This window comes from Fonticella tunisiensis, assembly GCF_004364155.1.
In the GTDB taxonomy this organism is placed as follows: Bacteria; Bacillota; Clostridia; order Clostridiales; family Caloramatoraceae; genus Fonticella; species Fonticella tunisiensis.
Genome location: NZ_SOAZ01000028.1, coordinates 1 through 41,631, shown reverse-complemented (window position 1 = coordinate 41,631; position 41,631 = coordinate 1). Strand labels below are relative to the sequence as shown.

General features: G+C 35.4%; 45 protein-coding genes, 1 tRNA gene and 1 rRNA gene. 33 read left to right on the top strand and 14 right to left on the bottom strand.

The window, feature by feature from the left end; all coding sequences use genetic code 11:
* From EDD71_RS12935 to dnaA, 8 genes are all read right to left on the bottom strand, one after another.
* Positions 1-294 (bottom strand): 16S ribosomal RNA (locus EDD71_RS12935); the annotation flags it as partial.
* A 238-nt stretch (positions 295-532) separates the two neighbouring features.
* Positions 533-2,980 (bottom strand): DNA gyrase subunit A, encoded by a 2,448-nt coding sequence (gene gyrA, locus EDD71_RS12930; RefSeq protein ID WP_133629159.1) that lies wholly within the window; start codon positions 2,978-2,980, stop codon positions 533-535.
* 70 nt (positions 2,981-3,050) lie between these two features.
* The gene (gene gyrB, locus EDD71_RS12925) at positions 3,051-4,955 is read right to left on the bottom strand and encodes a DNA topoisomerase (ATP-hydrolyzing) subunit B (protein WP_133629158.1); all 1,905 of its coding nucleotides are present in this window, start codon (positions 4,953-4,955) and stop codon (positions 3,051-3,053) included.
* Between the two features lie 17 nt (positions 4,956-4,972).
* Positions 4,973-5,230: an extracellular matrix regulator RemB gene (gene remB / locus EDD71_RS12920; RefSeq protein WP_133629157.1), complete on the bottom strand. Its 258-nt coding sequence runs from the start codon at positions 5,228-5,230 to the stop codon at positions 4,973-4,975.
* 50 nt (positions 5,231-5,280) lie between these two features.
* Entirely contained in the window at positions 5,281-6,396 is a 1,116-nt protein-coding gene (gene recF, locus EDD71_RS12915) for a DNA replication/repair protein RecF (protein ID WP_133629156.1), read from the bottom strand.
* A gap of 16 nt (positions 6,397-6,412) precedes the next feature.
* Positions 6,413-6,622, bottom strand: a complete 210-nt coding sequence (locus EDD71_RS12910) for an RNA-binding S4 domain-containing protein (RefSeq protein ID WP_133629155.1) — start codon at positions 6,620-6,622, stop codon at positions 6,413-6,415.
* Positions 6,623-6,692: 70 nt separating this feature from the next.
* On the bottom strand, positions 6,693-7,796 hold the full coding sequence (gene dnaN, locus EDD71_RS12905; RefSeq protein WP_133629154.1) for a DNA polymerase III subunit beta: 1,104 nt from the start codon (positions 7,794-7,796) through the stop codon (positions 6,693-6,695).
* A 260-nt stretch (positions 7,797-8,056) separates the two neighbouring features.
* On the bottom strand, positions 8,057-9,427 hold the full coding sequence (gene dnaA, locus EDD71_RS12900) for a chromosomal replication initiator protein DnaA (protein ID WP_133629153.1): 1,371 nt from the start codon (positions 9,425-9,427) through the stop codon (positions 8,057-8,059).
* 540 nt (positions 9,428-9,967) lie between these two features.
* Between dnaA and rpmH the strand changes: the two genes are divergently transcribed.
* The 9 genes from rpmH to EDD71_RS12855 all read left to right on the top strand — a co-directional run bounded on the left by rpmH (position 9,968) and on the right by EDD71_RS12855 (position 17,227).
* Positions 9,968-10,102: a 50S ribosomal protein L34 gene (rpmH, locus tag EDD71_RS12895; RefSeq protein ID WP_133629152.1), complete on the top strand. Its 135-nt coding sequence runs from the start codon at positions 9,968-9,970 to the stop codon at positions 10,100-10,102.
* Between the two features lie 66 nt (positions 10,103-10,168).
* A complete protein-coding gene (rnpA, locus tag EDD71_RS12890) occupies positions 10,169-10,513 on the top strand; it encodes a ribonuclease P protein component (RefSeq protein ID WP_133629151.1) in 345 nt (114 codons plus the stop codon).
* 1 nt (position 10,514) lies between these two features.
* On the top strand, positions 10,515-10,724 hold the full coding sequence (gene yidD, locus EDD71_RS12885; RefSeq protein ID WP_133629150.1) for a membrane protein insertion efficiency factor YidD: 210 nt from the start codon (positions 10,515-10,517) through the stop codon (positions 10,722-10,724).
* Between the two features lie 50 nt (positions 10,725-10,774).
* Entirely contained in the window at positions 10,775-11,437 is a 663-nt protein-coding gene (yidC, locus tag EDD71_RS12880; RefSeq protein ID WP_133629149.1) for a membrane protein insertase YidC, read from the top strand.
* 14 nt (positions 11,438-11,451) lie between these two features.
* Complete coding sequence (jag, locus tag EDD71_RS12875) at positions 11,452-12,078, top strand: RNA-binding cell elongation regulator Jag/EloR (RefSeq protein ID WP_133629148.1); 627 nt, start codon at positions 11,452-11,454, stop codon at positions 12,076-12,078.
* 184 nt (positions 12,079-12,262) lie between these two features.
* Positions 12,263-13,651 carry a tRNA uridine-5-carboxymethylaminomethyl(34) synthesis GTPase MnmE gene (gene mnmE, locus EDD71_RS12870; RefSeq protein WP_133629147.1) on the top strand — a complete coding sequence of 463 codons (1,389 nt, stop codon included), beginning with the start codon at positions 12,263-12,265 and terminating at the stop codon, positions 13,649-13,651.
* A gap of 33 nt (positions 13,652-13,684) precedes the next feature.
* On the top strand, positions 13,685-15,571 hold the full coding sequence (mnmG, locus tag EDD71_RS12865; protein ID WP_133629146.1) for a tRNA uridine-5-carboxymethylaminomethyl(34) synthesis enzyme MnmG: 1,887 nt from the start codon (positions 13,685-13,687) through the stop codon (positions 15,569-15,571).
* A 4-nt stretch (positions 15,572-15,575) separates the two neighbouring features.
* Positions 15,576-16,295, top strand: coding sequence for a 16S rRNA (guanine(527)-N(7))-methyltransferase RsmG (gene rsmG / locus EDD71_RS12860; protein WP_133629145.1), 720 nt, complete (start codon positions 15,576-15,578; stop codon positions 16,293-16,295).
* Between the two features lie 125 nt (positions 16,296-16,420).
* Positions 16,421-17,227 (top strand): ParB/RepB/Spo0J family partition protein, encoded by an 807-nt coding sequence (locus tag EDD71_RS12855; RefSeq protein ID WP_207669349.1) that lies wholly within the window; start codon positions 16,421-16,423, stop codon positions 17,225-17,227.
* 344 nt (positions 17,228-17,571) lie between these two features.
* Here the strand turns inward: EDD71_RS12855 and EDD71_RS12850 are convergent, their stop codons facing one another.
* Positions 17,572-17,841, bottom strand: coding sequence for a TMEM165/GDT1 family protein (locus EDD71_RS12850; RefSeq protein ID WP_133629143.1), 270 nt, complete (start codon positions 17,839-17,841; stop codon positions 17,572-17,574).
* 89 nt (positions 17,842-17,930) lie between these two features.
* On the opposite strand from EDD71_RS12850, the gene EDD71_RS12845 reads away from it, so the two are divergent.
* The 4 genes from EDD71_RS12845 to EDD71_RS12830 all read left to right on the top strand — a co-directional run bounded on the left by EDD71_RS12845 (position 17,931) and on the right by EDD71_RS12830 (position 20,775).
* On the top strand, positions 17,931-18,695 hold the full coding sequence (locus EDD71_RS12845; protein WP_133629142.1) for a ParA family protein: 765 nt from the start codon (positions 17,931-17,933) through the stop codon (positions 18,693-18,695).
* A 12-nt stretch (positions 18,696-18,707) separates the two neighbouring features.
* Positions 18,708-19,565 (top strand): ParB/RepB/Spo0J family partition protein, encoded by an 858-nt coding sequence (locus tag EDD71_RS12840; RefSeq protein WP_133629141.1) that lies wholly within the window; start codon positions 18,708-18,710, stop codon positions 19,563-19,565.
* An 81-nt stretch (positions 19,566-19,646) separates the two neighbouring features.
* On the top strand, positions 19,647-20,159 hold the full coding sequence (locus EDD71_RS12835; protein WP_133629140.1) for a DUF4446 family protein: 513 nt from the start codon (positions 19,647-19,649) through the stop codon (positions 20,157-20,159).
* Positions 20,160-20,514: 355 nt separating this feature from the next.
* Positions 20,515-20,775, top strand: a complete 261-nt coding sequence (locus EDD71_RS12830) for a YkuS family protein (protein ID WP_133629139.1) — start codon at positions 20,515-20,517, stop codon at positions 20,773-20,775.
* Positions 20,776-20,907: 132 nt separating this feature from the next.
* Here the strand turns inward: EDD71_RS12830 and yyaC are convergent, their stop codons facing one another.
* Complete coding sequence (yyaC, locus tag EDD71_RS12825; protein ID WP_133629138.1) at positions 20,908-21,489, bottom strand: spore protease YyaC; 582 nt, start codon at positions 21,487-21,489, stop codon at positions 20,908-20,910.
* Between the two features lie 100 nt (positions 21,490-21,589).
* Entirely contained in the window at positions 21,590-22,633 is a 1,044-nt protein-coding gene (gene ytvI / locus EDD71_RS12820; protein WP_133629137.1) for a sporulation integral membrane protein YtvI, read from the bottom strand.
* A 113-nt stretch (positions 22,634-22,746) separates the two neighbouring features.
* Between ytvI and EDD71_RS12815 the strand changes: the two genes are divergently transcribed.
* From EDD71_RS12815 to EDD71_RS12730, 18 genes are all read left to right on the top strand, one after another.
* On the top strand, positions 22,747-23,037 hold the full coding sequence (locus EDD71_RS12815) for an ArsR/SmtB family transcription factor (protein WP_133629136.1): 291 nt from the start codon (positions 22,747-22,749) through the stop codon (positions 23,035-23,037).
* 52 nt (positions 23,038-23,089) lie between these two features.
* The gene (locus EDD71_RS12810) at positions 23,090-23,701 is read left to right on the top strand and encodes a CvpA family protein (protein ID WP_133629135.1); all 612 of its coding nucleotides are present in this window, start codon (positions 23,090-23,092) and stop codon (positions 23,699-23,701) included.
* Between the two features lie 124 nt (positions 23,702-23,825).
* On the top strand, positions 23,826-25,160 hold the full coding sequence (gene glnA / locus EDD71_RS12805; protein WP_133629134.1) for a type I glutamate--ammonia ligase: 1,335 nt from the start codon (positions 23,826-23,828) through the stop codon (positions 25,158-25,160).
* A 15-nt stretch (positions 25,161-25,175) separates the two neighbouring features.
* Positions 25,176-25,739 (top strand): ANTAR domain-containing response regulator, encoded by a 564-nt coding sequence (locus EDD71_RS12800; protein WP_133629133.1) that lies wholly within the window; start codon positions 25,176-25,178, stop codon positions 25,737-25,739.
* Positions 25,740-25,847: 108 nt separating this feature from the next.
* The gene (gene yedF, locus EDD71_RS12795) at positions 25,848-26,450 is read left to right on the top strand and encodes a sulfurtransferase-like selenium metabolism protein YedF (RefSeq protein WP_133629132.1); all 603 of its coding nucleotides are present in this window, start codon (positions 25,848-25,850) and stop codon (positions 26,448-26,450) included.
* Positions 26,451-26,465: 15 nt separating this feature from the next.
* Positions 26,466-26,723 carry a putative Se/S carrier protein gene (locus EDD71_RS12790; RefSeq protein ID WP_133629131.1) on the top strand — a complete coding sequence of 86 codons (258 nt, stop codon included), beginning with the start codon at positions 26,466-26,468 and terminating at the stop codon, positions 26,721-26,723.
* Positions 26,724-26,995: 272 nt separating this feature from the next.
* Complete coding sequence (locus EDD71_RS12785; RefSeq protein ID WP_243116466.1) at positions 26,996-27,874, top strand: mechanosensitive ion channel family protein; 879 nt, start codon at positions 26,996-26,998, stop codon at positions 27,872-27,874.
* Positions 27,871-28,089, top strand: a complete 219-nt coding sequence (locus EDD71_RS12780) for a DUF951 domain-containing protein (protein ID WP_133629130.1) — start codon at positions 27,871-27,873, stop codon at positions 28,087-28,089. Before EDD71_RS12785 ends, EDD71_RS12780 begins: the two co-directional genes overlap by 4 nt.
* 77 nt (positions 28,090-28,166) lie before the next feature.
* Positions 28,167-28,451, top strand: a complete 285-nt coding sequence (rpsF, locus tag EDD71_RS12775) for a 30S ribosomal protein S6 (RefSeq protein WP_133629129.1) — start codon at positions 28,167-28,169, stop codon at positions 28,449-28,451.
* A gap of 18 nt (positions 28,452-28,469) precedes the next feature.
* Complete coding sequence (locus EDD71_RS12770) at positions 28,470-28,898, top strand: single-stranded DNA-binding protein (RefSeq protein WP_133629128.1); 429 nt, start codon at positions 28,470-28,472, stop codon at positions 28,896-28,898.
* Between the two features lie 24 nt (positions 28,899-28,922).
* A complete protein-coding gene (gene rpsR, locus EDD71_RS12765; protein WP_133629127.1) occupies positions 28,923-29,165 on the top strand; it encodes a 30S ribosomal protein S18 in 243 nt (80 codons plus the stop codon).
* Positions 29,166-29,385: 220 nt separating this feature from the next.
* A complete protein-coding gene (locus tag EDD71_RS12760; RefSeq protein ID WP_133629126.1) occupies positions 29,386-29,712 on the top strand; it encodes a MazG-like family protein in 327 nt (108 codons plus the stop codon).
* Positions 29,713-29,724: 12 nt separating this feature from the next.
* Complete coding sequence (locus EDD71_RS12755) at positions 29,725-30,696, top strand: YybS family protein (protein WP_133629125.1); 972 nt, start codon at positions 29,725-29,727, stop codon at positions 30,694-30,696.
* A 24-nt stretch (positions 30,697-30,720) separates the two neighbouring features.
* Positions 30,721-32,709, top strand: a complete 1,989-nt coding sequence (locus tag EDD71_RS12750) for a DHH family phosphoesterase (protein WP_133629124.1) — start codon at positions 30,721-30,723, stop codon at positions 32,707-32,709.
* Entirely contained in the window at positions 32,706-33,152 is a 447-nt protein-coding gene (gene rplI, locus EDD71_RS12745; RefSeq protein ID WP_133629123.1) for a 50S ribosomal protein L9, read from the top strand. Before EDD71_RS12750 ends, rplI begins: the two co-directional genes overlap by 4 nt.
* A 59-nt stretch (positions 33,153-33,211) precedes the next feature.
* Positions 33,212-35,044 carry a Lon family ATP-dependent protease gene (gene lonC / locus EDD71_RS12740; protein ID WP_423244832.1) on the top strand — a complete coding sequence of 611 codons (1,833 nt, stop codon included), beginning with the start codon at positions 33,212-33,214 and terminating at the stop codon, positions 35,042-35,044.
* Positions 35,045-35,052: 8 nt separating this feature from the next.
* Complete coding sequence (locus EDD71_RS12735) at positions 35,053-36,387, top strand: replicative DNA helicase (protein ID WP_133629122.1); 1,335 nt, start codon at positions 35,053-35,055, stop codon at positions 36,385-36,387.
* A gap of 228 nt (positions 36,388-36,615) precedes the next feature.
* Positions 36,616-36,691 (top strand) — tRNA-Thr (locus EDD71_RS12730).
* Positions 36,692-36,842: 151 nt separating this feature from the next.
* Here EDD71_RS12730 and EDD71_RS12725 read toward each other — a convergent pair.
* From EDD71_RS12725 to EDD71_RS12715, 3 genes are all read right to left on the bottom strand, one after another.
* Positions 36,843-37,559 carry an SDR family oxidoreductase gene (locus tag EDD71_RS12725; RefSeq protein ID WP_207669348.1) on the bottom strand — a complete coding sequence of 239 codons (717 nt, stop codon included), beginning with the start codon at positions 37,557-37,559 and terminating at the stop codon, positions 36,843-36,845.
* A 116-nt stretch (positions 37,560-37,675) separates the two neighbouring features.
* Complete coding sequence (locus EDD71_RS12720; protein WP_133629121.1) at positions 37,676-38,551, bottom strand: DMT family transporter; 876 nt, start codon at positions 38,549-38,551, stop codon at positions 37,676-37,678.
* A gap of 213 nt (positions 38,552-38,764) precedes the next feature.
* Positions 38,765-39,283 (bottom strand): CDP-alcohol phosphatidyltransferase family protein, encoded by a 519-nt coding sequence (locus tag EDD71_RS12715; RefSeq protein WP_133629120.1) that lies wholly within the window; start codon positions 39,281-39,283, stop codon positions 38,765-38,767.
* Positions 39,284-39,812: 529 nt separating this feature from the next.
* Here EDD71_RS12715 and EDD71_RS15965 point away from each other — a divergent pair.
* Positions 39,813-39,938, top strand: a complete 126-nt coding sequence (locus EDD71_RS15965) for a hypothetical protein (RefSeq protein ID WP_279233033.1) — start codon at positions 39,813-39,815, stop codon at positions 39,936-39,938.
* Between the two features lie 232 nt (positions 39,939-40,170).
* Positions 40,171-41,457: an adenylosuccinate synthase gene (locus tag EDD71_RS12710; RefSeq protein ID WP_133629119.1), complete on the top strand. Its 1,287-nt coding sequence runs from the start codon at positions 40,171-40,173 to the stop codon at positions 41,455-41,457.
* The last annotated feature ends 174 nt before the right edge of the window (positions 41,458-41,631 follow it).

Below are 41,631 nucleotides of genomic sequence, written 5' to 3'. Positions count from 1 at the left end.
CAGGTCGGCTACGCATCGTCGCCTTGGTAGGCCGTTACCCCACCAACTAGCTAATGCGCCGCGGGCCCATCTTGAGGCGGATTGCTCCTTTGCCGATGCCATCATGCGACAGCACCGGTTTATGCGGTATTAGCAGGACTTTCATCCTGTTATCCCCCTCCTCAAGGCAGGTTGCCCACGTGTTACTCACCCGTCCGCCGCTAGGTTCGTTCCGAAGAACTCCCCCCGCTCGACTTGCATGTGTTAGGCACGCCGCCAGCGTTCGTCCTGAGCCAGGATCAAACTCTCAAATTAAAATCCTAGCGTTAGAATTACTCAAGTTACGTTCGCTTTCCACTGTTCAATTTTCAAAGGCCAAACTCACTTAAAACTCATCAACGTTAATTATATTATCATTAATTAAATAACTTGTCAACACTCTTTTTTATATTTTTTAGAGCGCCATTCATCGGCGCCGCTTTCATATATTATCATTTATTTTACGTTATGTCAATTAACATAAAAAAATCCCCGAATAACTCGGGGACTAAATCTATTCTTCCTCATCACTTTCATCTTCAGCATTGCTGTTTATTTTAGCTATGGATACAATTTTCTCATCTTCACCTGTTTTCATTAGAGTTACTCCCATAGCATTCCTGCTTGTTTGTGATATTCCTTTAACTTCAAGCCTTATTATTATTCCATTGCTGTTTATAAGCATAATCTCGTCTTCATCGGTTACAGTTTTTGCTCCAACTATCTTTCCTGTTTTTTTCGTAACTTTGTACGTTATTATTCCTTTACCTCCACGTCCCTGAACTGAGTATTCGGAGAATGGTGTTCTCTTGCCATATCCGTTTTCGCTTACAATAAGAAGTTGTGCTTCTGGATCTGCCACTTCCATACCAACGGCTATATCTCCATCCCTTAATGTTATTCCTTTAACCCCTGATGCAGTTCTTCCCATACTTCTTACATCCTGTTCATCAAAGGTTATTGAATAACCATTTTGGGTAACAATGACGATCTTTTGTATTCCATCGGTTAACTTCACTCCAATAAGTTCATCATCGCCCTTTAGATTTATAGCATTCAATCCTGTTTTTCTAATAGATATAAATTCACTAAGCTGTGTTTTCTTTACAAGCCCATTTTTAGTTCCAAATACAAGATATTTATCCTCATCGAATTCTTTTATAGATATTACTGCCTGTATCTTTTCCCCTGTATTTAATGGGAGAATGTTTACTATGTTGGTTCCCCTTGCTGTTCTTCCTGCCTCTGGTATTTCATAAGCCTTTAGTTTATAGGCCCTTCCTTCATTTGTGAAGAATATAAGGTTATCATGGGTTGATGTTATATAAAGATGCTCCACAAAATCATCCTCTCTTGTTGAGAGGGCCTGAATTCCCTTTCCACCTCTATGCTGACTTCTATAGGTATCTGCAGGAAGCCTCTTTATATAACCTGCATGGGTTATAGTCACAGCAACTCTTTCTTCCTGTATAAGGTCCTCAATATCTATGTCATCTGTCTTATTTACTATCCTGGTTTTTCTTGAATCGCCGTATTTCTCTTTAATTTCAGTTAACTCATCCTTTATAATCTGAAGAACAAGCCTTTCGTTAGCAAGAACTTCCTTTAGGTAATTGATCGTCTTAATTAGTTCTGCATATTCTTCTTCGATTTTTTCCCTTTCGAGCCCTGTAAGCCTTTGAAGCCTCATATCAAGAATTGCCTGAGCCTGCTTTTCTGAAAGCCCAAACTTTTCCATAAGACCCTTTCTTGCAATCTCTGTAGTTCTTGAACTTCTAATTAGATTAATAACTTCATCTATATGATCCAGGGCTATTCTAAGACCTTCCAGAATATGAGCTCTAGCCTCAGCCTTATCAAGGTCATACTTCGTCCTTCTTCTTATAACTTCAATCTGAAACTTTATATAGTTTTCAATAATTTCTTTGAGGTTCAATACCTTAGGTTCTCCATCAACAAGTGCAAGCATTATAATGCCAAAGGTATCCTGCATCTTTGTATGCTTATATAGAAGGTTAAGAACAACATTAGGATTTGCATCCCTTTTAAGCTCGATAACAATTCTCATGCCCTGTTTATCGGACTCATCTCTAATATCAGATATTCCCTCAATCTTCTTTTCTTTAACGAGGTCAGCAATACTTTCAATTAGCTTAGCCTTATTAACCTGATAAGGAATTTCAGTAACTATTATTTTATTTCTTCCTTTTTCCTCTTCTATTGAGGCTTTAGCCCTAACTGTAACCTTTCCTCTTCCCGTTTCGTAAGCTTGTTTTATTCCATCCTTTCCAAGTATGAGACCTGATGTTGGAAAATCGGGACCTTTTATCTTTGACATCAAATCTTTTACTGTAACCTCAGGATTATCTATAAGCATTATAGTTCCATCTATAACTTCCCCAAGGTTATGGGGTGGTATATTGGTTGCCATACCAACTGCTATGCCTGCAGATCCGTTTACTAAAAGGTTTGGAAACCTTGACGGAAGAACGACTGGTTCCTTTTCAGTTCCATCAAAGTTGTCTATAAAGTCTACAGTATTTTTGTTTATGTCCCTCATAAGCTCCATGGCAATTTTTGAAAGCCTTGCTTCAGTATAACGCATTGCAGCTGCTCCATCACCATCTACAGAACCAAAGTTGCCATGGCCATCTACAAGGGTATACCTAATTGAAAAGTCCTGGGCCATTCTTACCATGGCGTCGTATACCGCACTGTCTCCGTGGGGATGATATTTACCTAGAACGTCTCCGACGATTCTAGCACTTTTTCTATGTGGTTTATCAGGATGAACTCCTAACTCATGCATAGAATAAAGTATTCTCCTGTGTACAGGCTTAAGTCCATCCCTTACATCCGGAAGAGCACGCCCTACAATAACGCTCATTGCATAATCTATATAGGACTTTTTCATTTCATCCTTTATATCAACGCTTAATATCTTCTGATTTTTTCCATCCATATCATCACCTCATCGTACTTTATGGGGCTTTATTTAAGATATACTCGTATGCCTAATTATATCTTAAACATTATATATCAAGATTTTGAACCTTCTTTGCATTTTCCTGTATAAATTCACGCCTTGGCTCAACCTTATCCCCCATGAGTATTGTAAATATCTCATCTGCAGCCACTGCATCCTCAACTTCAACCTTAAGAAGTGTTCTGGTTTCCGGATTCATTGTTGTTTCCCATAGCTGCTCAGGATTCATTTCGCCAAGCCCCTTATATCTTTGTATGCTGTAATTATCCCTGCCTATTTCGTCAAGCTTCTTTTCAAGCTCCTTATCGGAGTATACATAGTATTCCTTCTTGTTCTTTGTAATTTTGTAAAGTGGTGGTTGGGCTATATATACATGGCCTTCCTCAATAAGTGGCCTCATATACCTGTAGAAGAACGTTAAAAGCAGTGTTCTAATATGAGCACCATCAACGTCTGCGTCTGTCATAATTATTATCTTATCGTATCTAATTTTGTTTATATCAAATTCATCATCGATTCCAGCTCCAAAGGCTGTTATCATAGCCCTTATCTCCTGGTATGAAAGTATTTTATCAAGTCTCTGCTTTTCAACGTTCATGATTTTTCCTCTAAGTGGAAGTATTGCCTGGAATCTCCTGTCCCTTCCTTGTTTTGCAGAACCTCCTGCGGAGTCTCCCTCAACAAGGTATATTTCACAGAGCTTTGGATCCCTTTCAGAACAGTCAGCAAGTTTTCCAGGAAGAGACATACTTTCAAGTACGCTTTTTCTTCTTGTAAGCTCACGTGCCTTTCTTGCTGCCTCCCTTGCTCTTGCAGCCATAATCGCTTTTTCGAGTATAACCTTTGAAACGGATGGGTTTTCCTCTAAAAATGCTGCAATTTTATCAGAAACTATCGCATCAACAATGCTTCTAACTTCTGTATTTCCAAGCTTTGTTTTAGTCTGTCCCTCAAATTGTGGGTTTGTAACCTTTACTGAAATAACAGCTGTTATTCCTTCACGGGTATCCTCTCCTGATAAATTCTTGTCATTTTCTTTAATAAAACCATACTTTCTTCCATAGTCGTTTATAACTTTAGTAAGTGCAGTTTTAAATCCAACTACGTGGGTTCCACCCTCGGTAGTGTCGATATTATTTGCAAAGGAATATATACTTTCGTTATATGCATCATTGTATTGAACTGCTATTTCAACTATGGTTTCATCCTTTTTCCCCTCTATATAGATAGGCTCTGGATGAAGTACCTCCTTATTTCTGTTTAGATATTTAACAAACTCCTTTATTCCTCCCTCGTAATGGAACTCCTCTTTTTTTCCATCTCTTTCATCTATAAGGACTATGCGTATTCCCTTATTTAAAAATGCCAATTCCCTCAGCCTTTGTGCAAGGACATCATACTCATATTCAAGTACTTCAAAAATCTCATGATCTGGTTTGAAAGTAATTTTAGTGCCTCTTTTCTTTGTTTCCCCTATAACTTTAAGTTCATGCAGAGGTTTTCCTCTTTCATACTTTTGATAATATACTTTACCATTTGTACTTACTTCTACTTCAAGATACTCCGACAACGCATTTACAACGGATGCTCCAACTCCATGAAGCCCTCCTGAAACCTTATATCCCCCTCCTCCAAACTTTCCTCCTGCATGAAGAACGGTAAATACAACTTCAACTGCAGGTTTATGAAGCTTTGGATGCATACCTACAGGTATGCCTCTTCCGTTATCTGTAACAGTTATTGAGTTGTCCTTATGAATCATAACCTCAATATTATCACAATGTCCTTCCAGAGCCTCATCTATAGAATTATCAACTATTTCATAAACAAGATGATGAAGCCCTCTTGAACCCGTACTTCCTATATACATACCCGGCCTTTTTCTAACAGCTTCGAGACCTTCTAATACCTGTATTTTACTAGCATCATAATTTCCATTGTTACTTGTCATTTTAATCCTCCTTTGTATTAGAGCTCATCTACAAATCCACTGCGCTTTCCTAATGTTACAGAAGATATTGGAGAAAGATATATGATACTCTTTTTATTTCTTTCTGTCAAAACAAAGGATTTAGGTTCATCATTTGTTATTCTTCTAATAAATCCCTCTTCTTCGGCAATTTTAAGAAAATGCCTGGTATCTATGCTATTTGTTGAACTTATATCGAATATAGCTATCACTTCATTTAGTGGAATAACCACATTCTCTCCAAGGTGAAGGAACATAATAATACCCTCCTTTTAATTCTTTTTACACCAAAACTAAAAATTTTCACTTACACAGCATTAAACTTTTCAATTTTTCCAGCTGTTACTTTAAATACATCCTTATTTTCAAAATGGAATTCATTTATATCATTTAAGCTTGTGCACGTAAGTACAGTTTGTATCTCCTTCAGAGCATCAAGTAAAAAATGCTGCCTGTTTATATCAAGCTCCGACAGCACATCATCTAAAAGAAGCACAGGATACTCTGAAACCTCTGACTTTATTATCTCAAGCTCTGAAAGCTTCAAAGAAAGTGCTGCTGTCCTCTGCTGGCCCTGGGATCCGTATATTCTAGCGTCAGCTCCGTTTATCTTGATAATAATGTCATCTCTATGGGGCCCTTTAAGGGTATATCCTTTTTCAGCATCCTCCATTATATTTTCCGTATAATACTTGTAAAGTTCATCTTTTATAGACTTTCTATCCATATTTTCCCCTGATGCACTTTTATATATTATTTCAAGCTCTTCTTTTCCGTTTGTTATCTTTCTGTGAATTAACCTCGAAATTAAAGACAGTTTTTTAACAAATTCATATCTGGCTTCAGTAATAAAACTTCCATATTCTGCAAGCTGTTCACTAAATACCTCAGCTGTCATTTTCAATGATGGTGATTTTAAAATAGACTTTAAAAGATTATTTCTCTGCATCAATATATGATTATATTGCAAAATCGCATGATGGTATTTAGGCCTTATCTGATTTAACTCAGCATCTATAAACCTCCTTCTTATAGCTGGCCCTTCCTTAACAAGTTTAAGATCCTCAGGTGAAAAGATAACCACATTTACCGTTCCTAAAAAGTCTGAAACCTTACTTGTCTTAACTCCATCGATTTTAACTGCCTTTTTCCCCTCACTGCTTAAAAGAAACTCCATAGTGTGTTTTCCAAACATTTTCTCTACATCAGCCCTAATATATGCTTTGTCCTTTCCCCACATTATAAGCTCTCTGTCCCTATTAGTTCGATGTGATCTCAAACTGCTAAGGTAGTATATAGACTCAACTATATTGGTTTTTCCCTGGGCATTTTCACCAACAAATATATTTAATCCCTTATTCAAATCTAAATTAAGTCTTTCATAATTTCTATAGTTTTTAAGTTCAAGACTCCTTACGTACATATCATTTTCCTCTAACCTATATTATTTCAAAGGAACCTATATCCTTTACCTCGATTATATCTCCTTTTCTAAGCTTCTTTCCCCTTTCCTTTGAAACCATACCATTAACATTAACATCTCCATTTAATATCATTATCTTTGCAATGGCGCCGGTATCTGCAATACCTACCCATTTTAGAAATTGATCAAGTTTTATATATTCAGTGCTAATCTTTATTCTATCCATTGATACCATCCTTTTCAATTAAAAAGATCATAATTTACCAAATCATTATAAAACCACCCTGGTCAGGTGGTTAGCTATTTTCTACAAGTCTTACTGGCAGAACCAGATATATATAATCATTGGAATCACATTTTTTTACAATACATGGGCTTACACTTGTTGAAAATTCAAGATAAACTTCTTCTGCATCTATTATTCTCAAAACGTCCTGAAAATATTTAGAGTTAAAGGCTATTCTAAGGCCTTCCCCCTCAAGTTCTATGCTGACTTCCTCATAAACAGTTCCCATCTGGGAGTTTGAAGTGATAACCATGCCATCATTTTTTATGTCAAACTTTATAAGGTTTGTTCTTCCTTCCCTTGCAAGAAGGGAAGCACGCTCTATACTGCTCATAAGTTCGTTTACATTTACTTTTGCTCTTAATCTGTATTCATCAGGTATAATCTGTCTATAGTTTATAAACTCTCCATCTAAAAGCCTTGAAATTATTTTAGTATTTCCAAGATTAAAAAGTATATGGTTTGGAGTAAAGGTAATTTTAACCATATCCTGTGTTGGCTGAAGTATTTTTGATATCTCGTTTAATGTCTTGCCAGGTATTACAGCACTTATATTATTTCTGCTGTCAATATCGCAGGTCTTTAAAGCAAGTCTGTATCCATCAAGGGCAACGAAACTTAATTTTCCATCCCTCACTTCAAATAAAACACCTGTAAGTATTGGCCTTGTTTCATCCTGGGCTATTGCAAATATTGTCTGCCTTATCATATTCCTTAAGATATCCTGTGAAATCTCATACATTGAATTTTCATTTATTGCAGGAAGCTGTGGAAATTCATCGGGGTTATTTCCAAGCATTGCAAATTCAGATTTCTGGCATGTTATATAAACGCTATTATTTTCCATTTTTACTGTAACGCTTGCATTTGGAAGTTTTCTTATAAACTCACCAAATAACTTTGAATTTACTACAATGGATCCATTCTCATGCACATCTGCATCTATATACGTTTCAATTCCAAGATCAAGATCCGTTGCTGTAAAAATAACTCTGTTATTATATGCCTTTATTAAAATTCCTTCCAGTATGGGATATGTTGTTCTTGTTGAAGCTGCTTTTTGAACGTTATTTATAGCTTCCTGAAGAATATCCTTGTCACATGTGAACCACATCAGAATTCCTCCTTATTTATCCACAGTTTAAAAATTAGTTTATAAAGAGATAATATTAATAATAATTTTAGTAGTAATAGTAATAGTAGTTGTGGAAATGTTGATAACCTTTTCAAGCGTTAAAATCAATGGTTTTTATAAAAAAACAACTGTGGATAAATTGTTTGTAAGCATGTACAAATTATCCACATTATTAAGTATAAAAATTGATTTTTCAAGTTATCAACATTTTATCAATATAAGATATATACAGTTGTTGATTATTTTTGCTGTATTTTTTTCGTGATTTCATCAATAGTTTCCTTGAGTGTGGGATCCTTTTCTAGATCAGCAGAAATCTTTTCAAAGGCATGGATAACAGTAGTATGATCCCTTCCTCCAAATTCCTCTCCTATTTTAGGAAGTGATAGATCTGTAAGCTTTCTAACCAGATACATTGCAATTTGTCTTGGAAATGCAACGTTTTTGGTTCTTCTTTTCGATTTAAAATCATCGATTCTTAAATTAAAGTAGCTTGCAACTACATCCTGTATAAGATCGACGGTTATCTGTTTTGAGTTTTTGTTTGATATTATATCTTTTAGTGCCTCAGATGCGAGGTCAACGCTTATTTCCTTATTTGTAAGGGATGAAAAGGCAACTATTCTAATCAAAGCGCCTTCAAGTTCTCTTATATTGGATTGTATTTTATTTGCTATATAAACCATAACTTCATTAGGAACGTTAAGCTTTTCGACGTCAGCCTTCTTTTTAAGTATCGCTATTCTTGTTTCAAAGTCAGGTGGCTGTATGTCTGCTATAAGTCCCCATTCAAACCTTGAACGAAGCCTATCCTCAAGGGTAGGGATTTCCTTAGGAGGCCTATCGCTTGATATAATTATCTGTTTATTGGCCTCATGCAGCGCATTGAAGGTATGGAAAAATTCCTCCTGGGTTCTTTCCTTCCCGGCAATAAACTGGATGTCGTCAATTAAAAGAACATCAACGTTTCTGTACTTGCTTCTAAACTCCTCGTTTGTATCATCTTTAATTGAATTTATAAGCTCATTTGTAAACTTTTCAGATGTTACATATACAACCCGTGCATTTGGATTTTGACCAAGTATGTAGTGGCCTATTGCATGCATCAGGTGTGTTTTTCCAAGCCCTACTCCTCCATATATGAAAAGAGGATTATATGCTTTAGCAGGAGCTTCAGCAACAGCAAGGGATGCTGCATGGGCAAATCGGTTGCTGTTGCCTATAACGAATGTTTCAAATACATATTTTGGATTAAGGGTTGATGTTGTTATGTCATCAGAGAGGGTTTTCTCCTTTTCGGGCTCATTGTTTTTTTTCATGTTAAATGAAGGGGAGTCATCTACTTCTTTTAGGATTTCGTCTGTAGATAATACAAACTTAATTTCATATTTTTTAGATGATACCAGCTTTAAAGCATTTGATATAAGATCTTTATATCTTGCGTCTAATATTCCCTTGGTAAAATCATTTGGAACTATCAAAAATATGGTATCATGAGATATTTTCGCCGGTTCTATGCATTTTATCCACGTATTAAAACCTACTTCAGTTAGCTCAGCTTTGATTATATTAAGGGTTTTCTCCCATAAATCAGTAAGCTGGTTCCCCATATGACTGCCTCCTATTCTCATTTCTTAAAATATTTTTGTTCATATACATTTATGTATTAACAAACTTATCCACAGAGCATATCCTATTTGAAGAATGTTGACAAAAATAATAAAAGTTATTCACAACAATGTTAATTATGTTAATAATATCAAAGAAATAGTATTAAAAAAATATTTATCCACAGGGCAAAATAAACAAAATCTACAAACAAAAAATGCGGATGTTTTCTTGGATTTATACCATAAAATTATTATACTCAACAACTTATACACATTTTTATCCACAACCTGTGCATAAGTTGATAAAAATCAACAAATACTAAACATTTGATATAAACTTATCAACATTGCATAAATATATTAACAGATATTTTATTCACAGGCAATAATTATCCACAAAAAACACATTTGTGGATAAAATGATATCAACAAGCATGTATTCCTTGACAGTTTTCGTGCATAAATATATAATCTTTATAGTAATCCATTTTGAAAGTTCAACATGCTTCTATATAAGAGTATTAGAAGGGGGTGCAACGGATGCTTAGAACATATCAACCAAAGAAGAGACAGAGAAAGAAGGAACACGGTTTTAGAAAGAGAATGAAAACTCGTGGAGGAAGGCTTGTTTTAAAGAGAAGAAGAGCAAAAGGAAGAAAGAGATTGACAGCATAAGGCCGCTTTTTGTGGCCTTTTTCTACAATTTTACATTAATAGCCTTAAACGGTAGGGGTAAAAATAATGAAAACGGTTGAAAAGATCAAGAAGAATTCTCAGTTTAAATACATATATAATCGCGGCAAATCAATAAGTGACCCCAATTTAGTTTTATATATCGTTAGAAACAACAAAAATGTAATAAGGCTTGGCATAACAGTTAGTAAAAAAGTTGGAAAAGCAGTAGTCAGAAACAGGATAAAAAGGCTTATAAGGGAAAGTTTTAGGTTGAATAAGAATAAATTTAAATATGGGTATGATCTTATATTTGTTGCAAGAAGCCAGGCTAGGAAATGTACATATAGGGATATGGAAAAGTCCGTTTTGTTTTTAATGAAAAAGGGTGATTTATTAAAAGAGAGTGAATGATGTGAAAAATTTTTTGATTTTTTGGATAAAATTATACAAAAAGTATATATCGCCAATGAAGCCGCCCAGCTGCAGGTTTTATCCAACATGCTCACAGTACACCATTGAAGCTATTGAAAAATATGGTGCAATAAAGGGAAGTTATTTAGGAATAAGAAGGATATTAAAATGCCATCCATTTCATCCTGGAGGATATGATCCAGTACCTTAATTAAGGAGGTTTAAGATTTGGGTTTTATAGTAAAACTGTTAACAAATTTTATGGAAATTATAAATAGTGGAGTATTTAAAGTTGTAACCAATAAGCCGTTAGGATATCTGTTAGATATTGCTATATTTACGGCTGTAATAAGATTTTTAATCCTTCCACTGACAATTTCTCAAACAAGATCCACTATTAAAATGGGAAAAATTCAACCCAAGCTGAAAAAACTGCAGGAAAAATATAAAAATGATCCTCAGAAGCTGCAGCAAGCCCAGATGGAGTTATATAAAGAAGAAGGTGTCAACCCATTTGCAGGATGCTTACCTTTATTAATACAGTTTCCAATTTTTATAGCCATGTATCAAGTTATTCTTAATTTTCAGCCATTAAAGGAAGTACCATTTTTCCTTATGCGCGGAAGCTTTGGAGCGTTATTTCGCGGAGATATTAATCAGATACTAATATTGCTTCTAGCTTTGTCTTCAGGGGCAACTACATACATATCGGGTTTAATAATGTCTCCAAAGGGTGATGATCAAGCTGCTCAGACGCAAAAGAAGATGAATATTTATATGTCGTTACTTTTTATGTACATGAGTTATACATTTAACGTAGGTATTGTTTTATATTGGATAATTGGTAACCTCATACAAATGGGTCAGCAATACTTTATTATTAATAAGATAAAGCATAATGAAGAGGAGAAGCTTGCAGAATAAGGTGGTGTGGGTGTATGAAGAGTATAGAGGCTCTTGGCAAAACAGTTGAAGATGCCGTAGAAGAGGGGTTAAAAAAACTGGGAGTTACAAGGGATAAGGTTGAGGTAGAGGTTTTAGAACAGGGAAGCAAGGGGATTTTTGGTATTATAGGTGCCAGGCCATCGAAGGTCAGACTTACTGTTAAAAACGATTATGCATCCATTGCAAAGAAGTTTATGAGTGATGTCCTTGAAAAAATGGGTATACAGTGCAATATTGAGGTAGAGGATAGTGAAGACGCCCTTAAAGTTAATCTTGTTGGCCCTAAAATGGGGATTTTAATTGGATACAGGGGAGAAACTCTTGATGCGCTTCAATATCTTTTAAGCCTTGTGGTTAATAGGGAAAACAAGGAAAATGAATATAAAAGAGTTATTCTTGATACAGAAAACTATAGAAAAAAGAGAGAGGAAACTCTTATAAGGCTAGCCAACAGGCTTGCTTACAACGTTGAAAGGTATAATAAAAGTATTAGACTGGAACCTATGAACCCATATGAAAGAAGGATAATTCACGCAGCACTTCAAAACAATCCCAAGGTAGTAACCAGAAGCGAGGGTGAAGAACCCTTTAGAAGAGTTGTCATTGAGCTAAAAAAATAGCCTAAAATGCCTGAGGTAGAGCAAATCTACCCGGGCTTTTTTTATGTATATAGGCTTTATAGAGGCTGCCTTGCAATGGAATATATTTTTTATCACAGCTTATTAAAAAAAGAGCTAGCATAACAAGTTGATTTATCGTTTTTTTGGTATAATATAATAATGATTACTTTAAGAGGTGGTAAATATGGCTGTTGCTATTGACGATACAATTGTTGCAATTTCTACGGCGGTAGGCGAAGGTGGAATAGGAATTGTAAGAATGTCAGGGGATAAATCCCTTGGTATATTAAATAAAGTGTTCAAGCATGTAAAGGGTAAGGAAACTTTGGGTATGAAAAGCTATACCATGAGGTATGGTCATATTATTGATACATCAACAGGAGAGACTGTTGATGAGGTTATAGTAAGCTTCATGAAAGCCCCTAACACCTACACAAGGGAAGATGTAGTTGAAATTTATTGTCATGGTGGTATGGTGGCAGTGAGAAAAATTCTATCCATACTTCTTAAAAATGGGGCAAGGCTTGCGGAACCAGGGGAGTTTACAAAAAGAGCATTTTTAAACGGTAGAATAGACCTATCTCAGGCAGAAGCTGTAATAGACCTTATAAGGGCAAAGACGGATGAAAGCATGAAAATTGCCTTTGAACAGTCGCAGGGAAAGTTGTCCAAAAAAATAAAAAAACTCATGGATAAGCTTCTTGGAATGCTTGCACATGTAGAGGCTGCAGTGGCTTTTCCTGAGGATGATATAGAAAACGTTGTGAATCAGGAGATTATAGATACCGGTAGGGAAATTCAAAGGGAGATAGATGGTCTTGTAGAAAGTGCTGATACAGGAAAAATCCTTAGGGAAGGGCTCAATACCATTATAGTCGGAAAGCCAAATGTGGGAAAGTCATCCCTTTTAAATGAATTCCTTCAGGAAAAAAGAGCAATAGTTACTGATATTCCTGGAACAACAAGGGATGTTATAGAGGAATATATAAATATCAAGGGAATACCGGTAAAGCTTGTTGATACTGCAGGAATAAGGCATACAGAAGATATTGTAGAAAGGATAGGCGTTGAAAGGAGCAAGGAATATATAGACAGGGCGGATCTTATTATATTTATGATAGATGCCAGCAGGCCCCTTGAAAATGAGGATTTTGAAATTATCGAATATCTTAAAGGAAAGAAAACTATTGTGATTGTTAATAAGATGGATCTTCCGATAAAGGTAGATATAGATTTTATTAAAGATAAGTTTAATAGGGATTTTGTAATAACAACTTCCATTAACACCGGGGAAGGAATAGAAGCTATAAAGGATAAAATTGTAGATATGGTGTTTGAAGGAAACGTATCTTCCAGAGATGTTTATGTAACCAATGTAAGGCATAGGGATATTCTGCTTAAGGCCAAGGAGAGCGTTGGAAAGGGAGTTGAAGCTTTAATTGCAGGGCTTCCAATTGATTTTGCATCTATTGACTTTAGAGATGCCTATTTGAAACTTGGTGAAATAACCGGTGACACCGTAGAAGAGGATATTATAGACAGAATATTCACTGATTTTTGCATTGGGAAATAGTTTAGTGGTTAAAAACTAAAGAGGAGGAGAAGTATGTATAAAGCAGGAAGTTACGATGTTGTAGTTGTTGGTGCAGGACATGCGGGTTGTGAAGCAGCCCTTGCTGCTGCAAGGATGGGCTGTAAGACCCTTGTTATAACGTTAAACCTTGACAATATTGCCCTTATGCCATGTAATCCTTCAATTGGAGGGACTGCAAAGGGCCATCTCGTCAGGGAGGTAGATGCCCTTGGAGGACAAATGGGTATTACAATAGATCACACATATATACAGTCTAAAATGTTAAACACCGCAAAGGGACCTGCCGTGCATTCATTAAGGGCACAGGCGGATAAAAAAAGATATCAGGAATTTATGAAAAGAACTCTGGAAAGGCAGGAAAACCTTGATATAAAACAGGATGAAGTTATAAAGCTTGATGTTAAGGATGGAAGGCTTTTAGGTATTATAACCAGGCAGGGGGCTTATTTTGAATGTAAAACTGCTGTACTTACTACAGGTACGTATCTTAGGGGAAAGGTTATCATAGGAGAGGTAATGTTTAGCAGCGGGCCAAATGGTCTGGCTCCAGCAAATGAGCTTTCTAAAAACCTTATGGAGCTTGGAATAGAGATGAGAAGATTTAAAACGGGAACCCCCTGCAGAATAAACAGGAGAAGTATAGATTTTTCAAAGATGATAATACAGCCAGGGGACGAAAGAATAGTTCCATTTTCATTTATGTCAGATCCTGAAAAAATAAAAAGAGAGCAGGTTCCCTGCTGGCTTACATATACTTCGGATGCAACCCACGACATTATAAGGGCAAACCTTTTCAGGTCACCAATGTATAATGGAACAATTGAGGGTGTTGGACCAAGATACTGCCCATCGATTGAGGATAAAGTTACCAGGTTTGCGGAAAAGCCAAAACATCAGATATTTATTGAACCTGAAGGTGAAAGTACAGAAGAGATGTACGTTCAGGGTATGTCAAGTTCACTTCCAGAGGAAGTTCAAGTTGCGATGCTTAAGACTATACCGGGGCTTGAAAACTGCGAGGTTATGAGAACTGGATATGCTATAGAATATGATTCAATAGACCCTACCCAGCTTAAACTTTCACTTGAACTTAAAGCAATAGAAGGGCTATTCTTTGCAGGTCAGGTTAATGGAACATCAGGATATGAGGAGGCAGCAGCACAGGGAATAATAGCTGGAATTAATGCTGCACTTAAAGTTAAAGAAAAGGAGCCACTAATACTTGATAGGTCAGAGGCGTATATAGGAGTTCTTATAGATGACCTTGTAACAAAGGGAACGAGGGAGCCATATAGAATAATGACATCAAGGGCGGAATACAGACTCCTTTTGAGACAGGATAATGCTGACTTAAGGCTTACTCAAAAGGGCTATGATGTAGGCCTCGTTACAGAGGAAAGATATCAGAGATATTTGAAAAGAAAAGAAATGATAGAAAACGAAATTGAAAGAATTAGAAAGGTTGTAATTCCTCCAACTGAAGAAAATAATGAGATATTAAGAAAAAACAATAGTGCTGAAATTAAAAGCGGGGCAAAATTATATGAGCTTTTAAAAAGACCTGAACTTACATATGAAAATACTTCAGGTATGGATAAGGAAAGGCCAATACTTCCATTTGATGTTTGTGAAGAGGTTGAGATACAAATAAAGTATGAGGGATATATAGAGAAACAGATGCAGCAGGTTGAACAGTTTAAGAAGCTTGAAAATAGGAAGTTACCTTCTGATATTGATTATACGAAGATAAACGGGCTTAGAATAGAGGCTATGCAGAAGTTATCGCAGATAAAGCCTCTTAACATAGGGCAGGCATCAAGAATTTCCGGAGTGTCTCCAGCTGATATTTCCGTTCTTTTAATATACCTTGAACAGTATAGAAGAAGAAAAGGAGAATAATATAATGGATATTAGAGATCTGCTTATTGATGGTGCAAGAAAATATAATATTGACATAGACGATGAGAAGATAGAAAAGCTAATAGCTTATAAGAAAATTCTTGTTGAGTGGAATAAAAGGATAAATTTAACATCTATTATCGATGATGAGGGAATAGCAAAAAAGCACTTCATTGACTCTATGTCACTATTTAAGAGCGGGAAGATTGATGACAATTCGACATTAATCGATGTAGGTACTGGAGCTGGTTTTCCAGGAATTGTTGTTAAAATTATGAATCCTGATTTAAAGGTTGTACTTTTAGATTCTTTGAATAAAAGAATAAATTTTTTGAATGAGGTTATTTCACAGCTTGGATTAAAGGATATTGAAACAATTCATGGAAGGGCAGAGGATATTGCCAGAAGGGATGGTTATAGAGAAAGTTTTGACATTGCTACTGCAAGGGCTGTGGCTAACATGACGGTGCTTAGCGAATACTGTTTACCCTTTGTAAAGGTTGGAGGATATTTTATTGCTATGAAAGGGCCCTCTGCTGAAGAAGAGGTTAATATGGCGAAAAATGCTATAGGCACACTTGGAGGAAGATATTTGGAAATAATAAATGCAGAAATACCAGGGGATGAGCTTGAGCATAAAATTGTTATTGTCGAAAAGATTAAAAATACAGACAGGAAATACCCAAGAAAAGCTGGATTGGTTGAGAAAAAGCCTATAAAATGACGAATAAACTGTGAAGTATATACTAAAATGATTGAATATGTAATACGATTTTTGGTGGGAAATAGGAGGAAAAGAAAAAAAAATATAGAAAATAAATAACAAAGATTTTAAAAGGGATGGTGTGCATGAGGGCTGAGAAAGAAATAAAATATATTCCTATAAATCTCATTAAACAGAACACATATCAACCGAGAAAGCATTTTAACCAGGAAGCACTTCTTGAGCTTTCGGAGTCCATAAGGGAATTTGGGGTACTGCAGCCTATAAGCATAAGAAGATATGACGATACGTTTTATGAGCTTGTAGCAGGTGAGAGAAGGCTTAGAGCATCGCAGCTTGCTGGACTTACGGAAATACCTGCAATTATTGTTGATATTAGTGACGTTGAATCTGCTGTACTTGCTTTGATTGAAAATCTTCAACGGGAAGATCTGAATTATATCGAGGAAGCAGAAGGTTATTTAAACCTTATGAAGGATCACGGAATAACACAGGAGGAGCTTGCAAGGCGTATTGGAAAAAAGCAGTCTACAATAGCAAATAAGCTTAGAATATTGAAGTTGCCAGAAAGTATAAAAGAAAGGCTTATAAAGGAAAATCTAACAGAGAGACATGCCAGGGCACTTCTAAAGTTATCCGATGAAGATATACAGCATAAAATAATAGATGAAATTGTGAAAAGAGGACTAAACGTAAAAAAGACCGAGGAACTTGTTGAAAGAGAGCTTGAAAATTTAAAGGAAAATATTAATAAAAAGAATGAAGAGTCGACAAGGCACAGATGGGCAATAAATCCAAGGATAATAACCAATACTTTAAGACAGATTATGGAAAAAAATGGGATAGAAGCTGAATACAGCCATAGAGAAAAGGAAGAGTATATGGAAATAATTGTAAGAATACCAAAGGGAAATAAAGAAGCAGCGGTATAGAGCCATGATAGTTTATGCAAAAAGTGTGATAAAGGAATTGTGATTTAAGGGGAGATTAATATCTTCCCTTTTTTTATTAGAAAATTAATTTATGACAGTTTTTTTAATAGGACCGCGATAAAAAAATATATTTCCTTCACAGGTACGCTTAGCAAAGAAGCTATAAGGCTTGATATTTGAAAAATCAAGAACTTTCGTTAAACTATCTTCTATAAAACAAACGAAAGTTCTAAAATTTTTCTGCATCCCTACGCCTAGAGATTCTAATTGCACGATCTATGTAAATTTCATATACTTTTTGTTAAAATCAACTAGTTAAAAAGTTAAGTTAAGCAGCAGAACTGCTAAAACTTGTTTAATAGAAGAAGAATTCCAATAACTATAAAGGCAATAGCTGCTGAAATTTGTATTACGTTTGGAGGTATATATTTATTTATAATAGTTCCAAGTATAACTCCAGCGAGTGAAGAACATATTAGTGCCAGAGAAGAGCCTAAAAATACTGCAACCTTTGATTGGGATTGGGCCGATAGGAGCATTGTTGTTATCTGGGTTTTATCTCCCAGCTCAGCAATAAAAACTAACAAAAATGTGGAAATAATAATTTTTAACATAAAATCCTCCCAAAGTATTTAATATAAAAGATTGTTACTGTAAAATATATATTAGAAAATAGCAAAAAATATACGATGGAGGTGAGGCAATGGGGAAAATTATTTCTATTTTTAATCAAAAAGGTGGAGTTGGAAAGACTACCACAACAATCAACCTTAGTGCCTACGTTGCCAGTATGGGAAAAAAGGTACTCATTGCAGATATAGACCCACAGGGTAATTCGACCAGTGGACTTGGAATAGATAAGAATGAGTTAAAATGTTCAATGTATGATGTAATAATGGGAATGGCTGCTGATAAAGCTATTAGAAATACAGTTGTTGAGAATATGGATATTATTCCTGGAACTGTAGAGTTGGCAGGTGCTGAAATCGAACTTACAGCAAAGTTTAATAGAGAAAATATGTTAAAGGATGCTCTTTATGAAATAAAAGATAGATATGACTATATTTTTATAGATTGTCCACCTTCATTAGGGCTATTAACAATTAATGCATTGACATCGTCAAACAGCGTTATAATTCCTATCCAGTGTGAATTTTATGCCCTAGAGGGAGTAGGACAGCTTATGAATACTATTCAGTTGGTTAAGAAAAGCCTTAATACAAATCTTGAAATACAGGGTGTTGTAATGAGTATGTTTGATGGAAGAACCAATCTCTCAATCGAAGTAGTTGAAGAGGTAAAAAAATATTTTAAAGGTAAAGTATATACTACAATTATACCGAGAAATGTGAAGCTTGCAGAGGCGCCAAGCCATGGGCTTCCTATTATGATTTATGACAAAAATTCAAGGGGAGCAGAGGCATATAGAGAGCTTGCTCAAGAATTCCTGGAATATGATGAGGAATAGGGGGGAAGAAGAATGGCGACGAAGAAAAGCGTTTTAGGTAAAGGATTAGGTGCGCTTATACCTGAAGTAGATAAAACAGAAGAGGATGTTAAGCATGGGGGCGTCATAGAGGTCAATATAAATGATATATTTCCCAATGAGGACCAACCAAGAAGGGTTTTTGATGATGAAAAGTTAGAAAAGCTTGCACAATCAATCAAGGAGCATGGAATTATTCAGCCTATTATAGTAAAAAAAGAGGGTAAATATTACAAAATAGTTGCTGGAGAGAGAAGATGGAGAGCTGCAAGGCTTGCAGGATTTAAAAAGGTTCCTGTTTTAGAAAAGGAGCTAACGGATAAGGAAACTATGGAAATTTCCTTAATCGAAAACCTTCAGAGGGAAGATTTAAATCCCATAGAAGAAGCGCAGGCATTTAAAAAACTTATAGATGACTTTAAAATGACGCAGGAAGAGATAGCAAAGAGAATTGGAAAATCAAGGCCTGCTATTGCTAACTCCTTAAGGCTTTTGAACCTGGATAAGAGAGTAGCAAACTACATAATAGATGGAACTTTATCAGAGGGACACGGAAGGGCGTTACTTTCTATACAGGATTTTGAACTTCAATATGAAGTAGCTAAAAAAATAATCGACGAAGGTTTAAATGTAAGGCAGACTGAAAAGCTTGTACAGAACCTTCAAAAGCTTAAAAATGAGGGAAATAAAAAGAAAGAAAAAGAAATATACATAAAGGATATTGAGGATAGACTTAAGATGTATTTTGGAACAAAGGTTTCAATAACTAAAGGAAGAAAAAAAGGTAAAATTGAGATTGAATATTACTCGGATGACGATCTTCAAAGAATACTGGATATTTTTAATATATAATGTTTCACGTGAAACATTTATAGAAAACGTAGAAAAATTAATGCTTTAGAGATAACAAAATAAAAAGAAGGAGAAGAAAAAATGGAAGCAATAATAGATTTTATAAGAAATTATGATTATGTAATAGTCATAGGAATTTTAATTTTAATGGTTATACTTATTATTTTACAAATATTAAACAGTATGGAGTTAAGCAGGATTGAAAAAAGATACAAGAGGCTTATGAAGGGCTCAACGGGCAAAAATCTAGAGGACATGATTATTGAATATAAAAAGAACGTTGATGATTCTTTAGAGGTTTTTAAAAACATAGAAAATATGTATAAAAGTATTGATGAGAGACTTCAAAAGTCAATTCAAAAATTCGCAGTGGTTAGGTATAGGGCCTTTGATGACGTTGGAAGCGATCTAAGCTTTTCAATAGCTATGCTCAACGAAAATAACGATGGATTTGTTATAACAGGGATATATGGAAGAAACGAGAGCACCACTTTTGCAAAACCAATTGAAAAGGGATTATCCAAATATGATTTGTCCGATGAAGAAAAGCTTGCTATAAAGATTGCGACCAACAATAGAACGATAGAAAAATAGTCCATAAAAATGGGCTATTTTTTATTACAATGGTTTTTCAGAGTAACGCAATTTATTGCTTTAACTCGTTGTGCAACTCTGAAAAGCTAATTGGAATAAAAGCAGATAAATTTACATACAGGCGCAGCGATAAAAAATATATTTCATTTACCAGTACGCTTAGCAAAGAAGTTCTAAGGCTCGAGATTTGAAAAATGTGAATTTCATATATTTTTTATCGACCTTCAGCCCCTGAACTAGCACAATGGATTGCTTTAATTTCAATCAAGGAATGAAGAAATTCAACGGAAGGAATATCCCTGCAAATGTGAATAACCTTAATACCTCCAAGGGATAATAATATCAGGGAGGTAGAATGAATATGGTAATAAGCGTTCAAGATGATTTGATTGAAGTTAAAGAATACCTGAAAAAATTAGGATATGAAGTATATAGTATAAGTGATGGTATAGCATCGGATGTACACATATACTCAGAAAAGAACATGGGCCTTGCAAATGTATATAATGCAGCACTTCCTGCAGACAATGGTTCATTCTTTATAAATGCTGACAATAGAAGCGTAGAGGATGTAGCTTATATGGTTGAACACAGGTATTATTCCCCTTTATTTTAAAGTTTAGGAGGTTAATATGAAAAAAATCAAAAAGAGAAAAGAGGAAAAGAAAGAGAACAAGAAGAAAGAGTATAATGGAGAAGATGAAAGGATAGTGGTTTTATTTAAACAGGAGACAAGGGACACTAAGGTTTAATAGACATAGGTTAGTGTCCCTTTTAATTTTCTAAGAGACATATACAAACCTAACGATATAACATCTGCCATTTGCATAACCAGGGATAACCGTGTGTTTTGAAGTACTATATATTCCATAAAACCTGATATGTTTACAATTCCCGTAATGCTAATGTCTCCAACGGGCTTAAGGTTTTTATTAACCCCTGCACCAGGATAAAGAGGACCTTTAAATATATTGATTTTTCCAACGTTTTCAGTCTTACCCAGTGAAGCATCTATAGCTATAATAAATGGATTTAAAATTTCTCTATAAATTTTATCGATGTTATCATCAAGATTTTTAGCATGAACAGGTTCATTCAATGTGCCATATACCTGTATGTTTTTCATTAGATAATTTTTTTTTAGTTTATCTCCAACCAGAGGACCAAGACAATCTCCAGTGGATCTGTCAGTACCTATACACAAAATTACAGGCGTCATATCTTTATTCATACAATTTTTGATTAAAGAGGTTATTTCTCTGGATAATAAATATGATGCATCGGCCTTGGAACTGTCTACTGTAAATTGAACAGGCCGGAATAGAAGCATAAAATAAACCTCCCTTCCAAGTTGTATCGATGGTAAACATGTAAAAAATTAAAAGTGCATCGATATACAAAAAGTTTATCCAAAAGGGAGGTTTAATATTCTAAAATATCTTTACTTTTTTTAAAATATTATAAAATACCATTAGAAATATCAAATAAATCATTCCTATAAACCCATAGGCTTTAATACCTATATATATCGCTGCAAGTACTGCAACGGGATGAAGGCCAAGGGATGAAGAGACTAGTTTTGGTTCTACTATCTGCCTTATAACAGTGACAGCTATATATAAAAGTATAATAAATACTGCAGTAGCATAATTCTGCGCTACAATGTATATTATTGCAAGAGAAAAATATACAGCCCCTATTCCAAGAACAGGCAGAATATCGAGCATGGCGCATAATATACTAAGCATTAATGAATATTTTACACCTATTAAAGAAAATCCAATTAATGTTTCTAAAAAAGTTAAAAATATAATTAACGAGTATGACCTAATATAGTTTCCAAACATTTTACTGCTTTCAAACCATATTCTTCTAACCTTTTCCCTTCCAGATGAAGAGAAGGCCGATAGAAATTTATCCTCCATATCGGAAATATCCCTTGTGAAAAAGTATGTTGCAATAAAAGTTATGAATATTATCATAAATAATACTGGAAGTCCGATTGCAAGGGAGAACAATCTAGTTATAATATTTACAATAATATCATAAGTTTTTGTAACAAGCGACGATATCTGCTCCTGCATTTTTTGAATAATTGATGCATCTATTTGGCTATAGTAGACCCTTAATTTATCGATGTTGTTTTCGAAAAATTTTCTAATGACATCAAGATTTGGAGCAGAACTTATAAGCTGCTTTGCTTCGACTGTAACTTTAAAAATTATAGAAGAAATTATAACAAACAAAATTATAAAAACTAAAAGAGTGGATATCAATGATGAAAGGCTTCTGGAAAGCCTCAGGCGTTTTATTAAAAACCTTGTAAGGGGTTTTGTCAGGTATGCAATTATTAATGCTAATACAAAGGGAAATATATAGGGCAATATGGAAAAAAATAGAAAAAAGATTATAGTATAAATAACTACAAAAATTGCAATATATTTAATTTTAGTTAAAAAAACTTTATCAAACATATTTTTCCTCCTTTCGTATAATGTAATTATATCATATATATCGGCTTTGTATAATTGACATAAGATAAGTGTTATTCTAAAATTATATAAAATATGAAACTTGAGGTGTTGATATGAGCGATTATAATTTAAATGATTTAGAAGATATATCCGAAATATTAAAGGCTATGGCCCATCCTATAAGACTGTGTATATTAAAAGGATTGTATGTGGAAGGGGATAAAAACGTAACTACAATGCAGGAGTGTCTTAAAATACCTCAATCTACAGTTTCACAGCATCTTTCTATATTGAGAAACAAGGGGATAATAAAGGGAAAAAGAAATGGGCTTGAAATAACCTATACAATTACAGATGAACTTGTAAAAAAACTGATTGAAGTAATAGTTAAAAATAAATTGTAAAAATAAGTATTCTTTAATAGAATTGATATATAAATATGGGTGGGGTGTTTGTATGGGAATTAACTGGCTTGATATAACAATAGTACTTATTCTTTCTGCAGGAGCCTTGACTGGAATGATGAACGGGTTTATAGTGTCTATTTTCAACATAGCGGGAATATTTATTTCTATGATAATAGCTAAGAATTTATCACCTGCAGCAGCTGATTTTATCATTACACACACCTCTATATATGATACGCTTAAAAGTTTGTTTATAAAGAGGATGTCCAGCATGAATCCAGCAACCCTCGCACTTATACGAATTGTTAACAGTAAAAACTCTTCAATGGAGGATACTTTAACTATAATGTTTATAAATATTGCTGTGCTTATATGTATTTTTATGATATCAACTGTAATCCTCAATATATTGAGGGATACCCTAAAGATTACGGTAAGGAAGACATCGCTTAAGTATGTTGATATTGCGGGAGGACTTGTTATAGGCGTCGTTAAAGCTGCTATATTTATATTTATATTCTTCGCCGTAGTAACCCCGCTTATGGGAATAATGCCTCAAAGGAGTCAACTTATAGATGCAATAGGCACCTCTAAGTTTGCTAAATATTTTTATCAATATAATTTTATGATACAGTGGCTTCAGAAACTAAACAATTTATAGTTTTGAAGAGATTTTATATGAATTAACTCAGATCCCAGGCGACAAAGCTTTAGATTTTTATTTTATGGATATTTCTGGTAATGAGATAATCGTTTTATAATATGCTTGATTAGGGGTGAGCATTATGTCAAGTAAATATACAAGGGAAGATATACTATCGATAGTTGAAGATGAGGGTATAGAGTTTATATATCTGCAGTTTACTGACATATTCGGTGTGATGAAAAACGTTGCCATTACTGTGGAGGAGCTTAACAACGTACTTGAGGAAGGGATAATATTTGACGGATCGGCTATAGATGGATTTGTAAGAATTGAAGAGTCGGATATGCGTCTAAAACCTGATTTAAACACCTTTACAATACATCCATGGAGAGGAAACTTTGGAAGGGAAGCAAGAATTATCTGTGATGTATATACTTCCGATGGGGAACCCTTTGAGGGGGATCCAAGATATATACTTAAGAAGGCCTGCAGAGAAGCAAAAAATATGGGATATGATCTTTTTATCGGTCCGGAGTGTGAGTTTTTTCTTTTTCATACGGATGAACAGGGAAAGCCTACTTTAAATACCCATGATGAGGCAGGTTATTTTGACCTTGCTCCCAGCGACCTTGGTGAAAATGCAAGGCGTGATATAATAATGAATCTAAAAAAAATGGGTTTTGAAATAGAGGCATCTCACCATGAGGTTGCACCGGGTCAGCATGAAATAGATTTTAAACAAGACGAAGCCTTAAATGCCGCAGACAAGATAATGACACTTAAAACGATTATAAGAGTTGTAGCTAAAAATCATGGACTTCACGCTACCTTTATGCCAAAGCCTGTTTTCGGCATTTCGGGTTCGGGGATGCACATCAATCAGTCCCTTATGAAAAATGGAGAGAACATGTTCTATGATGATTTGGATAGATTTAAACTTTCAAAGACGGCCTATTATTATATAGGAGGCATACTAAAGCATGCAAAGGCATTGTGTGCCATAACAAACCCAACGGTAAACAGCTATAAGAGGCTTGTGTCAGGTTATGAAGCTCCTGTCTATATAGCATGGTCGGCTAAAAATAGAAGCCCCCTTATAAGGATTCCATCAAATACAGGTAAAAATACAAGGCTTGAGCTTAGAAGTCCTGATCCGTCCTGCAACCCATATCTATCACTGGCGGTAATATTGAAAGCAGGTTTGGATGGAATTAAAAACAAAATAGAACCACCGCTTCCAATTGATAAAAACATATATGAAATGACGGATGATGAAAGGGCTGCCTGTGGAATAGAAAGCCTTCCCCAGTCACTGGAAGAGGCCCTATATTGCATTGAAAGGGATGAAGTCATAAGGGAAGCTCTTGGGGATCATGTATATAACAGGTTTGTAGAGGCAAAGAAGATTGAATGGGAAGAGTATAGAAACCGTATAACCCCCTGGGAAATAGAAAAATATTTAACTAAGTTTTAGCAGGTTGAGGTTAAAATGCTTAATTTGAGAATTGTTTTAGGGGATAACGATGAAGATTTTATATTAAATACCAGCAGTATTTTAAATCAGCTTGGTTATAGTGTAGTAGCTGCAGATACCTCTGGAACAGCACTTCTCAGAAAAATAAGGGCTTTAAACCCTGATATTGTAATTGCAGATGTCAATTTAAGGGGGATATCAGGCTTTGAAATTAGTGATATTGTTGAGGGGGAAGAGATATGTCCCTGCGTTATAACATTTAAAAACAGTCCTTCAGAGTATTCCCTGAAGCTCCAGGAAAAACTGGTATATGCTTATCTTCAAAAGCCCTTGAGTTATGGTTCAATAGAGTATGTCATAGATAATGCCTATATAAATTTTAAAAGGCTTATGGAGTATAAGACAAAGTTAAAGGAAAGGAAAGCGATTGAAAAGGCAAAGGGTATTTTGATGAAAAAATATAAACTATCAGAGGAAAAGGCATATGAATATATGCGCAAAAAGAGCATGGATAGGGGCATATCCTTATATAAGGTATCCCTTGCCATAATCGATATAATAGAAAAGGACAAAAAATAGATAAATATAATTTTAAATAGGATATATATAGTTTTTATCTATAATTTAATTATTGTATCCTTTCTCTGCTATATTATTAGTAGAATTTTGTTCTAAGGAGAGATGTTTATGAAAAGGCTGGATTGTAAAGGACTGGCTTGTCCAAAGCCTGTTATATTAACTAAAAAAGAACTTGAAGCTATGGATTCAGGGGAACTTGAGGTAGTTGTAGATAATGAAACAGCAAAGGAGAACGTAACTAAGTTTGCTAAAAGTCAGGGATATAGCTTTGAGTATACAGAAAAGGATGGATTATATTATATAATAATAAAGAAGGTTCAACCTAAGGATGCAGAGGAATGTCCTGTAATGGATTTTGACGTCATAAGCGGAGATAAAAGGCCTGTTATACTTATAGGAAGCAATGTGCTTGGCAAAGGGGATGACAGATTGGGCAGTGCCCTTATGAAAAGCTATATATACGCACTTACCGAAAGCGATGTAATGCCCTCGACCATGATTTTTATAAATTCCGGAGTTAAGTTGACAACAGAAGGATCTGAGGTTATAGACAGCTTAAAAACTCTGGAAAGTCAGGGAGTTGAGATACTGTCATGTGGAACGTGCCTTGACTTTTACGGGCTCAAGGAAAAACTCCTTATAGGAAGCATTACAAATATGTATACTATAGTTGAGAAAATGAATAATGCACCAAATACAATAAAGCTATAGGAGAAATGATGGTACATGGATAAGTATTTACTTATAACCTTTAATAGTACGAACTTTGCAATGCAGGCAGAATCTGTTTTAAAGGAGCTTGATATTGATGGACAGATTGTACCTACTCCGAGGGAGATTACACTAAGCTGCGGGCTTTCAATAAGGACTTCGATGGAAAACCTTGAAAAGGTTCAGAATTTAATTAAGTTAGGGAAAATAACCAATAAAAGCCTATATGTATTTGAAGGTGTAGGAAAAGACAGGGCTATAAAGGAGATATGAAAGAAGTTCTAAGTTCAAGGTGGCTGGGAGGATATAGTGAAATTCGTTGTTTTTAAGCATATGTGAGTTTAACGAATTCACTATCTTTTCAGCCACATCTTTGTTAGGAGAATAGATAAGGCTTATGGAAGCAATGCTTCTTTGATGGAATGATGGATGAAAGCTAATAGTATTATATTTATATATTTCAAATTTCTTTACACTATTTTAATTGAAAAAATCACTGATTATGGATATAAATATAGTTAGATTGAGATGTAAGGAGGAGTAGAATGCAGTTTAAAATAGACAGGGGAATAATTGAAGTAATGGGGTTCAGCATGAATACTGCTGAAGTAACTGACTTTTTAAAAAAGGTCGCATGGATAATAGCTATAATCATAATAACGAAGATTATAATCAAAGTTGGAAACGTGCTTATAGAAAAATTCTTCAATAAGCAGAAAAACTCCAGGTTTGGGGTAAGTGAAAAAAAAGCAGACACCTTAAGCGAACTATTAAAAAGTATTTTAAGATATGTCATGTATTTACTTGCTGTGATGTGGACAATATCCATTATAAATCCTGGATTTGCCATGACACTTACAGGGGTATTAGGAGTTGGAGGAGTTGCCGTAGGCTTTGGTGCTCAAAGCCTTATAAAGGACATTATTTCAGGTTTTTTTATACTTTTTGAAGATCAATTTGCCGTTGGAGATTATATTCAGGTTGATAATATGAGCGGCTTTGTTGAAACTTTAGGCCTAAGAATCACAAAAATAAGGGATTTTACAGGAGATTTACATATAATTCCTAATGGAGCAATAACTAAAGTAACAAACAAATCAAGAGGAAATATGAGGGCCCTTGTTGATGTAAGTATATCCTATGAAGACGACATAGATGCGGCTATAAAAATAATAAGGAAGGTTTGTGAGGAAGCTAAAAACGATATAAAAACAATAACAGATGGTCCAGACGTACTTGGAGTTACAGAGCTTGGCGAGCTTGGTGTAAAAATAACGGTTGTTGCAAAGACAATTCCTATGGAACAGTGGGCTGTTGAAAGGGAGCTCAGAAAAAGAATTAAATATGCCCTCGATAAAGAAGGTATAGAAATACCATATCAAAAGAGGGTTGTAATAAATGAAACGAAGGAGGATGAAGTTTGATAAAGGTATTTAATTTAGGTGATATTGTTCAAACAAGAAAGCAGCACCCCTGCGGCAGCAATGAATGGGAAGTCATAAGGCTTGGCGCAGATATAAAAATAAAATGCCTTGGCTGTGGTAGAATAGTTATGATGCCGAGAAGCCAGTTTGAAAAGGCAGTTAAAAAAATAATAAAAAGCAATGTCCAGGAAAACAAAAGTGTTGATGAATCATAAATAATGTGATAGAATAGGACTGTTGTAATCCCTGCTCATTTATGAGCCGTTAGTCCGAGGGGAGGAGGTGAAGCGTCATGAAGAAGTACGAAGCTTTAGTTGTACTTGCACCTACTTTAAACGAAGAAGAAGTTAAAGGTGCAGTTGAAAGAGTGAAGGGTATAATAGAAAATGGTGGTGGCGTTGTTGACAATGTTGATGAATGGGGTAAGAGAAGACTTGCCTATGAAATCAACAAGTTTAACGAAGGTTATTATTTTCTTGTAAACTTCACTGCTAACCCTGAATTACCTAGAGAATTAGACAGACTTTTAAGAATCTCCGACAATGTAATTAGGCATATCGTAGTTAAATTTGATTAATTTTAAGGTGGTGTAATAATGAACAAGGTGTTTTTAATTGGCAGATTAGCTCGTGACCCTGAGTTAAGATTTACTGCGGGAACGGGAATTGCCGTGGCCACCTTTACACTGGCGGTTGATAGGAACTATGTAGGTCAAAGTGGTCAAAGGGAAGCTGATTTCATTCCAATCATATGCTGGAGAAAGCTTGCTGAAGTAGTAGCCAACAACCTTTCAAAGGGAAGAATGGTTGCTGTTTCAGGCTCAATTCAAACAAGCAGTTACCAGGCCCAGGATGGAAGCAAAAGATACAGGACCGATGTTGTTGCTGATGAAGTAAAGTTCCTGGATTGGCCTAATAAGGACGGAGGTTCAGGTTTCAGGGGAGGAATAAGCCATGATGATGTTAACGTAAGCGATGATACTGGCTTTTTCCCCGTCGATGGAGACGACGATATTCCATTCTAATTCTATAGGTAAGGAGGGATAGTAATGGCGAATGTAAGAAAGAATTCCAAGCAGAGAAGAGCAAAGAAGAGAGTTTGTTCTTTCTGTATGGATAAGGTTGAAACAATAGATTACAAAGACGTGGCTAAGCTCAAAAAGTATATAACGGAAAGAGGAAAGATTCTTCCAAGAAGAATTTCCGGCAACTGCGCAAAGCATCAGAGAGAGCTTACAGTTGCAATAAAGAGAGCTAGAAACGTTGCACTTTTACCATACACTACAGAATAGTATAAATGGGAGTGGCCTTGGCCACTCCTTTTATTGTACGCCTTCAAAAAAGCTTGATAAATGCAGTATGATGTTGTAGCATTAATAAAAAGAAATAAATTTTGAAAATTATTATTTTAGCATATTCCGAACTGTTTTATAAATGATGATTAATTTTATGATTATATGGCATAATCTAAAATAGTTTGTATATAAAGATTGTTTTGTGGGGGTGCTTGCTGTGTTTAATGGTGAAGATTTTGATATAATGGGGAATATAAAATTAATTGAAAGCTATAAAACCTTTTTATTGTCTTCTGTGGCGGACCTTTTTACAAGTATGGCCAGGGGAAACAAAACGAGTATGGATGAAATTACCGATGAGCTTTCAGAAATAATCATACTGTCATATTTACTGGGAAAAAGGCTTGGTATTAACTATAATGCGATAGATGAGAGGATTATAAAAAAATTAAAGCTTGGTTTGCTGGAAGACAATAGCGTTGAAAAGGAATATCAGGATTATTCGAAGCTTATATCATATATAAGGGATGCAAGGGATTTATAAGGAGGATATTAAATGAATGGTGACAGTAACAAAAGGGCAGTGCTGGAAACAGTTTTTTTAACGGTTATTTCGGTAATTTTTACAGCAGTAGGAATTTCAGTACCTCTGTTTTACTTTGTTGGAGTTTTTCTTTGGCCGCTTCCTGCTGCAATTATATATATAAAGCATAATGCTAAATATAGTATAGCTTCAATTATGATAACAGCAGCTTTGGCATCAACTCTTGTACATCCACTTTCAGCAGTTGAAATTGCTGTAGTTTATGGATGTATTGGCATAGCGATTGGATATAGTATTAAAAATAGGGAGTCGGCTTTTTTCACGCTCTTGCTTTTATTTGCCGCAACCTTTATATCATCTATGATGACAATTAAAGTTTATAGCCTGATTAGTGGACATGATATCATAGGGGACACCATAAACTCCTTTGAACAAAGCTTGAATACAATAAAGGATACTTATATAAAATATGGTATATCGAAGAAAGAACTGGATACAATTTTAAAATCCGTTTATGATATAGAAATTATAAAATCAATCATCCCTGCAATTCTAGCTATTTATTCAATAATAGAAGCCTTTTTAATATATATAATTTCTAACAGGGTATTTAAGAGGCTTGGAATTGATGTAGAAAATGTAAAACCCTTTTCTGAGTTTTACATACCTAGCCAGCTTTCCTTTGCCATGATGGCAATTGTAATACTTGGATATATAGTTTCAAGCATGAATTATAACAGCAGCGATCAATATTTAATGAATGCTTATTTGATTTTTTCATTTATTTTTACACTTGATGGGCTTGCAGTGGTAAGTTACTTTCTTAAGTACAGGAAATTTCCAAAGTTTATTATATTTATTATAGAGGCATTTTTAATTATTTCTCCCCTAACCCAGATTATATTTTATATAGGGCTTATTGATTATATTGTTAATTTCAGAAGGCTGGATGTTAAGAGGATTGGTAGAAACGGAAGATTATAAACCCCAATAGATGGAGGGTTATTTATGGATAAAAGATTCAAAATGTTTTTCCCAAATACTAAGCTATATATGACTATCATAGCTGTGCTAATTGGTGTCGTATTTTTCTATAACACATATATAGGAATAGCAGGGCTTGTTATATTCGGGTATCTGGTTATATATAATTTAAAAATTAACAGGCTCAGGAAGGCTGGCCTTGACAGAATTGTTGAGGACTTATCGGAAAATCTTGACGTTGCAGGCAGAAACACACTATCCAAAATTCCAGTTCCACTTGTTATAGTTAATAGTGATGGACAAATATTGTGGGTAAACAGCCTTTTTTCAGGAATTACTTCTCAGAAGGTATATGGAAAGAGAATAGATGTTATAATAAAGGATTTTGATCCTCAGAGGGTTCTTGAAAAAAATATTAATTTGTATGAAAGGGTTGAAATAGAGAAGGATATATATAACGTCCTTGTTAGCCCAGTTGAAATAAGCGGAGAAAGACAATCAAAAAGATTTATATTTCTCCTTTACTTTATAAATAAAACTGATTATTATACACTATATGAAATGTATAACGATAAAAAGCCAATTGTGGGTTTAATAGAGGTTGATAATTACGATGAGGTAATTAAAAGCACCGAGGAAGAAAACAGGCCGGCACTTATTGCCGAAGTTGATAAGAAAATAACTGCCTTTGCTGTTTCAATAAATGCTCTTATGAGAAAGTATGATGATAATAAGTATGTAATTGTTTTTGAAAATGCAATGTTTAACCAGATAGTTGATAGAAAGTTTGATATACTCGATACCATAAGGGAGATATATGTAGGGAATAAAATACCTGTAACGCTCAGCATAGGAATAGGTAAAAACGGGGATAATCCCTATAAAATTCATGAATATGCAGTTGCAGCAAAAGACCTTGCGCTTGGGAGGGGCGGCGATCAGGCGGTAATCAAGGATGGTGACAGGCTCTCCTTCTTTGGGGGTAAGACAAAGGAAGTTGAAAAGAGAACAAGGGTTAAGGCAAGGGTTATTGCCCACGCAATATCGGAGCTTATAGATGAGAGCAGCGAAGTTATTATAATGGGGCATGATTCCCCGGATATAGACAGCTTTGGTGCTGCCCTTGGTATGTATAGAGGGTGCAGGCAGAGGGGCAAGGAGGCATATATAGTTCTAAACAGGGTAAACAAGTCTATTGAAAAGGTAGTGGATAGACTATATAAGCTTGAGGGATATAGGGAGGTACTAATAAACAATGAAACAGCACTCCAAAAGACAGTTAGAAATCCACTACTCATTATTGTGGATGTAAACAGAAAAAATTTTGTTGAATATCCGGAGCTTTTAGACAGGGTGAGAAATATAGTGGTCATTGATCATCACAGGAAGAGCGTTGATTTTATAGATAATGCAACAATTTCCTATGTTGAAACCTATGCATCCTCTACCTGTGAGCTGGTGACCGAAATACTTCAGTATTTAAACGATAAACCCGACCTTAAGGAGATAGAAGCACAGGCCCTTATTGCAGGAATATATCTTGATACTAAAAACTTTACATTTAAAACTGGAGTTAGAACCTTTGAAGCTGCAGGTTTTTTAAGAAGACTTGGTGCAGATTTAATTGAGGTTAGAAAGCTTTTCTCAGATGATTTTGAAACCTATATTGAAAGAACCAAGATAGTAAGCAGTGCTGAGATCAATAATGGAATAGCCATTGCAGTTAGCAGGGAAGAAGTTAAAAACAATATAATCGTTCCCCAGGCGGCAGATGAACTCCTTAAAATAAATGGTGTTGATGCTTCTTTTGTACTTGCTCCCTTTGGAAATGATATAATGGTAAGTGGTCGTTCCTTTGGAGATATAAACGTCCAGCTTATACTTGAGGGGATAGGCGGAGGTGGCCATATGACAATTGCAGGAGCAAGACTTTCAAATATATCAATTGAGGATGCGAAAAAAATGCTTATAGATTCTATAAATAATTACTTAAAGGAGAGTGACAGGAAATGAAGGTAATATTGAAGCAGGATGTTAAAGGATTAGGTAAAAAGGGAGATGTAATAAACACTTCAGACGGATATGCAAGGAACTTCCTTTTCCCGAGGGGGCTTGCAATCGAAGCAACTGAGGGAAACATGAAGACGTTGGAGCTTCAAAAAGCAAGCGAAGCGAAGAGAAAGGCAGAAGAACTTCAAAGGGCAAGAGAGCTTGCAAAACAAATATCAGAATATACTCTGAATATATCAGTAAAGACAGGAGAAAATGGGAAGCTGTTTGGTTCAATAACTTCAAAGGATATAGCAGATGAACTTAAAAAGCAGTATAAGATTGATATAGATAAGAAAAAAATCGTACTTGACGAAGCAATCAAGACTACCGGAGTATATAATATCGAAGTTAAGGTTTATCCTGAAGTTTCTGCAAGGTTAAAAGTTAATATATCTCAAATTTAGAGAGGAGTTTTTTTGTGACGAAGCAAAAACTATACGCAGCAAAATATGTAGATACCAATTTGGACAGCGGATATAAAAGACTATTTGCACAGGTTGACGCAATAATGGATTTGATGAAAAAACTCTGGGGAGAGGAATATATTAGTGAAGCAATTGAAAAGGAAGGGCTTGGAGAGGACTTTGAAAGCACATGCATAGAAGACAGAATTCATGCCCTTCAAAGGCTGGTATTAAAGGAAGAGGCCTACATTGATGACCCGATTTTTGTTCTTGAGAAAATCGAGAAGGAGTTATCGATTATAATAGCCAGAAGGCATATAGAAAACAGGATTGAAATGGAGGTTGAAAAACTTCTCGAGGAAAAGCAGGACAAGCTTATAGATGAGCTTAAGCTCAGCATAATAAAAAAGCAAAACGGTCCTGAAAACTCAAAAACCTTAAATAAGCTTGCAAACCTCCAGAAACTTGATGGAATAAAGCTTTCAAAGTCAATTATGGAGCTTTTAAGGCCATCAAATCTTGATGAAATTATAGGACAGGAAAGGGCTGTTTCAGCTATTATATCAAAAATTGCATCTCCGTACCCACAGCATATTATTCTATATGGCCCTCCCGGAGTTGGAAAAACAAGTGCCGCAAGGCTTGCGTTATCCATCGCTAAAAATATGAAGTCAACTCCTTTTAGAAATGATGCACCCTTTGTTGAGGTGGATGGAACAACCCTTAGATGGGATCCAAGGGAAATTACAAATCCTCTTTTAGGTTCTGTACATGACCCGATATATCAAGGATCAAAAAAGGATTTTGCAGAAATAGGTGTACCGGAGCCAAAACCAGGATTGGTAACGGATGCCCATGGAGGGGTTTTATTTATAGATGAAATTGGGGAGATGGATCCTGTTCTTCAAAACAAGCTTTTAAAGGTTTTAGAGGATAAGCGTGTTGATTTTTCATCATCCTACTATGATCCTGATGATGAAAATGTTCCGGCATATATTAAAAAGCTATTTGAAGATGGTGCCCCTGCTGATTTCATATTGATTGGTGCAACTACAAGGGAGCCTTATGAAATAAATGCCGCATTAAGATCAAGATGTGCCGAAGTATATTTCGAGCCTCTAACAAAAAAAGATATTCAAAAAATAGTTTTAAATGCATCAAAAAAGTTAAAAATCACAATAGATGAGGATGCGGTTGAAACCATAAGTGAATATACCATTGAGGGAAGAAAGGCAGTAAACATCCTGGCAGATGTATATGGATACGTTATTTACAAAAGGGGAGAGGAAAATGTTCATATAACAAGGGAGGATGTTTATGCTGTTGCATCCCTTGCGAGGCTAACGCCCTATAGCAAGAAATATGCAAGCAATAACAAAGAGGTAGGAAAGGTATTTGGACTTGGAGTAAGCGGATTTTTAGGTTCCATACTTGAAATAGAGGCCGTTGCATTTGAAAGGCAGAGTGAAGGGGGAACCATAAGGTTTAATGATACTGCGGGTTCAATGGCAAAGGATTCGGTTTTCAACGCAGGAACAGTTATAAGAAGTATAACGGGTAAGGACGTTTCTACCTATGATGTTCATGTGAACATAGTAGGGGGAGGGAATGTTGATGGTCCATCTGCTGGAGTTGCAATAACCATAGCCATTTTAAGTGCCATAACAAAAAAACCTGTAAGGCAGGATGTTGCAATAACAGGCGAGATCTCACTTCTAGGACATATAAAGCCCGTTGGTGGTGTGATGGAAAAGGTTTATGGTGCTATTCAGGGAGGAATAAAAACTGTTTTAATACCTGAAGAGAATAAAAATGACCTTCCGGAAAACCTGGAGGATATTGAAATAATTCCTGTTTCAAATATAAATGAGGTTATTGACATTGTATTTTAGGAGGTGGGATTTTGGAAAATTTAAGGGTACCTCCTCATAACATTGAAGCGGAGCAGTCGGTTATAGGCGCTATGCTTCTTGATAAAAACGCAATTGCAGATGCGACTGAGATTTTAAAGGGCGATGAGTTTTATAAGCAGTCCCACAGCATTTTATTTAATGCCATAAAGGAAATATATGATAAGGACGAACCTGTTGATATGATAACCCTTGTGGAGCTCCTAAGAAGCAGGGATCAGCTGGATGCTGTTGGGGGAGTATCATATATTTCAACGCTGGTTACAGCTGTACCAACAACTGCCAACGTTAAATATTATGCCAAAATAGTTGAGGAAAAATATACCCTAAGGAGGCTTATACTTTCAAGCAATGAAATAATAGATAAATGCTATACTGATCAGGAGGACGTTGGAGAAGTAATATCCCTTGCAGAAAAGAAAATATTTGAAATATCACAAAAAAGAGAAAACAGAGATTTTGAGCATTTAAGTTCAATCATCTCCAGAAGCTTTGAGCAGTTTGAAAACCTATATAAAAACAAGGGACAGACAACGGGTATTCCATCAGGGTTTATCGATCTTGACGCAAAGACGTCGGGTTTTCAGAAGGGGGATATGATTCTCATTGCAGCAAGGCCTTCAATGGGAAAAACTGCTTTTACACTTAACATTGCTCTTCATGCAGCTTTAAGGGCTGGGAAAAGTGTTGCCTTGTTCAGCCTTGAAATGTCAAAGGAACAGCTGGTATATAGAATGATTTGTTCTGAAGCAAATGTTGATATGCAGAAGCTCAGGACAGGTGAACTTGATGATGAAGACTGGATAAGGCTTGCAAGGGCAGCCGGGCCTATGTCAAACAGCAAAATATTTATAGATGATACTCCAGGCATTTCAATTTCAGAGATGCGCTCAAAGTGTAGAAGGCTTAAAATTGAAAGGGGCCTTGATCTTATAATGGTTGACTACCTTCAGCTTATGACTGCAGGCAGGAATGTTGAAAGCAGGCAGCAGGAGGTTTCAGAAATATCGAGATCCTTAAAGGCCCTTGCAAAGGAGATGGAGGCACCGGTTATTGCTCTGTCTCAGCTATCCCGTGCTCCGGAGGTTAGAGCTGATCACAGGCCCATACTTTCGGATCTTAGAGAATCAGGTTCTATAGAGCAGGACGCTGACCTTGTAATGTTCCTTTACAGGGATGAATACTATAACAAGGATACTGAGAAGAAAAACATAGGTGAAGTGATTATTGCAAAGCAGAGAAACGGCCCTACGGGAACCGTTGAACTTGCCTGGCTTGGGCAGTACACTAAATTTGCAAATCTTGACAGGTATCACAATGTGTAAATTTATAGAACATCCATATAGTCGGCTAAACTTAACCTATTGTATTAATATATCCTTTATTAACTGTTTTGTAATCAACCGGTACAATAGGTAAGCTTAAGCTAAAAGCTAAGGGTAATCGGCTGATTATATGGATGTTTAATTACTTCAATTTAGTTTCAAAAAAATTTATCCATATAATGTGATATTGACATGTGAAATAAATATAGTAATATAATAAGTGTGTATGCTTCATTAGCTCAGCCGGTAGAGCAGCTGATTCGTAATCAGCAGGTCGGGGGTTCGAGTCCCCCATGAAGCTCCAGTTAGAAGTAGAAATACCAGGGGTTTTATAGCCTTGGTATTTTTATTTTATTTCAGAGAAATGTGAATTAGAAATTGATTTCGAAGGTGGGTAATGTATTGGTATATGCTCTTATAAAAAATAAAGACAGGAATCCTGTCTTTATGTACCTTCAATAGTTTTGCATTACCGGGTGGACCACTATCTCATTTATAACTATGTTGTCAGGCTGGGTTACCATGAAGAGGGCTGCATTTGCAATATCCTGAGCCTTTATCATCCACTGTTTATCCTCGGCGCCCTGAACGGAGCCGTTAAAACAGGTGTCGACATTTCCAGGAAGTATGGAACCTACGTGAATACCTTTCTTTTGAACCTCCCTATTAACTGCTTCACTAAAGGCATACTGTGCATGTTTAGATGCGCAATAGAGGCTTCCATTTACAAAGGTTCTCCTGCTTGCATCGGAGCAGATATTTACTATCCATCCAGAACCATGATGAAGCATAACAGGAAGTACAGCCTTTGTACAGAGGAAGGTGCCTGTGGCATTTACGTTCATAACTTCGTTCCATTCGTTTAATGTAATATCAAGTATGGGCTTAAATAACCCTATTCCAGCGTTGTTTACTAAAATATCTATTTTTCCAAACTTATTTTTCGTTTCGGTTATAAGTCTGTTTACATCGTCTTCCTTTGTAACGTCCGTAGGAATAGCAAGGTATTCGGAACCTAAAAGTTCAAGTTCATTTTCAACTGCCTTAAGGTCGTTGTCATTTCTGCTTGCTATAACAATTTTGGCTCTTTCCTTTGCAAAGGTTAATGCGATGGCTTCACCTATTCCCCTGGATGCACCGGTTATTATAGCAACTTTTCCTTCCAACCTCATAATTTATCTCCTTTCCGTTTCAATAATCTGCACTATGAAAGGTTATATTCCATAACAATATTCTTCCCATTTTTACAATAAATAATAGATTGTATGGATAGGAAAATGCTGAAATGTTAGTTTTTCTGGCATATATAAACTCCCGTTATGATAAGTAATGCTGTAAAAAGCTTGTTTATTGAAATTGCTTCCCCCAAAATTATTACTGAGAGAATTATTGAAAACAAAGGAACAAGGTTTATAAAAATAGAGGTTTTACCCGGACCTATTTCCTTTATGGAAATTTGTTGTACAAGATACCCTATAACTGATGGAAAAATGCTCATATACAACACAGCAGCATAGGCATTAAAAGGCACTTTCAATAGGAATGTCCAGGGGGCCTCGTAAATAACAAAGGGTATTAAAATGATTATGCAGAATAAAAAGCTGTAAAAGGTTAGTTTAAGAGGAGAATACATATGCATTACCTTTTTACTAAACACCCCGTAGCATGCCCACATTAGCACCGCAAGGAACATAATAATGTCTCCATAGTTAAATGAAAGGTTTCTTATGACGGATAGGCTTCCATTTGTTAATGTTAAAAATACACCTGTAAAGGAAAGCAGTATTCCACCAATCCTTTTCATATTTATTCTTTCCTTAAGGAAAATTGAGGACAGTATAGTAGTTATAATAGGGTTTGAAGCGCCTATTATAGAAGAATTTATTGCTGACGTATATCTTAAAGCAGTAAAAAACAGCACATGATATCCAAACATTCCGATTATTCCTGTAAAAAGGAATACGGGAACATCTCTTTTTTCAATCATTAATGTGAGCTCTTTTCTCCTTATGACAAAATAAAGTATTATGGCTGCAAATAAAAACCTTAGAAAGGTTAGCGTAAAGGGGGGAATACTGCTTCCGGATATCTTTCCTGCAATAAAAGCTCCTGCCCAAAATATTGTGCTTAAAACCATTAGAAAGTATATTTTTCTAACTGACATAGTTATTCCTCCGATCCTATAAAAAATGATATAATAAAACTGTAGATAAGTACAAAAAATTAATCAAAAAAATGTTGATAATGTTGATAAAAATATATTTCATTCACCAATGCCCTTGGACAGAGAATTTCCAAAACAAATTTTTTCCCATAACAACAAACTCATTAAAAAAGCAAAAAAAAGACAGGCTTAAGGTTCTACTTAAGCTGTTTTTTATTTTTGTTCCCTAAGAATATTTATAAAACTTGATAAGTACTTTATAAATGCAAATACAGCCATTAGTATTGATGCATAAATCAAATAGGTTCCTGCAATCTCATTAAATATTATAATTCCGATTGATATATAAAAAAGAAGAGTAGCATACTTTCCATAATACTTTGCAGGTATCACCACATGGCTTCTTATAAGCTTTACACCTCCCGCAATCATGAACCCTTCCTTAATTGAAAAAACGATTAGAACCCATGTGGGAATTATATTAACCCTTGAAAGACAGTAGAGAACCATTATAGACATAAGCTTGTCCGCCAGCGGGTCAAGTACTATTCCCCACTTCGTTATCATATTATATTTTCGTGCAATATATCCATCCAGCACGTCTGTTATACCTGCGGTAAAGAAAACTATTATAGATAAAACAAGGGCGTTATCTCTTCCGGAAAAAAAAGTAATATAAAAAACAGGTATAAGCAAGAATCTTATGAGAGTAAGAATGTTAGGTATGCTCATAATAGCCTCCTTATATCTTATTATGGAAATTATACCATATTAACCAATTTAAATAATATACTTTTTAGTTTGAAAATCACATATAAATTTATGATATCTTCACTCGTTGTGCTAGATAAATTTACAGATCGACGCTGCGATAAAAAATATATTTCATTCACCAGTACGCTTAGCAAAGAAGTTCTAAGGCCCGGGATTTGAAAATGTGAATTTCATATATTTTTTATCTCCGCTAAGCCCTTGAACCAGCACAACGGATTATCCTCAATTTATTATAATCCCGAATAAAAAAGAAGTATATATGGTCTTTAAATACTACAAATAGGTTTAAAATCTAATTATATATTTCAATATTATTCGAATATATATATCTAAAATAAAAATAAATGTTCGGATTTTATTTGACTATGCATTTTAGCTTTGTTACTATAAATATGTAATCCTTTTCGGGAGGGGTAATATTAGCATTATGGTGTTATTATAGCAGGGAGGATCGTCTAAAATTCCTCAAAAATGAGAAGAATGTTAAGTGACAGCACTGCAGCCCCTGCGGTATAATTTCAGGGGGGCAGGAGTATTTAGTGATGGTAAATTACCCATTACAATTGAATTTGGTGGGGTACTTGATGAATATGTTAAGAAGGATGAACTTTAAAGACTATAGATTATATAGATAAAATATATATTAAATTTGGAGGTCCCGAAAAGATACACTGAAAGATAACCCCTGAGGTTGAAATATTATGAAAGGGGTTGCATCTTGAAACTTAGATAAATAGCCTTTTTGATGCAGGTGATGGGGCAGGAATTGTAATGAGCCTTTCCAAGGCATATGCACGGGGGTAATAATAGCAAAAGAAATTTTAAGAAGAATATGAGGTGATTTCATGTCAGGAACAGTAGTAATAGGAGCACAATGGGGAGATGAAGGAAAGGGAAAGATTACCGACTTTTTAGCAGAGAGCTCTGATGTTGTTGTAAGATACCAGGGAGGAAACAACGCAGGCCATACCGTTGAAGTGGGAGATAGGAAATATAAGCTTCATCTTATACCATCAGGAATACTTTATGATGATAAGCTCTGCGTTATAGGGGATGGAGTTGTAATAGATCCTGAGGCCCTTTTAAATGAGATAAGCTATCTTGAGGGGGAGGGAGTTAAGGTTACTCCTGAGAAACTTGTGATAAGCGATAGGGCACATTTGATTATGCCGTATCATAAGGTTTTAGACGGTCTATCTGAAAAAAGCAGAGGCAAGGGAGATATTGGAACTACAGGAAAGGGAATTGGTCCCTGCTACTCAGATAAACATGAAAGATCAGGTCTTAGGGTATGTGATTTAAAACATCCAGAGTATTTTAAGGAAAGGCTCATGGCGGCCATTGAGGTTAAAAATAGAATAATTAAAGATGTTTATAAGGGAGAAGAGCTTGACTTTAATGCTATATATAATTCATACATTGAGTATTACAGCAGGTTGAAGGATTATATAGCCGATACTACAGTTGTGGTATATAATGCCCTAAAGGGAAATAAAAAGGTGTTATTTGAGGGAGCACAGGGAACGCTTTTGGATATTGATTATGGAACATATCCATATGTAACTTCGTCTCACCCGATTTCAGGAGGAGTATGCATAGGTGCAGGAGTTGGCCCCACTATGATTTCAAGGGCTGTTGGTGTATGCAAGTCATATACAACAAGGGTTGGTAAGGGGCCATTTCCAACTGAATTAGAGGATGAAATGGGAGAATACATAAGAGAAAAGGGATTTGAGTATGGAACTACGACCGGCAGGGCAAGAAGGTGCGGCTGGCTTGACCTTGTTATACTTAAGTATGCTGCACGATTATCAGGCCTTACAAGCCTTGCAATTACAAAGCTTGATACGCTTTCGAATATAGACAAAATAAAAGTATGTGTGGGATACGAATTTGACGGGAAGGTTATAGACTATTTCCCTGCATCGATGGAGGATCTTGCAAAGTGCAGGCCTGTATACAAAGAGTTTGATGGATGGGATGATTCTGTTCAAAATGCGTCATCCTTTGATGAGCTTCATGACAATGCAAAGAAATATATAAGGTTTATTGAAGAGTATACAGGAGTTAAGGTTTCAATAGTATCAGTCGGGCCAAATAGAAGCCAGACAATAGTTGCAGGAGATATATAAATATTAATAAACTGCCCCTTTGATAACCATATCAAAGGGGCAGTTTATTGTGTGGTTTAATTTTCCTCAAAAAAATATAGGTTCATTGTAAAATTAAATGCAACAGATAGAATAAAAAAATAACAACCATAGTGAAAATCATGTATGATATAGGTGTCTAATCCAAACATACAG

Excerpts from the sequence above, each read along its gene's own strand:
- gyrA (WP_133629159.1), bottom strand. The coding sequence starts at position 2,980 with ATGGATGGAAAAAATCAGAAGATATTAAGCGTTGATATAAAGGATGAA.
- gyrB (WP_133629158.1), bottom strand. The coding sequence starts at position 4,955 with ATGACAAGTAACAATGGAAATTATGATGCTAGTAAAATACAGGTATTA.
- remB (WP_133629157.1), bottom strand. The coding sequence starts at position 5,230 with ATGTTCCTTCACCTTGGAGAGAATGTGGTTATTCCACTAAATGAAGTG.
- recF (WP_133629156.1), bottom strand. The coding sequence starts at position 6,396 with ATGTACGTAAGGAGTCTTGAACTTAAAAACTATAGAAATTATGAAAGA.
- EDD71_RS12910 (WP_133629155.1), bottom strand. The coding sequence starts at position 6,622 with ATGGATAGAATAAAGATTAGCACTGAATATATAAAACTTGATCAATTT.
- dnaN (WP_133629154.1), bottom strand. The coding sequence starts at position 7,796 with ATGTGGTTCACATGTGACAAGGATATTCTTCAGGAAGCTATAAATAAC.
- dnaA (WP_133629153.1), bottom strand. The coding sequence starts at position 9,427 with ATGGGGAACCAGCTTACTGATTTATGGGAGAAAACCCTTAATATAATC.
- rpmH (WP_133629152.1), top strand. The coding sequence starts at position 9,968 with ATGCTTAGAACATATCAACCAAAGAAGAGACAGAGAAAGAAGGAACAC.
- rnpA (WP_133629151.1), top strand. The coding sequence starts at position 10,169 with ATGAAAACGGTTGAAAAGATCAAGAAGAATTCTCAGTTTAAATACATA.
- yidC (WP_133629149.1), top strand. The coding sequence starts at position 10,775 with ATGGAAATTATAAATAGTGGAGTATTTAAAGTTGTAACCAATAAGCCG.
- jag (WP_133629148.1), top strand. The coding sequence starts at position 11,452 with ATGAAGAGTATAGAGGCTCTTGGCAAAACAGTTGAAGATGCCGTAGAA.
- mnmE (WP_133629147.1), top strand. The coding sequence starts at position 12,263 with ATGGCTGTTGCTATTGACGATACAATTGTTGCAATTTCTACGGCGGTA.
- mnmG (WP_133629146.1), top strand. The coding sequence starts at position 13,685 with ATGTATAAAGCAGGAAGTTACGATGTTGTAGTTGTTGGTGCAGGACAT.
- rsmG (WP_133629145.1), top strand. The coding sequence starts at position 15,576 with ATGGATATTAGAGATCTGCTTATTGATGGTGCAAGAAAATATAATATT.
- EDD71_RS12855 (WP_207669349.1), top strand. The coding sequence starts at position 16,421 with ATGAGGGCTGAGAAAGAAATAAAATATATTCCTATAAATCTCATTAAA.
- EDD71_RS12850 (WP_133629143.1), bottom strand. The coding sequence starts at position 17,841 with ATGTTAAAAATTATTATTTCCACATTTTTGTTAGTTTTTATTGCTGAG.
- EDD71_RS12845 (WP_133629142.1), top strand. The coding sequence starts at position 17,931 with ATGGGGAAAATTATTTCTATTTTTAATCAAAAAGGTGGAGTTGGAAAG.
- EDD71_RS12840 (WP_133629141.1), top strand. The coding sequence starts at position 18,708 with ATGGCGACGAAGAAAAGCGTTTTAGGTAAAGGATTAGGTGCGCTTATA.
- EDD71_RS12835 (WP_133629140.1), top strand. The coding sequence starts at position 19,647 with ATGGAAGCAATAATAGATTTTATAAGAAATTATGATTATGTAATAGTC.
- EDD71_RS12830 (WP_133629139.1), top strand. The coding sequence starts at position 20,515 with ATGAATATGGTAATAAGCGTTCAAGATGATTTGATTGAAGTTAAAGAA.
- yyaC (WP_133629138.1), bottom strand. The coding sequence starts at position 21,489 with ATGCTTCTATTCCGGCCTGTTCAATTTACAGTAGACAGTTCCAAGGCC.
- ytvI (WP_133629137.1), bottom strand. The coding sequence starts at position 22,633 with ATGTTTGATAAAGTTTTTTTAACTAAAATTAAATATATTGCAATTTTT.
- EDD71_RS12815 (WP_133629136.1), top strand. The coding sequence starts at position 22,747 with ATGAGCGATTATAATTTAAATGATTTAGAAGATATATCCGAAATATTA.
- EDD71_RS12810 (WP_133629135.1), top strand. The coding sequence starts at position 23,090 with ATGGGAATTAACTGGCTTGATATAACAATAGTACTTATTCTTTCTGCA.
- glnA (WP_133629134.1), top strand. The coding sequence starts at position 23,826 with ATGTCAAGTAAATATACAAGGGAAGATATACTATCGATAGTTGAAGAT.
- EDD71_RS12800 (WP_133629133.1), top strand. The coding sequence starts at position 25,176 with ATGCTTAATTTGAGAATTGTTTTAGGGGATAACGATGAAGATTTTATA.
- yedF (WP_133629132.1), top strand. The coding sequence starts at position 25,848 with ATGAAAAGGCTGGATTGTAAAGGACTGGCTTGTCCAAAGCCTGTTATA.
- EDD71_RS12790 (WP_133629131.1), top strand. The coding sequence starts at position 26,466 with ATGGATAAGTATTTACTTATAACCTTTAATAGTACGAACTTTGCAATG.
- EDD71_RS12785 (WP_243116466.1), top strand. The coding sequence starts at position 26,996 with ATGCAGTTTAAAATAGACAGGGGAATAATTGAAGTAATGGGGTTCAGC.
- rpsF (WP_133629129.1), top strand. The coding sequence starts at position 28,167 with ATGAAGAAGTACGAAGCTTTAGTTGTACTTGCACCTACTTTAAACGAA.
- EDD71_RS12770 (WP_133629128.1), top strand. The coding sequence starts at position 28,470 with ATGAACAAGGTGTTTTTAATTGGCAGATTAGCTCGTGACCCTGAGTTA.
- rpsR (WP_133629127.1), top strand. The coding sequence starts at position 28,923 with ATGGCGAATGTAAGAAAGAATTCCAAGCAGAGAAGAGCAAAGAAGAGA.
- EDD71_RS12755 (WP_133629125.1), top strand. The coding sequence starts at position 29,725 with ATGAATGGTGACAGTAACAAAAGGGCAGTGCTGGAAACAGTTTTTTTA.
- EDD71_RS12750 (WP_133629124.1), top strand. The coding sequence starts at position 30,721 with ATGGATAAAAGATTCAAAATGTTTTTCCCAAATACTAAGCTATATATG.
- rplI (WP_133629123.1), top strand. The coding sequence starts at position 32,706 with ATGAAGGTAATATTGAAGCAGGATGTTAAAGGATTAGGTAAAAAGGGA.
- EDD71_RS12725 (WP_207669348.1), bottom strand. The coding sequence starts at position 37,559 with ATGAGGTTGGAAGGAAAAGTTGCTATAATAACCGGTGCATCCAGGGGA.
- EDD71_RS12720 (WP_133629121.1), bottom strand. The coding sequence starts at position 38,551 with ATGTCAGTTAGAAAAATATACTTTCTAATGGTTTTAAGCACAATATTT.
- EDD71_RS12715 (WP_133629120.1), bottom strand. The coding sequence starts at position 39,283 with ATGAGCATACCTAACATTCTTACTCTCATAAGATTCTTGCTTATACCT.
- EDD71_RS12710 (WP_133629119.1), top strand. The coding sequence starts at position 40,171 with ATGTCAGGAACAGTAGTAATAGGAGCACAATGGGGAGATGAAGGAAAG.